This window comes from Hymenobacter sp. J193 (genome assembly GCF_024700075.1).
GTDB lineage: Bacteria > Bacteroidota > Bacteroidia > Cytophagales > Hymenobacteraceae > Hymenobacter.
In genome coordinates this window covers 977,031-1,032,759 of the sequence record NZ_JAJONE010000001.1, presented here as the reverse complement: position 1 = coordinate 1,032,759, position 55,729 = coordinate 977,031, and the positions used below count along the sequence as shown (strand labels likewise).

Here is a 55,729-nt window from a genome sequence, read left to right as displayed (position 1 = left end):
GCCCGCAGGATTTTGCGCACCCGGTAGTCCACGTCTTCCTGGGAAATGCGGTTGGCGGCCATCATTTCTTTTATTTTCTGGACGGCCACCGGCACGTCTTCCGAAAACAGCAGCACGTCGTTGCCGGCCATAAGGGCCAGCGCGTCCAGCTCGCCGGGCTTGTACAGGTTCGTTACGCTCTTCATGTTGAGCGCATCGGTAAATACCAGTCCTTTGTAGTTCATTTTCTCCTTCAGCAGCCCCGTCACGAGGTTGCGCGAAAGGGTGGTAGACTGCGTGCGGAGCGTATCAAACAGCGGCATGTAGAGGTGGGCCACCATCACGCCCATCACGCCCGCTTCAAATGATTTCTGGAAGGGGTAGAGGTCCACGTTGGCCAGGCGGGCCATGTCGGTGTTGATAACCGGCAGGGCCACGTGGGAGTCTGTGTCGGTGTCGCCGTGGCCGGGAAAGTGCTTGGCTACGGCAATGATGCCGTGGTCCTGCAGGCCGCGCACGTAGGCCACACCCAGCTTAGCCACGTCCTCCTTGCTTTCGCCAAAGGAGCGGTTGCCAATCACGGGGTTCGACGGGTTGGAATTCACGTCCATCACCGGCGAGAAGCTCACGTGCACGCCCAGGGTTTTGAGCTTGAGGGCAATTTCGCGGCCCATCTGGTACACGTCCTGGTCGTCGTCGGTGGCGCCCAGCGTCATCTGCTTGGCGAAGTGCATGCTGGAGTCAAGGCGCATATCCAGGCCCCACTCGGCATCCATGGCAATGAGCAGCGGCACCTGCGCGGCCGACTGCAGGCGGTTGGTAAGCTGAGCCTGACGACGTGGCCCGCCCTGCAGAAACATCACGCCCCCGATGTTGTAGTTCTTGATCAGGAACTCCAGGTACTGGGCGTGCTTGCGGTCTTTGTTGGAGTAGCCCGCCACCATAAACAGCTGGCCCAGGCGCTGGTCGGGGGTGAGGGAGGTGAACACACTATCTACCCACGACTGCTCAGCCGCGCTGGCCGGCCGGATGTCCTTGTCCTTAGGGGCAGAAGATGAAATGATTAGACCCGTAAAGGCGAGAAAAACCAGTAAGAGCCTAATCCGAAAATCCTTTAACATCTACTCCCGTTAAGTTGGCCTACAATTGAATGCGAGCGGAAATACCCCTACTTTTGCCAGCACTGAAAAGTTCCCGCCGGGGCGGCGGCTACCCCTTCGGCCCGAGGGCTGAAGTTCCCGGTCAATGCTCTTCTCACTGCCCTGAATCGGGCCTCCGACCGATACCCGACGGGTACAGGCTGACCGCAAACTTACGGATTATTTCCCGGCGCTGGACGCGTTGAATATCGTGCCAGTTGAATTTTTTTCGGTAACCGGTTCATTTTCAAGCCTAGTTTTCTTTTGCGATGCCCGACGTTATTCAGCTTCTTCCCGAATACCTGGCCAACCAGATTGCCGCCGGCGAGGTGGTGCAGCGGCCGGCCTCGGTGGTGAAGGAACTGCTCGAAAACGCCGTTGATGCCAACGCTACCCAGGTGCAGCTTATTGTGAAGGACGCCGGCAAGCAGCTGGTGCAGGTGGTCGACAACGGAGCCGGCATGAGCCCCACCGACGCCCGCATGAGCCTGGAGCGCCACGCCACCAGCAAAATCCGCACCACCGACGACCTGTTCCGCATCCGCACGCTGGGCTTCCGGGGCGAGGCGCTGGCCTCCATTGCCGCCGTGGCCCAGGTGGAGCTGCGCACCAAGCAGCGCGCCCAGGATACCGGCTCCCTGCTGCTGGTGGAAGGCTCCCAGATCAGCAGCCAGCAGCCCGTGGCCTGCCCCGATGGCACCAGCATCAGCGTGAAGAACCTGTTTTTCAACGTGCCGGCGCGGCGTAATTTTCTGAAAAGCAACGCGGTGGAAATGCGCCATATTCTGGACGAGTTTCAGCACGTGGCCCTGGCCAATCCGCAGATCGGCTTTTCCCTGTACCAAAACGACCTGGAAGTGTTCAGCCTGCCCGCCGGCAAGCTCAGCCAGCGCATTGTGGCCGTGCTCGGCAACTCCTACAAGGAACAGCTGGCCCAGGTGGAGGAAGTGACGCCGTTTATTGCCGTGCGCGGATTCATTGGCAAGCCGGCCGCTGCCAAGAAAAGCCGGGGCGACCAGTTCTTTTTCGTTAACAACCGCTTTATCCGCTCGGCTTACCTGAACCACGCCGTGCTTACGGCCTACGAGGGCCTGTTGCCCAAGGACACGCACCCCTTCTACGTGCTGTTTCTGGAGCTCGACCCCAAGACCATCGACATCAACGTGCACCCCACCAAAACGGAAATCAAGTTTGAGGACGAGAAGACCGTGTACGCCATCGTGCGGGCTGCCGTGAAGCAAAGTCTGGGGCTGCACAACATGGCGCCTTCCCTGGATTTTGAGGGGGATGTGAACTTCGCGCCCATCCAACCCCTGCGCCTTTCCGGCAACGAGCGAAGCTCTTTCGACCCCGATGATGCGCCCCGCGACGCGCTGGCCTCGGCCGCTGCCCGTGCTGCCGGCGGCAAGGCCACTCCCCGCGACAAAGGAGCCCGCCCCGATGCCTACGAGCGGCAGATTCCGCCCCGGCCCACGGAGCAGGCCAAGCGCGAGCTGGAGGAATTTTATAAAACCCTGGGCCAGCTGAGCGTGCCCGACGTGGAGCACGAAGCTACGGCCAAGGGCGTGCTGGTGCCCTCGGCGGTGGCTTTCACGGCAGCGCAGGCTGTGCCTCCGGAGCTACTGGTAGCGCCGGAGGCCGCCCCCGCCCCGCGAGCTACCTTTGCGCGACACGGGCGGGCCAGGGCATAAGGTGCTGCAGGTGCATCAGCAGTACCTGTTGGTGCCGGTGAAGTCGGGGCTGATGCTGATTGACCAGGTGGCGGCGCGGGAGCGGATCCTGTACGAGCAGTACGCGGCCGAGCTGGAGCGCGAAACCGGCGCTTCCCAGACCCTACTGTTTCCGCGCACCGTTACGTTCACGCCCCAGGATTTTGCCGTGCTGCTGGAGCTCACGGAAACATTGCAGGCGCTGGGCTTTCGGTTTTCGGAGTTTGGCAAGCACACCATTGCCGTGGAAGGCATTCCGGCCGACGTGCCCCCCCGCCACGAAAAGGAGTTGCTGGAAGGTCTTATCGAGCAGTTTCGGACCCACGCCGGCCCGGTGAAGCTGGACCGGCGGGAGCAGGTGGCCCGGGCGTTGGCCCGGCGGTTGGCCGGCAGCGCCGGACAGGTGCGCCTCTCGGAGGTGGAAATGAACGCCCTCGTGGATCGGCTGTTTGCCTGCCAGGTGCCCAACTACGCGCCCGACGGCCGCCGCACGCTGGTAATGCTGGAGCTAAGCCAGCTGCAGGATTTTTTCCGGCGCGCCTGATACCTTGGCGGCCGGTCCGCCCAGGGCTCCGTACAACCCGCGTCTTTTCTCTTCGTTTCCCCGTCTATGTTTCGACTCACGCCGGCCGTCCGGAATCTTATCCTCGTCAATGTAGCCCTGTTTTTCCTGCAGGGCATGTTTCCGCTGCTTACTGTGTATGGCTCCCTGCACCCCATTGGGTCGGCGCTGCTGTATCCGTGGCAGTTCGTGACGTACATGTTCCTGCACGATGGATTGGGTCACCTGTTTTCCAACATGATTACCCTGCTGTTTTTTGGGGCTTCGCTGGAAGATGAATGGGGCGGAAAAAAGTTTATCACCTTCTGGCTGATCTGCGGCCTCGGGGCGGGCTTCATCTATGAGGGCGTGCGCTACTACGAGCTGCGCGAAATGAACGAAAGCCGACTTGCCTTCCACGAGCAGCCTTCGGGCGTGGGTTTTGCCGATTTTTTCCGGGAACACCTGCCCCAGGCCGGCGACTCGTACGCGCCCGTAGCCCGGCAGATGCAGAAAACCCCGGACGACCAGCGGCTGATCGATAGTGCCACCCAGACCATCGATAGTATCTATATGGAGGTGATGGATAGCCCCAATAGCGGCATGCTGGGAGCTTCCGGAGCTGTGTTCGGAATATTATTCGCCCTGGCGTACCTGTTTCCGAACCAGAAGATGTTTATTTTTCCGATACCTATCCCCATCAGCATCTGGCTTTACGTTTTCCTGTTCTCCGCGTACTCCCTCTGGAAAGGGGTACATCCCACACCCGGCGACAACGTAGCCCATTTCGCGCACCTTGGCGGAATGCTGATTGGGTTCATCGTGTTAAAAGTCTGGGAACGACGCGGTATCTAACTGCGGCCCGATGCCTGTTTCTACTGCCTGCCCACCCATGAGTATAGTTCAAGACATCCGCACCGCGTTCAGCCGCCGCGACAATGCGCTCAATCAGCTGCTGCTGATTAATGTGCTGGTTTTCGTTTTCCTGGTGCTGGTGAAGGCTATTCTGTGGCTTTCCGGCTTCCAGGGGTACTTCGGGAATGTGCTGCGGCAATTCGTGCTGCCCTCCGACCTGCCCTCCCTGGTGCGCCATCCGTGGACGGTGCTTTCCTACGCTTTCACCCACGAAGGCTTTTTCCACATTCTGTTCAACCTGCTCAATCTGTACTGGTTTGGGGCGCTGGTTCGCGAATACCTCGGCGACCGGCGGCTGGTAAGCTTGTATATCCTTGGTGGACTGGTTGGTGGGCTGGTGTTTGTGCTGGCGTTCAACCTGCTGCCCACACTGCGGCCCTATGCCGTGGCGGGTACGCCATTGCTGGGCGCCTCGGCAGCCGTGACGGCAATTGTCATGGGTGCGGCCACGCTGCTGCCGGAGTACACGTTCAGTTTGATTCTGGTGGGGCCGGTGCGCATCAAGTACATAGCGGCCTTCACTATCCTGATTTCGGTTATTGCCATCAACCAGGGCAACCCAGGTGGGGGCATTGCCCACATCGGCGGAGCCATTCTCGGATACTTCTTCATCAAGCAGCTCCAGCGTGGCCGTGACCTGGGCCGCCCCGTGCAGGCCGTCGGCGACTGGGTAGGCCGCCTGGTAACGGGCCGCCCCAACCTGCGCGTGACGCACCGCAGCCGCCCTGCCGAGCCGGCTGCCAAAGCCACTGGCCCCCGCAAACCCGCTCAGGACGAAATTGACCTGATTTTGGATAAGATTTCCCGCTCCGGCTACGAAAGCCTGTCGAAGGAAGAAAAGCAGAAGCTGTTCAAAGCCAGCCAGCAATAAAAACCACGTATTGAATGGATAAGCTGAACCAATAAAACGGATGAGCGCCTGGCTTTTCCGGCAAGGCCCACTAGCTTACGTTAGCGGGTCTTTTTTGTGGTCTGCAAGTGGTACTGGCGCCGCGCTGCTGGCAGCTTTTCGATGGCGTACCGCAGCATAGTGCGGGGCATTTGCGGGGCGTGGTCGGCCAGAAATTCTTCCAGGGCGTCCTCGTTGCGCTTGCCCACTTCCCGCAGCATCCAGCCCGTGGCTTTGTGAATCAGGTCGTGAGGGTAGGAGAGGAGCTGCTCGGCCAGGGCAAACGTGTCGGCAAACTGGCCCTGGCGAATGAAGGCCAGCGTGGAAACAATGCTCATGCGCTGGCTCCAGAGGTGGTTTTCCGCCGCCAGCTCGTATAGCGGCGCCCGGTCCTGCATAAGCAGGTAGCCGCCCACAATAGTTGGGCAGGTGATGTCGACCAAATCCCAGTTGTTGATGAACCCCCGGTTTTGCAGGTACCGCTCGTAGACGGCCTGCCTTCCAGCCGGGCCCGCCTTGGCAAACTGTAGCGTCCAGATGATCAGGCCCACGGAGCGGCAGTCGTGCCAGGGGTTCTGCACCAACTGCTCTACCTCTGCCATGGGCAGGCCGCGAAATTTCCGCGCCAGCTGCCGCTGCTGGGGCATGGGCAGCCCCAGAAACTGGTCGCCCTCGCCATACTGCCCCGGCCCGGTCTGGAAAAAGCGTGCTACCGCTACAGCTCGTGGAGGGTCGGCAAGGGAGTGAATGCGGGCCAACAGGTCGGCAGCAGTGGGCATGGCTAGGGAATAGGATATTTCAGGTCGCGCGGGTCGTGGGTGTAGAGGTAGGCATAATTGGAGCGCAGTTCCTCCCAGCCAGCTTTAGTAGCGTACTTCTCGTGCTGTACGTCTTCCCAGGCTATGCGCATCTGCCGGGCACACACAAACGGGCGCACTTGCCCTACGCCGGTGCCCAGCCCCGGAATGGCTATGGTCTGTACCTTTTCGGCCACTGGCTCACCCGTACTCAGCCGTCCGTAGCGCAGCAAAAGCAGGATGGCCTTCATGGCCTGGTACACGTTGGGCCCACGCGTGATGGTCATGGGCGTGCGCATAGTGGGCGCCGATATCAGATAGGGAAACAGGACGCTGCCGGTTTCAATGATTTCGGCCTGGCCCACCAGCAGCTCTCCGTAGTATTTCTCGCGAATAACACGCTGCAGGTCTTTCTCCAGGTGCCAGCCCAAATGCTTGGATATGGCGAAGTCGATGCCGCCGTTCATAAAACCGAAGGAGTTGGCGGGGCTGACAATGGCGTCAGCAGGGTGGTCGAAGATGGAAGCGTGGCGGACGGTGACCTGCGGGACATCAGCAAAAACTTGCTGCCAAGCGTCGGCTACTTCGGGATTGGTGTCAATAAGGTTTAGGTGCATGAAACGATTTTCGGCGGCAAGATACTGACTACCAAGCAGACCAGCGAACAAAAAAGGCCGCCCTGCACGAAGCAGAGCGGCCTTCTGAAAAGCAAGGATACGCTTAAGCCGAAGCCGTCATCTTATCCAGAGCCTCCATTACTTCTTTTACGTGGCCGCGCGAGGTTTCCAGCAGCGCCTTTTCCTCGTCATTGAGCTGCAGCTCAATAACTTTCTCGATGCCGTTTTTGCCCAGGATAACCGGAGCGCCCAAGTATACGCCGTCGATGCCATACTCGCCTTTCAGCTCGATGCACACGGGGAACACGCGGCGCTGGTCACGCACAATGGCTTCCACCATCTGAGCCGCAGCGGCGCCGGGCGCATACCAGGCCGAGGTGCCCATCAGCTTCACCAGCTCACCGCCACCTACGGCCGTGCGCTGCACAATGGCGTCCAGCTCAGCTTTGCCGATGAGCTCGGTTACGGGGATTCCGCCTACGGTGGTGTAGCGGGGCAGGGGCACCATGGTGTCGCCGTGGCCACCCATCAGTACGGCCTGAATGTCTTTGGGGCTCACGTTCAGGGCCTCGGCCAGGAAAGCGCGGTAGCGGGCCGTATCCAAGATGCCGGCCATGCCAAACACCTTTTCGCGGGGCAGGCCCGAGGTGAGGTGCGCCTGGTAGGTCATCACGTCCAGCGGGTTCGATACCACGATGATGATGGCGTTGGGCGAGTATTTCACCACCTGCTCCGTCACCGACTTCACGATGCCGGCATTCACCGAAATCAGGTCGTCGCGGCTCATGCCGGGCTTGCGGGGCAGGCCCGAGGTAATAACTACCACGTCGGAACCGGCGGTGCGGGCGTAGTCGTTGGTGACGCCCACGGTGCGGGAGTCGTAGCCAATGATGGGGGCTTTCTGCCAGATGTCAAGCGCTTTGCCTTCGGCAATGCCTTCCTTGATGTCAACGAGGATGATTTCGTTGGCAATTTCGCGGGTGGCCAGTACATCGGCGCAGGTTGCGCCTACGTTGCCGGCTCCAACTACGGTAACTTTCATCAGTGGATGGAATTGGGGTGAACGTGTGGGTTGGGCGTAAAGCTAAGCCATAGACGCGAAACTATTCCTGTCATTGCGCGGCGGTTTACATCCGTTTCACCACCAGCACCCGCGCGGTTTCTTCCGTTACCTTAAACCGGTCATCGGGGCGGAAACCGATAACCCAGGCAATTTTGCCGTCGGCGGAGCAGAGCACCTGCACGTTTTCTTTGAGGTTGAGCGGTATCTTCTGGTCGATAAGGAAGTCGGAGAGCTTCTTCTTGCCTTTCATGCCAATCGGCATAAACCAGTCGCCTTCCTGCCAGGCGCGCACCGTGAGCGGAAACTTGAGCACGTCGGCATCCAGGGCGGCTACGGCTTTGCCTTTGGGCACCTCGTAGCCCTCAATTAGCTCGTGCAGCTCGGTGCGCAAGTGGAGTCCGTCGATTTTGAGGGCCTCCTGTCCGGCCTGCAACTGGTGCGTGCCGAATTTCTGGAGCTTGCGCGGCGTAATCACTAGCTGGTCGCGGTCCTTCACCAGCTGGTGAGTGGGCGAGTCGAAGCGGCGGCCCGGCTCGGCCCCGAAGCTCTGCACAATGTCTTTGGTAACCAGGTAGGAGAAGCCGTAGGGCCGCAACAGCTCGTGGAGCACTACGGCAGTAGCGGCGGTTTTCTGCAGCAGCCGAATGTCGAGGTAAGTAGCTTCGGGTTCGGTGCGCTGGGCCTGGGCGGCGGTTTCTTCCACGTAGCGGCGCACGATTTCCTCGGCCGCGCCCACCCGCTCAGCCGTCACGCTCATGGTGTGGTCCAGGTTGGGGTTGATGTCGCGCAGCACGGGCAGTACCTCCAGGCGCAGGCGGTTGCGCTGGTATACGGGCGAGTCGTTGCTGGCATCTTCGCGCCAGATCAGGTGGTTTTCCACCACGTAGTCGTAGAGGTCGGGCTTGCTCACGGCCAGCAGGGGGCGCACCAAGTGGCCGCTTTTGGGCCGGATGCCGTGCAAACCCGCCAGGCCGGTGCCGTGGGTGAGGTTAAGCAGCATGGTTTCGGCCGTGTCGCGCTGGTGGTGGGCGGTGGCAATGGCCGCGTAGCCCTGCTGCTGCCGGATCCGCTCAAACCACTCGTAGCGCAGGGCACGGGCGGCCATCTGGGTAGAAATACCTTCCTGCTCGGCAAACTTCTTAGTCTGGAAAAACTCCACGAAGTACGGCACCTCGTACTGCTTGGCCAGCTTGCGCACAAACTGCTCGTCGGCATCGGCCTCTTCGCCGCGCAGCCCGAAGTGGCAGTGTGCCACCCCGAACGGCACACCCAAGCGGTGTAGCACGTCGGCCAGTACCACCGAGTCGAGCCCCCCGCTGACGGCTACCAGCAGCTGGTCGGTAGGGGAGAAGAGGGCGTTTTGATCTATAAACTGTTGAATCCGGTCGAGCATGGGGCGGGGAGTGAGAAGCTAAGAGCTATAAGTTAGTTCCCCTCCTTTTTCAAGGAGGGGTGCCCAGAGGGCGGGGTGGTCAGACTAGAGTTAAAAAATCAGAGCTGGTTAGTCGTTCGGGCGGCTGGCTAGCTTTAGTAAACCACCCCGGCCTCCGGCCACCCCTCCTTGAGAAAGGAGGGGAACTAAAAACTCCTGGCTTCTAACTCCTAATTATTAGCTCCCAGCCGTTATTTCTTCCAAAAAGGCACTAGCCTGCAAAGATGGGCGTTACCGCTGGGCCTTCCGTACCTTTGCGCTTAAATGTCATTTCCCAAGTCGATTTTTCTTCTGCTTTTGTTGCTGCTGCCAGTTCTGGGCTGGGCTCAGCAGCGCCCCGCCGCCAAGCCTGCAACCCAGCCCACCCCACCCAAAGGCCAGCGGGTGGAACTGCTGCCCGGCACTCAGGAGCTGATTGGCGGCACCTTCAACGGGGTTGAAATCCGCAAGCTGATCGGCAATGTGAGCTTCAAACAGGGTGACACCTTTATGTACTGCGACTCGGCCTACCAGTACACGGACCGCAACTCCATTGAGGCGTTCAGCAACGTGCGCATCGTGCAGAACGACACGCTCACCATCACCGGCGACCGGGCCACCTACGACGGTGACGCCCGCACGGCCCGCATGACGGGTAACGTGGTGATGCGCGACCCGCGGATGACGCTCACCACGCCGGTGCTCGACTACGACCTGAACCGCAAGCTGGCCGTGTACAGCGGCGGCGGCCACCTCACCGACCCCGAAAACACCCTTGACAGTCGGCTGGGCTATTACAACACCGACACGAAGGTGTTCAGCTTCCGGCGCGACGTGCGGGTGCAAACCAAAGATTACCTCATCACCGGCGACACCCTGCAGTACAATACGGTATCGAAGGTGGTGTACTTCTTTGGGCCCACGCGCATCAAAGGCGCCCGCGGCACGCTCTACGCCGAAAACGGCAACTACAATTCCCGCACCCGGGTGTCTAACTTCGAGCGCAACGCCAAGATTGAAACCCCGGAGTACCTGCTGGGCGGCGACAAGCTGTTCTACGACGAGGCCCGCGAGTACGGCCTGGCTACCGGCCGCGTGTCGATGGTATCGAAAAAGGAAAACCTCACCATCCGGGGTGACGTGGGGCGCTACTGGCGCGGGCAGGGGCGGGCCAAGCTCTACGGCAGCGCCGTGATGCGCAACATTGCCGACCGTGATACGCTGTATCTGGCCGCCGATACGCTGGTGAGCGTGGAAAGCAAGGTGCCCAACAAGCCCGGCGGCATCATCTATGCCTACCCCAAGGTGCGCATCTTCCGCGCTGATCTGCAGGGGCGCTGCGACTCGCTCACCTACAACCGCGCTGACTCTGTCATCTACCTCAACACCCAGCCCGTGCTGTGGAGCGAGCAAAACCAGCTCACGGCCGACAGTATGGAGCTGCGGATGCGTCGGCAGAAAATTGACCAGATGCGCCTGTATGCCAACTCGTTCATCGTGGGCCAGGACACCTTGCTGAACTTCAATCAGGTGCGAGGACGCAACATGGTGGGCTACTTTCAGGCGGGCAAGCTGAAAAAAGTGGACGTGCTTGGCAACGCCGAGAGCCTCTACTATGCTCTTGAAGGCGACACTACGCTCACGGGCTTGAACAAAGCCGTAAGTGCCACCATGACGCTGCGCTTTTCGCCCGATAGTAAACTCCAGACCATCAGCTTCCAGACCAATCCCGATGCCAGCTTTATTCCGCCGCATGAGCTCAAGGATGAAGACCGACAGCTGAAAGGGTTTGTCTGGCGGGCCGCGGAGCGCCCTACCCGGGCCACCACGATGGGCAAGCACTTTGCGCCGCCGGCCAAGCCCAAGGCCAAACCGAAAGCCAAGCCCAAAACCACCAAGTCCCGCACGACCAAAGCCAAGCCCAAGGCCAAACCGGCGACGACGCCTAAAAAGCCCGCTGCTCCGGCAGCCAAGCCCGCTCCGGCGGCCCGGGGCTAGCCCAATCAGGCCGATTTGATTCGGCCCCTGTAATCCGTTACCTTTGCGCCCCTTATGCTTTTCCAACGACCTCTCGTATTTGTTCTGTTGCTCGGCACGCTGCTGCTGGGGGCTTGCAGCGGCTACCAAAAGCTGCTCAAGAGCGACGACGTGAACAAAAAGTACACCGCCGCTATTGAGTACTACGAGAAAGGCGACTATGCCCGGGCCGGTACCCTGCTGGAAGAGCTGATTCCGCTGCTGAAAGGCCGCCCTGAGGCGGAGAAGGCCGATTTCTACTTTGCCAACACCAACTTCCAGGGCGGCAACTACACGCTGAGCGCCTACTACTTCCAGCAGTTTGCCGAAACCTACAGCTCCTCGGCGCTGGTGGAGGAAGCCCGCTTCATGCACGCCAAGTCGTTGTTTCGGGACTCACCGGAGTTTGAGCTGGACCAGACCAATACCTACACGGCCATCGAGTCCATTCAGGACTTCCTGAACCAATACCCCGAAAGCAAGTTCCGGCCCGAAGCCGAGAATATGTCGACGGAGCTGCAAACCAAGCTTGAAAATAAGGCCTTCGAAAGCGCCCGGCTGTACTTTCAGCTGCGCTACAACCAAGCCGCTGTAGTGGCTTTTAATACGTTTCAGCAGCAGTTTCCGGCTTCGGCCTACAGCGAGCAGGCGGCGTATATGAAGCTCACGGCCCAGTACGAGTACGCCAAGGAAAGCGTGGAGGAAAAGCAGCGTGAGCGGTATTTAGAGGTGGTAGCCTTCTACCAGAACTTCATCGACAGCTTCCCGCAGAGCGCAACCCTGAAGACCGCCGAAACCATGTACAATGCGGCCCGCGCCGAAATTGCCAAGCTCAAACCGGCCGATGCCACTGCGGCAACGGCTAAATAATGGCTTGAATAGTTGAATGGTTATCTTGTTGAATGATTACATGGCTCGTATCTGCCAGCCATTCAACAAGAAAACCATTCAGCCATTTAGCCACTCAACAAGTCAACCCTTGATCTTATGAAAAGCCCGAACAACGTACCTGCTTCCATCGTGACGCGCAACATGTCGGATTTCACCCACGAAACCGGCAACGTGTACGAAAGCATTGCCATCATCTCCAAGCGCGCCAACCAGATTTCGGTGAAGCTGAAAGAGGAACTGAACGGCAAGCTGGCCGAGTTTGCTACCACCGTGGATAACCTGGAGGAAGTGTTCGAAAACCGCGAGCAGATCGAAATCAGCAAGCACTACGAGCGGCTGCCCAAGCCCACCAACCTGGCCGTAGAGGAGTTTCTGGAAGGCAAAATCCACTTCCGCACGCCGGCCGCTGAAGAGCCCGCCGCCGAATAGTTTCAGCTAGTTAAGCCCCGCCCCAGATGTCGTCGCTGCACGGTCGGAAGATTTTGCTGGGCGTGTGCGGGAGCATCGCCGCGTATAAGAGTGCCGCCCTGGTGCGGCTGCTCGTGAAGGCCGGAGCCGAGGTGCAGGTAATCCTGACTACCTCGGCTGCGGCCTTTATTACGCCCCTTACCCTGAGCACGCTCTCTAAAAAGCCGGTGCTCACGGGCTTTCTGAAAAGCGAGGCCACCGGGGAGTGGCACAACCACGTGGCCCTGGGCCTCTGGGCCGATGTTCTGCTGATTGCGCCCGTCTCAGCCAACACGCTGGCTCAGCTGGCCCACGGTCATTGCCCCTCGCTGCTGGCGGCCGTGTACCTCTCGGCCCGCTGCCCCGTGCTACTGGCCCCAGCTATGGACCTGGACATGTACCAGCACCCGGCCACCCAGGAAAACCTGCGCCTGCTGCGCTCCTATGGTAACTACATCTTCGACTCACCCGCTGGGGAACTAGCCAGCGGCCTCGAAGGCCCCGGCCGCATGCAGGAGCCGGAGCAGATTGTGGTGGAGTTGGAGAGGGTTTTCGGCCATTAAATCTTCTGAAAAAGATTTGTCTGAGTTAAAAATCTAAGATCTGCTATTCGATGAAAATCATTCTGACTGCCTGCCTGCTGGTAATGACAAATTATTGCTTTGGGCAATTTGCCGTTGTGCGTGACAAAGATGGCTACAGTAACGTAAGGAATGCAGACAGCAGCAGTAATATTATCGATAAATTGAACAACGGTCATTTTGTCTTTTTATTAGATACTGATGGTGATTGGGCGCAGATTAATTATGCTAAAAATAACGCAGAGCTTTCGGGTAAGATGTATCGTAACAGGTTAGTGTTAGTTTCATCTTACAAAAAAATACCTTTAACCGTTACGCAGAAGGATAAAGTAGTTCTAACAGACAGCAGTATTAAGGTAGTTGTTGCTAAGCAGAAATTTGATAAAGCTAAGCACAAGCTAACTTATTATAGTGATAATAAGGCGCAGATAAAGTTTGTCGATAACAGGCAGTATTGGGGACAGGATGGAGGAGTCCCATTGTATGAATACAAAGCAGTTGAAGTATATTATAAGACAAAGAAAATTGTTTTTCCGGCTGAAGCGCTGAAAAATGTATTTGAGCCAACGCTCTTTAATACCCAGGTAAATTATGACAAGCAGAATGATATATTATACCTGCAGTCATCGAATAGTGATGGTGCTGGCGGATATAATGTAATATGGAAAATAGAGAAGGGTATTTATAAGGGCCGGTATATAGCTTATGGTTTTTAAGTGGGAGTAACTTTCGCTAGACTGGCTTCAGCGTGGCGGCTGTCTATTAGTGGCTGTCTTTTATTTATCTGTGGTCTGACTTGAGGTCTTCACAAAACTCAACTATGCGCGTTCTTCTAACCGCCGGCCCTACCTACGAACCCTTGGACCCGGTGCGCTTCATCGGCAACCACAGCACCGGCAAAATGGGCTACGCACTGGCCGAAGCCTTTGCGGCCGCTGGCGCCGACGTGACGCTCATCAGCGGCCCCACCAACCTGCCTGACCCCACGCACCCGCGCATACGCACAATGCGCGTGCAAACGGCCGCCGAAATGTATGCCGCCGCCGCCACCGAGGCACCTATTGCCGACGTGTGGGTGTTTGCCGCCGCCGTGGCTGACTACCGGCCCGCCACCGTGGCTCCAGAGAAAATCAAGAAGTCCGGCGACACCCTTACGCTGGAGCTGGTGAAGAACGTGGACATTGCCGCCACGCTGGGAAAAACCAAGCGGCCCGAACAATTTTCGGTGGGTTTTGCGTTGGAGACCGAGCACGAAGAAGAACACGCTCTTGGCAAGCTGCGCCGCAAGAACTTCGACCTGGTGGTGCTGAACTCCCTGCGCGACGCCGGCGCCGGTTTCCAGCACGACACCAACAAAGTGACTTTGCTGGCCGCCGACGGGCAAAAGACTATCTTCGGGCTGAAACCCAAAGCCGCCGTGGCCCACGACATCGTGCAGGCCGTGCTGACCCGAATTTCGCCCCATGAGTAAGTTTCTGCTGGTTTGTTTGCTGAGTTTCCTGAGTGCGCTGCCCCAGCTGGCCGCGGCCCAGGAGCTGAACTGCGAGGTCACCGTCAACACCGAAAACGTGAACATTGCCGACCGGCAGTTGGTCACGCAGATGCAGAAGGACATTACCCAGTTCCTGAACACGCGCCGCTGGACCAACGAAACCTACCGGCCCGAGGAGCGCATCCGCTGCAAGCTCTACATCGGCATCAACAGCGTGCCGCAGGCGGGCACCTACCAGGCCACGGCCGTGCTGGTGAGCACACGCCCCGTGTATGGCACCAGCTACGAAACCAACGTTTTCTCGTTTTCCGATAAGGGGTGGGTGTTCAACTACTCGCCCCAGAACCCGCTCGACTACTCCGAAACGTCGTTTACTTCCAACCTGTCGTCCCTGCTGAGCTTCTACGCTTACCTGATGATCGGGCTGGACCACGACACGTTTGCGCCCATGGGTGGCTCGCCTTACTACGATCTGGCCCAGCGCATCGTGAACAACGCGGCCAGCCAGACCCTGGAAAACGACAAGGGCTGGAAGGATGGCGAGTCGCGCAACCGCTACTGGCTGCTCAACAACCTGCAGGACCCGCAGCTGAAAGACTGCCGCTCGGCGCTTTATGCCTATTACCGCCAGGGCCTGGATATCTTCGTGGAAAAGCCCAACGACGCCCGCGCCAGCATCCAGACGGGGTTGGCGGGCATTCAGCAGGCGGCCGTACGGCGGCCCGGTACGCTTATCGTGCGCGCCTTCTTCGAGTCGAAAGCCGATGAAATTGCCAACGTGTTCCGGACCAGCCCCGAGCAAAGCCAGAAAGAAGCCGTGGTGACCATGCTCAACGAAGTAGACCCCACCAACGCCGCCAAGTACCAGACCATTCTGAAGCGGTAGGAAAGAATCAGGCCCGAAACGAAGGTTAAATACACTTCTCTAAAATAAAAAATTTAGCAACTCACTAATTGAGTTAGTAGATTTGTGATTAGCAGGCCGTACTCGGGCGAGTTATCGGCCAATTGTAAGGTGCTAATCACGGGTCAGGAGCCCGTTTATGCGCGGATTATGCTCGTTGACCTCCGAATTCAGAACTACGCTCTTATTGAGCAGCTTGAGCTGCGGCCCTCGGCCCTGCTCAACATTATTACCGGCGAAACCGGCGCCGGTAAGTCCATCATGCTGGGCGCCATTGGATTGCTGCTCGGCAACCGGGCCGATTCCAAGCTGCTGTTCAACACCGCGCACAAGTGCGTGATTGAGGGCCAGTTTGATATTTCCGGCTACCAGCTCCAGGATATTTTCGAGTCGGAAGACCTGGACTACGACGCGCAGTGCATCCTGCGCCGCGAAATCAGCCCGGCCGGCAAGTCGCGCGCGTTCATCAATGACACGCCCGTAACGCTGGAAACGCTGCGCACCATCGGGGCCAACCTGATGGACATCCATTCCCAGCACGACACGCTCCTGCTCGGCGACGCGGTATTCCAGCTCAACCTGCTCGACCTCTACGCCAATCTGGTGCCTACCCGTGCCCAGTACGGCAGCAGCTACCGCCAATACCGCAAGCTGGAAGCCGATCTGAAAACGCTGGAAGGTCAGGTAGCGCAGGCCAATAAGGAGCTGGATTACCACAGCTTCCTGCTCAGTGAGCTGGAAGACGCCCGCCTTGATGGCGAGGACCAGGAAGCCTTGGAGCAGGAAATCAAGCAGCTGGAGCACGCCGAGGAAATCAAATTCAAGCTGACGCACGCGCTGCAGGCGTTGTCGGAAGGTGAGTATTGCGCCACGGGCAGCCTCAAGGAAGCCAGTCAGCTGCTGGGGCAGGTGGCGGGGTTTGCCAGTGGCCTGCGCGAGCTGAAAGAGCGCCTCGACTCCTGCCTGATTGAGCTGCGTGACATTGCCGGTGAGGTGGAAGACACGGAGCGGCGCACCGAGGGCGACCCTATTCGCATTGATGAGCTGCAGAGCCGACTGAACGTGCTCTACAACCTGCAGCGCAAGCACCAGGTGCGCGACGTGGACGGGCTGCTGCTGGTGCGCGACGAGCTGCGCCGCAAAGTCAGCTCAGTGCTGAACCTGGACAAGGAAATTGCCCGCCTGCGCAAAGATACCGATGGCGCCCTGGCCACCGTGACGCGCCAGGCCGCCAAGCTTTCCGAAGCGCGGCAAAAGTCCTTCCCGAAGTTTGAGCGGGAGCTGGCTTTGCTGCTGGTGGAGCTGGGCATGCCGCACTCGCGCATTGTAGTGCAGCACAGCGCTGGTCAGCCCGCTGCCAGCGGCATCGACGTGGTGAGCATCCTGTTTACGGCCAACAAAGGCGCCCAGCCCCAGACGCTGAGCAAAGCCGCTTCGGGCGGGGAATTCTCGCGCCTGATGCTGTGCATCAAGTACATGCTGGCCGACAAGACGGCCCTGCCGACGATAGTGTTCGATGAAATTGATACCGGCATCAGCGGGGAAATTGCGGTAAAAGTGGGCCGCATGATGCAGCAGATGGCCCAAAAGCACCAGCTCATTGCCATTTCGCACCTGCCCCAGATGGCCGCCGCCGGCGACGCGCACTACTTCGTGTACAAGGAAGACCGCGCCGACCGCACCGTGAGCCGCATCCGGCTGCTGAGCCTGGATGAGCGCATCAAGGAAATTGCCCAGATGATTTCCGGCGCCAACCCCAGCCAGCACGCCTATCAAAGTGCCCGCGAGCTGCTGGCCATGCGCGGCGAGGAGCTGGTGGGCTAGCGGTGAAATGGTGAAATAGTGAAATGGTGAGTTATGAATACTTAACTTGGCAGCCGTTAACCTGAAATTTCAGCGTTGGGGTGCTCTTCAACTCACCACCTCACCATTTCACCATTTTCATCTTATGCCAAACCTGCTCGCTGGTAAAGTCGGTATCATTTCCGGCGCCCTTGATGAACGTTCTATTGCCTGGAAAGTAGCGCAGAAAGCCTACGCCGAGGGCGCCCGCTTCGTGCTAACTAACGCCCCGCTGGCCATGCGCATGGGCGAAATCAACAAGCTGTCGGAGGAGTGCGAGGCGCCCATCATTCCGGCCGATGCTACTTCCATGGAAGACCTGGAAAAGCTGTTCAGCGGTACGCAGGAGCACTTTGGCGGTAAAATTGACTTCGTGCTGCACAGCATTGGCATGAGCACCAACATCCGCAAGGGCAAGCACTACGGCGAGCTGAACTACGAGTGGTACCAGAAAACGCTGGACGTGTCGGCCCTGTCGCTGCACCGCATGCTGGCCGTGGCCGAAAAGCAGGACGCCTTCAACGAGTGGGGCTCGGTGGTAGCTCTGAGCTACATTGCCGCCCAGCGCGCTTTCCTCGACTATACCGATATGTCGCAGGCCAAAGCCGTACTCGAAAGCATTGCCCGCAGCTACGGCCAGCGCCTGGGCAAGCTCAAGAAAGTGCGCGTGAACACCATTTCGCAGTCACCCACCAAAACGTCAGCCGGTACCGGCATCAGCGGCTTCGATGCGTTCTACGAGTACGCCGAGCGTATGTCACCGCTCGGCAACGCGCCCGCCGAAGCCTGCGCTGATTACTGCGTGAGTTTGTTCTCGGACCTGACGCGCTACGTGACCATGCAGAACCTCATGCACGACGGCGGCTTCAGCACTACCGGTATTTCGGAGGAAATGGTAGAGCTGCTCACGAATAGCAAGGCTTAGCACCGCGTTGATTTGATGGTAAAGGAGCCCGGCCAGCAGGTCGGGCTCCTTTTTTATGGCCCGAGGAAAGGATTCCCGTTGCGAAAAAGCTCAAATAAAGTAGGCGGTATTTCAGCGTTTGGCTAAAGCCCGGGTGCGCACCGCAAGTACAGGCCGGCCGGCGGAATTGCATCTATAACATAAGTACTAGTGAATATTGGCTAATTTTCGGCCATGAAGCTTCCCTATGCCGTCCTGATAGGTTTCCTACTGGCTGCAATCCTGGTTCCACCACCCAGCAAAGCGCAAAGCCCCCAGACGCCGGCGCTTCGCTACGCGCTGTCGCAGGCTACGGCCGATACCAGCCGGGTGCTGCTGCTGGCCGATCTGAGTGCTTCTTTCCGTTACTCCCGTCTCGACTCGGTGCTGTTGTATGCCGAGCAGGGCCTGGCGCTGGCCCGCCGCATCAAATATGCTAAAGGAGAAGGCCGTTGCCTGGCTCGCCTGGGTATGCTGCAGGGGGAGCGAGGAAATCTGGCGCAGGCCCTGCGCCTCAATCTCCAGGCCCTCCAACTCAACGAAGCCAGCCATGACCTGGAAGGCACGGCCCGCACGCTCAACCAGATTGGCCTGCTCCACCAGGCCCTCGACGACCACCGGCTGGCCCTTCAGCACTATTTCCGGGCCTGGCGCATCTACCGTCAGGTGCGCACGCACGATACCTCCCAGCTGGTGAGTGTGCTGGCCAACATTGGGGCCACCTATACCGGGGCGGGTAAGCTGGATTCGGCCGCTTACTTTCTGGAAAAGGCCGAGGCGGAGGTGATGCGGGAAACGCCCGGCCGCTGGAGCAGCTGGGGCAACCCCGAGCCCTACGTGCTGCGGGAACTGGGGCTGCTGGCAGCGGCCCGCAACCAAGACCGACAGGCCCTGCAGTTTTACCGCCGCAGTGCGCAGGCTGCCGTGCCCGAAAACGACCTGCGCAGCGCCTGCCGTGCCTATCAGTACCTGGCTGAGCTTTACCAGGGTCAGCAGCAAACGGATTCCAGCGTGTATTACGGCCGCAAAGCCCTCAGCATGGGGCAGAAGCTGCCGTATATGGTGGGCATTGCGCACACCAGCGGCCTGCTGGCCGATGCCTTTGCCAGCCGGCAGCAGGCCGATAGCGCGCTGCGCTACCTGCGCCTCCGCCAGCGGGCCGAGGACAGCCTTTATAATCCGTTGCGTATCAAACAGCTGGATGCCATTGCCCTGTCGGAGGTGCAGCGCCAGCAAAAGGTGGAGCAGGAGCAGGATGCTTACAAGGTGCGTCTCTACATCTACGCGCTGCTGGCCGGGCTCGGGGGACTACTGCTGATAACCCTGCTGCAGGCCCGCCACAACCGCCAGCAGCGCCGCACCAACGCGCAGCTGCAGGAGCTGAATACCCAGGTTACCGAGCAAAAGGAAACCCTCACCACCCAGCGCGACGAGCTGTCGGCCATGCTGCGGGAGTTGAAGACAACCCAGGACCAGCTGGTGATGCGCGACCGGATGGCTTCCCTGGGCGAGCTGATGGCTGGCGTAGCCCACGAGCTGCAACAGCCAGTGCAGGCCGTCGAAGACCTGGCGGGCGTGAGCGAGCAGCTAACCGGCGAAATGCGGGCGGCGCTACAGGCCACCCAGCTGGCCAAGGAGCCTGCGGAAACGATGAAGGACATGCTGGATACCCTGCGCCAGCACCAGGCCACCCTGCGCCGCCACGGGCAGCGGGCCAGCATTATCGTGCGCGGCATGCTGGCTCACGCCGGCCGGCAGCCCAGTGTGCGCCAGGCCTCGGACCTGAACGAGTTGGCCGAAAACTACCTGCGCCTGACTTACCACGATACCCAGGCCAAAGCCCCTAAGCTGGAAGTGCAGCTGCAGGTAGACCTGGATGAAGCCCTGGGCCCGATACACATGGTGCGCCACGACATCGGGCGGGCCCTGATCAATATTTTCCTCAACGCCTTTCAGGCCGTGCAGGAACGCAGCCGGCAGTCCGAAGCCGGGTACGTGCCGCAAGTGCTTCTGCAAACCCGCCGCACCACCACCGGTATAGAGCTGCGGGTGCGCGACAATGGCCTAGGGATTCCCAGGGCTGCGCAGGCCCGGGTATTCGAGCGGTTCTTTTCTACGAAAGCTCCCGAGGAAGCTGCGGGCCTGGGCCTGGCTCTGAGCAAGGAAATCATTGAAGCAGGCCACGAAGGCACCCTCATGGTGGAAAGCGAGCCGGGCGTGTACACGGAGGTGATAGTCTGGCTGCCGACGCCGCCCACCCAAGAAAGCTAAACCCCGGGCTCCTGGGCCCGCAGCCAGGCCTCTGCCATTTCAATATCCTCAAACAGCTGCATCTGCAGCGTGTCGCCGATGCGCTGCTGCAGGTTTTCGATGGACAGCTGGCTGAAAATGTCCGGCGACACCACCTGCGCGAAGTAGCGCAACCCCGCGTTGATGATAAGCGGTGTCCAGACCTGCTGGATCCAGGTGTTAGCCTCCGTGAAGGCCCCGATGAGGTTCTGGTGGTCGTTCAGGAGCTTGGGGCAGGGCTCCGTGCGCAGCATCTCTACGTACGTGAGGCCGCCATCCATAATTGTCCCGAGGGTTTGGTGGCCATACCAGCGGGCATGAATCCAGTTGTCGCGCTGGTTTCGCTCCACTGTGAGGTACACGCTGCCGTCGCCGCGGCGCAAGGAAGTAAGCATGCGCAAAGATACGCACAGCCAGGTTTTGGGAGCCTAGCAGCGGGCCTGCCGCTGATGCAACTTGTGGGGTTCAGGCGTGTCTTACCAAATGCCCGGCAGTCTCGTAAGCACTTTCCAACCGGCTGGCACGTTTTCCGGTCAGATTGTTGTTCTTGCAGGTAAGAGGCCGGTTTTTCGGGCAACCTGCCGGTCCCGCTTTTTCGATTACTGACATCCTTCTTTAGCTGCGCACCTCATGGCGTTATTTCGTTCCTCGTTGGGCTTGTTCTCGGCCGTGCTGCCGGGCTTTCTGCTGCTTCTGCCCGGCAGCTTCGCCTCTTCTTCCGGCACGCCCGACGACCTCCCGCCCCAGAAAAAAGAGGTGCTGGTAGGCATAGTCACGCAGGGGCTGACGATGGCCCACGTGCAGCCCGAACAGATCAACGACGAGTTTTCGCGGCGCGTCTTCACGCTCTACCTCAAGCGGCTGGACGGCGGCAAACGCTTTTTGCTCCAGCCTGATATTGCCCAGCTCAAGCGCTTCGAAACCACCATTGATGATGAAGTAAAGCAGGGCAAGCACGGCTTCCTCGATTTAAGCACCCAGCTCATCAACCAGCGCCAGCAGGAAGTGCAGGTGCTGTACCGCGAGCTGCTGGCGCAGCCATTCGAGTTTACGGCCGCGGAAACCTTTGAAACCGAACCCGATAAACTGCCTTACGCGGCCGACGCCGCCGCCCGGCGGGACCGGTGGCGCCGCCTGCTCAAGTACCAGACCATGCAGCGCCTTTCCGAGCTAATGGACACGCAGAACCGCCAGCAAACCAAGTCGCTGGCGTCGGCTAAGGCCAAGCCGTCGGAGGCTACGCTTTCTACGGCTCCGCGGACCCCGGCCCAGCTGGAAGCTGATGCCCGCAAGCAGGTGCTCAAATACTACGACGAATGGTTTAGCGACCTGCGCCAGGAAGATGAGGCTGACCGGCTCAGCGGGTATACCAACGCCATTGCCAACACCTTCGACCCGCACTCCGAGTACTTCGCACCTAAGGACAAAACCAACTTCGACCTGGCTTTGACTGGCCGCCTGGAAGGAACCGGGGCTCAGCTTAGCGAGAAGGATGGCCAAGTAGTGGTAGCGGCCATTGTAGCGGGCTCAGCCTCCTATCGCCAGGGCGAGCTGAAAGTGGGCGACATTATCCAGCGCGTGGCTCAGGGGGCCGGCGAGCCGGTAGCCGTGGAAGGCCTGCGCATGGATAAAGTGGTGCAGCTGATTCGCGGCCCTAAAGGCTCGGAAGTGCGCCTGACGGTGAAAAAGCCTGATGCCAGCATCAAGGTCATTTCCATCATCCGCGACGTCGTTGTTATCGAGGAAACGTACGCGCAGTCGGCCGTTATCAACGATAAGGGCAAGAAGCTCGGTTACATCATGCTCCCCAGCTTCTACGCCGACTTCAACAACAACGGCGGCCGCAATTCGGCCCAGGACGTGAGCAACGAGTTGGATAAGCTCAAGCAGGCCGGTGTGCAGGGCGTGGTGCTGGATTTGCGCTTCAACGGCGGCGGCTCCTTGCCCGATGCCACCCGAATGGCCGGCCTGTTCATGGCTAGCGGCCCGATGGTGCAGGTAAAAAGCCGCCAAGGCGAAGCCAGCCTCCTCAAGGACCCCGACCCTAAAGTACAGTACGACGGCCCGCTGGTAGTATTGGTGAACCGCTATAGTGCCTCGGCCTCCGAGATTCTGGCTGGTGCTATTCAGGATTACAAGCGCGGCGTGATTATGGGCAATACCACCTACGGCAAAGGCACCGTACAGCGCGTGGTGGAGCTGGATGATATGCTGAACGCGGACTTCAACAAGCTCAAGCCCTTAGGCTCGCTCAAGCTCACGGTGCAGAAATACTACCGCGTAAATGGCTCGTCCACGCAGTTCAAGGGCGTGACGCCGGACATCATGGTGCCGGATGCCTACAGCACCCTGGCCGACGGCGAGCAGGATACCGATTTCCCGCTGCCCTGGGACGAAATTGCGCCCGCACCCTACCAGCCCTGGGCTGCCGCACCACCTATGGCCCGGCTGGCCGGAGCCAGCCAGCAGCGTGTAGGCGCCAACCCGTCCTTCAAGCTGCTCACGGAAACCGTGCAGACGATGGCTCAGCGCCGGAAAAACACCCAGGTTTCGCTGAGCCTGGCCGACTACCGCGCCGAGCAGCAGAAAGCCCAGGCCACCAACGAGAAGCTCAAGCAGCTGCAGCAGCAGGCGCCCACTCTTGCCGTCAGCTCCTCGATCCTGACCCCGGTGGCAGCTGATAGCAGCCGCATCAACCGCTTCCTTAAGCCCTTGCGCAAGGACCTGACGCTGCAGGAAGCCGTAGCCGTGCTGCACGACGAAATGTAGCCGACCAACCAACACAAAAAAGCCCCTGCACTGATGTGTAGGGGCTTTTTTGTGAAGCAGTCTAAAAAGCTTTTGCCGGTTTACAGTCGGGAAGAAGCCGGTTGCTACTTGGCGCTTTCGTCGCCGTCGATTGGCGCGCTTTGCTTGTGGACGTTGGCGGCTACCAGCGCGTCGGGCAGCACGTTGCTGGTCGTCACCTGCACTTTGTTCAGGAAGCCGGAAACAACTTTCCGCTCCCCGGCCATCAGGGCTTTGTAGCCGTCCTTGGCCACCTCGGCCGGATCCGCCTTGCTGCCTTCGGCAACGTTTTTGGCCCGCGTCATATCGGCCTTGTTGAAAAAGTCGGTATCCGTGAGGCCGGGCAGCAGGTTGGTGATGGTAACGTTGCTGTCCTTGTTTTCCTCCTGAATCGATTCCACCCAGGAGTTGATGAAGGCCTTAGTACCATGATATACGGCCTGGAGCGGACCGGGCAGTTCGCCCGCAATGCTGCCTACCAGCAGAATCCTGCCTTCGTTGCGGGCTTTCATTTCCTGCAGATACAGCTTCGTGAGCACCAGATAAGCCCCGATGTTGAGCTGCACAATATCCAGCTCGCGGTTGATGTCGGTGGTATCGAAGGTGCCATACTGGCCCTGGCCGGCGTCGTTTACCAGCACATCTACCTGCTTGCCGGAGGCTTTCACCTGGTCGTATACCTCGAAGGGAGCCTGCCGCTGAAACAGGTCCTTCACAATGGTGGTTACTTCTACGCCGTACTCTTGCCGAACTTCCTGAGCTGTGGCATCCAGCGTGTGCTGGTCGCGGCCGACGAGAATGAGGTTGTACTTATCCTGCGCAAAGCAGTTGGCCAGCTCGCGGCCAATACCGCTGGTGCTGCCCGTAATCAGAGCCGTTTGGGTGTTATGTGCCATGGTTGTGAAAACGTTAGAGTTGTGAATTTCTAACGCTGGGCACGCTCGGGCGGTTACGGTTGGGGTTGGTGAATAGGTTGTGTGGTACCCGCCGCTGCTGGCCGGCCCGGTTAGCTTTCGTTTGGTTCGGGGGCGTCGGCGTGGGTAGTGGCCTGATACGAGTCGGCGTACTTGAAATCGTCCAGCCAGTAGGCCGAGCTAACCACCGTAAAGACGACCGAGGAAGTCTGCTTATTCGCCGGGGTTAGCTGCCAGAGAATACTGGGCGCCTCCGGAAAGCTGGTGCCCGCAAGCTGCTCCTGAAACAGGCGTTTGAGCAGGGTATTGTCGGGCATGCCCTGGGCCAGCAGGCGCAGCAAGGGGGCTTCCGGCTGCGCATCAAAAACCGTTAGCGCCTCGGGCTCCTCAGCGGTGAGCTGTACCTGAAACTGCACCGCTTCGGCCCGGGGGAATTTCCCGTTGTAGGCCGCATAGAGCAGCTGGGTGGCTTTGAAAAACCCTTCGTGTTGGGTCAGCTCCGGGTTTTCCTCCCATAGCTTCTCCGTAAGCATCTGGTGGGCCAGGTTCTCCACTTGTCCGCTGGTGAGCTGGTCTTCAAACAGGTAGTCCAGCACCAGCCGGGCGGCTTCGGCGGGTTCCAGCTCGGTAAGGGCCATGTGCGTCATGGCCTGCAGCTCATCGGCCGCTATGTCAGTGGGGGTGTCGTAGCCGGTTTTGGTGAGCAGGGCAAGGTAATCGGCGGCCTGCCAGGAGTTGGGCAGCTCGGTAAGCGTATCGAAGGTGAGGCGTTCTACGGTGAAGTGCGGCATGAAGGAAAGTAAGCTAAGGAGGGCCGATGTTGGCCCGCACAGCGCGGCAGCAGCGTGCCGGCCTGTTCAGCTTACGCAGCGCCCCGCCAAACACCCACGAAACCGCTGGAATAAAACAGCAGTAGCCGCCCGACCGGCGCATAAGACGCTGACCGGGCTACTTTTTACGTAGAGCCAGCTCGTTTACCTGCACCAGCACTGTGTCGCCGGGAGCTAAGCGCTGAACCAAGTTGGAACTGGGTACATTCCACTCAAAACCCTGCCCTTGCCCGCATAGGGCACCTTGCCGCGAAACCAGAACAAACCAGCTATACAGCGGAATAACCGGCTGATTGTTGCGAATGGTGAGCACCTGCAGCGGCCGGAACCGACACATCGACTGGAAAGTGCCTGGCATCAGGGCTACCGGAAAGCAGCGTCTGGCCGGCTCATGTTCCCGTACCTGGTCTGCCAGCAGTTCACACCGACTCTGAGCGCCTGATGCAGCAATAACCGTGGCCGAGTCCACAGCCGATAGCAGGTAGCGCTGTGCGTTGCGGCTGGTAGCCTCCAGGGCCAGCACGCGGCTTCCGCCGGAATGATTGGCGGTAAGCGTAACCCGGTTGTCGGCTTCAAAAAGCAGCGTCAGGGAATTGTCCACGCTGATAACGCTGTCCTTCTTTAGAAAGGAGCTGCGCAGGGACCAGTGCCGCCGCAGCAGGCTGGCAGCAACCGCGGGCGAGCTGACCACACCGGTAGAGGTGTACACCTGCAGGGGTCCGGCTTTGATGGTGCTTTCTGTCTGGTACAGGCCGGCCAGCTGCGGTCCGCTGTCTTTATCTTCCTGACAGGCGCCAAGTGCCATTGCTGCTGCTACGAAGGCTAGTGTAGATACTTTCATCGGAAGTAGGAGAGGAACCCAGGCAGTGTGGTACCCGGAGTTGAAACCAAACCTAGCAAATTCTTTCCGTAGCCGGCAAAACACAAAAAGCCCGTCGGCAACAGGGCCGGCGGGCTTTCACAGGATCTTCCAGGGGCCTCTAGTTGATTGAGGCGGAGTACGCTTTCAGAATCTGGCGAGCCTGGGCCAGGTTGGTGTCGCGCGAGTTCACGGCCAGGTAAATGAACTTGTCGCCGGTAGGGGAGAGCTTCAGCAGGTGCAGCTGGTCGGTGAGCGTGAGCAGGATGTCCTGTACCGTCTGGTTCAGCTTCAGGGCCTTGATGGCTTTCAGCTTGGCCTTTACTACTTCCGTGTTGTAAGCGGCGGCGGTTTCGATATCGAATTCTGCGATGTTGGCGTGCGAAGCCAGTGGCATGCCGGTTTCAGTTTCTACAACGGCTACGGCCAGCAGGGTGGGCAGTTCATTAAGGATTTCCTGAACCGTTTGTTTGGGGGATGACATAAAATGGGTAAACGTTGAAAAGGTGTGAAAAGGAAAAATGTTGAGTTAACAGCAGGCATCAGACGGTGTGCCGACGCATGATTTCTTTGGCAATGCCCAGGTTCACATCGGCCATGCGCACGGCCAGAAAGCAGTACCATTTGCCTTCGTTCATAGGGCGCAGATGATGAAACTGGTCTTCCAGCATCACGGAAACATCCGTAAGCGGGCCCCCTACCCAAGCCTTGGCCTTCAGCGCATCGGTAATGACGCGCAGCAGCTTGGCATTGCGGAGGTTGATCTGGTTGGGGTTGTAGGTGGTAGTGGTGGTATAAGAGGCCAGCACCCGGCCCGACTGAATATCGACTACACAGGCCATCAGCAGGTCCGGCAAATCGGCCAGCAGGCCTTCCAGCGCTGTCTGGGCCCGCTTTCCGGCTTCATCCTCTGTGCCTACGGTTATCTTTTTTAGCTGCAGCCGATTGAAAAAGGGAATGTTCATTTCTTCGGAAGCGGGAATGGCTGGCTTGCTCCAGAAAGCAAGGCCAGCAGATTCCGCAGGAGTAAGTATCAAAAGCCAACTGAACTGCTTCCTCCCAACCGGTAAGGCGGCAAGAGGAAGCAGTATATCCGGAAATGCCTGTAGTTGGGGTGTTGCCTTACCGCCACGCCACGTAAATCGGTACACTGCGCGGCCGGCGCCCCTAAGCGGCTACCATTGCGCTGTCTATACCAGGGGTATACCCCACTACTCAGACCTTCCGGATGTATTCGCTAGCTTAGAAGCGCCACCAATGGCGCTTTTTTACTTTCACCTGGGCTACTTCATCGGTGCGGGGCAGCAGGGTTACATTTTGTACGCTGTGGCCTTTTACCTGCATTTCCTCTTCGCCGTAGCCCCCGTAGCCAAACTGCAGGCGCGAGGTCTGGTTGGCTGGCAGTGCCAGGGTATAGGTGCCCTGAGCGTTGGTAGTCACGGCCCGGCCGCTTACTTTATCCAGCACCGTAGCCCCAATCAGGGGCCGGCCGTTCTCGTCGAGAATGCGGCCTTTGACGATGGATACCATTTTGGCCGCGGCAGCAGCTTCCGTAGCCTCGGCGGGCAACGAAAGATTTGCTTCCGTAGAGGCCAGCGTGGTAGCCGACAATGCAGCCGGAGTGTTGGCATCGGCGGGCAGCTTGTTGCCGGCCAGCACCGCTCCACTGATAAGGGCGCCTACCACGAGGATAGAAGCAGCCCGCTGACGGAAGCGTTTCGGCTCGGTGCGCATCAGCTGAAACTGGTGTTGAATCCATCCTACCGGCCGTACATCGTGGCCGTTGGCGCGCAGGGTCTGGAAACGCCGCAGCGCGGCGTCGTTTTGCGAGGGGTTAGCTTTCAGGTAAGCGTCGACCAGATCAGCGTTGCTACCCGATAAGTCTCCTCGTAGATAGGCATCGCGGTACCCGGGCAGAAGCTCCCCGGATACCGGATGAAATGGGTTAGTAGTTAATGCCATGTTGCAGAATGTTGGTGTAGGAGAAAGAAGTGGCGGGCAGTACAAGGGTAATCTGTACCTTGGCTCAAACCTACGGACAGGCAGGGCTTAAGTTTTTACCAATTCGATAGAAGTAGTATAACTGTCTGTGAATGCCAGCTGTTGATCGATAAATAAAAAAAGTTCCCGACAGGCATATTAGTACTGAGAGTAGGTAAGAAGTGGCTTAATTGAGAAGGAAGGAATATGTTTCTAGATAATCGTAGTATATTATTGTACTATGGAAACAATCTTCACTTGTGTTCACAGGAGTGTTTCATGCAATATTTCTAATATTATGAGGTAATTTCAGAGTGGCAAGCCTGTATTTCGACTCTTAGCAGAAGCCAACTAGCAGCATAGCCTGAAGTATTCGGGGCAACTAACCTCGACAGTGTCGCCCAGCTTATAGTCAAGCTCTGAACCCTGGCAGATGTAGCTCTTTTGATATGGTAATGTCATCTTTTTCACAGCCAAGCGGTGGTGAGCTTCTGGCCGCCCCAACTCTATGCAAACCCTGGTAGCCCCGCCCCCGAGCCCCTTCGTCAGAGCATTTGCCGCGAGCTGGTTTCGCTTTACCTGGAAGACGGGCGCCGGGCTGGTAGCCGTATTCACTCTGGTGCGCTTTGCCTTGGTGCTGCATGCTAACATCACCCAGAGCTACCAGCTGGTGGCGTTTATTTTCGTGGCCATGGTGCTGCTGCCATTCGTGGTACTGACCCGGGCCGGCCGCCAAAAAATAGGGTGGGTGATGCCCACGCGCTGGAGTGGTATGCTCCTGGGTGCGGCCCTGGGCGCGGGAAGCTGCGCGGCGCTGTTTTACCTCACTACTTTCCTCTTCGGCGTGGGCGAGGGCAACAGCCTGGCTTACGTTGCCCGCTCCTACGGCAACATAGCCCAGCAGCTGAACGAGCACAACCGCCTGACCTCCTTCCTGATTTTCTCGGGACCCAGCATGGTGTTCAGCCCCATCGGGGAAGAGCTGTTCTACCGGGGGCTGGTGCACGAGTGCTTTGCGGGCCGCCTGGGCCAGCGCGGGGCAGCTGTGGCTGACAGCGCCGCGTTTGCGCTGGTGCATCTGGCACACTTTGGGTTTATATATGCCGGAACGGGCGCGGGTTGGCGCTTTCTGCCCGGTCCGGCGCTGGTGTGGGTAGTAGCTTTATTTGGTACCTGCCTGCTGTTCTCGGTGGCCCGGCGCCGCAGCGGCTCGGTGGTGGGTGCCATGGTGGCGCACGCCCTGTTCAACCTCACCATGAACTACTTTATCTTCTATCACCTGCTCTGAGCAGGGTTAGACCGCCTTACGCGTAGCATGTGCAGCTTTATTAGTGCTCCAGGGCATGCAGGGCGGCCGTAGTATGCCGGTCCAGCAGGCGGGTCACCAGCCCAGCCTCTTCCTCAATGGAGCGCTGGTAGTCCAGGGCCGTGAGTGAGGTAGGGGAGGCTTCCCAGCGAATCAGCTCACTCAGGGTATCCAGCCGCGTGAGCGACTGATCCAGGTGGTGGTAGAGCTGCAGCCAGGTGGCACTGGCCTGGGCGGGCTGCTGGCGGAGGGCCAGGCGCAGATCCAGCATCTTCATCACCACGGCGGCCAGCGCCTGCAGGCGGGCCTGCTCGCCCAGGGAAAGGGTGCGCGGTTGGCGGTCGATAATGCACAAGGCCCCAATGGCGTCGCCGGAGGCAGTGTGCAGCGGGTGGCCGGCGTAGAAGCGCAGATCCAGCGACTCGGCTACGACGGGGTCAGTGAGATGACAGGGCCGGGCACGCAGGTCCTCGTAGATGGTGGTTTCGTCCTGCAGAATGGCCATGGAGCAGATGCTCTGGTTGCGGGCTACCCGCTCGGCGTCGGCCAGCCCAAAGTTGGCCTTAAACCACACGCTATTCTCTTCCACCAACGACACCAGCGCAATGGGCACCCCAAACAGCTTAGCCGTGAGGCGCACCAAGCTTCGTCGAATACGGCATCGGGGGCGGTACCCAACAGTTGGTAGGGAGCCAGCGCCTGCAGGCGTTGCGGGTCATTGGCCGGAATCAGCGAGGTTGGTACTGCCATAGGGGCCAAAGGTACGGGCTGCAAGCGGGTTCATCTGTGCCGTCGTGCCAGCCTTACTGTTGACAGGCAGAGAAAAACAACCTCCTTCGGCTGTCATGCTACGCTCCACCCGGCAGACCAAGCAAGCGACAGGATTTACTTAAAGCGTATTTGGGATTTTATGAAAACGTCATTTCCGTCATGCTGAGCGGAGTCGAAGCATCTCTACTGCTTCTTTGAATCGTGCAGCCGAAGCGGTAGAGATGCTTCGACTCCGCTCAGCATGACGTTCTTTAAATTCCCTACCACGCTCCTAGCGACTGCAACAGCCCTTTTTTCAGTTTTCGCCCGCCAGCACAATGCGCTTCGGGGCCATTTCCAGGGCGTAGTCCTGCATCACCTGCCGCAGAATCTGCATATCGTGGGGGCAGTGCGCGGCAAATTCCTGCCAGTTGCTGAGTTCCAGTACCGGCGGCATCTCCACAATGGCCGTAGCCGAATCCCAGAAAGCGTCCCAGCTCACTCCGTACCACTCCGGGAAGCCCAGCGCCTCCTTAAAAAGATAGTGCAGATCGGCTTTGGTACGAATGCCGGTCAGGTCAAGCGTCATACAAAATGAGTCTAAGTGATAACGGCCGAAGTATGTGCGCGCAGGCTAGTTGCTATCCACTTGCTGAGTACTTCACATCTGGTATTACCGGTAGTCACGCAGTTCAGACATGCGCAATGGAAACCCTTTCCACAATGCCGGATTGCCGCGGGCGCGGCAGTGGAGTTGCAAGCTCCACGTCATAGACTGGCACGAGTTACGGCTGCGCCTAAACTCGCGCCAGTTGAGCCGGAGGCACGCACCATAAACGCGCCCTCCAGCCATATGGGTTGCCGTTATTGTTCGGCAAGTGCCTTCACTTTGGCCAGGGCCTGGGGAAAAGCCTCCTCAAAGTATGGCTGATGATCTTCCGCTATGTCTATCTCCACGAGCAGGGTGGTGGCGCCGTCGGTTTCAGTTAGAGTGTAGTTTTCCAACGCCCCCGCCCAGTCCTGGTTTTTAGCGTCCCACGGCTGCTCCTGGCCATCTTTTAGTTCGCCCAGGTGCTTGAAGGACATAAACTCGTTGGGGATTTTTTTCTCAATCACGCTGTACATACCGCCTTCGTCGGAAGCGGTGAAGACCACCTTGCTGCCTTCCTGCCAGTCGGTAATGGCGCGGGAGCCGGGGCTGAAGGGCTCGGTCCAGAGGCTGTAGGAACTGTCGTCCCAGAGTACGCGCCAGACTTTTTCTTTGGGGGCCTGAATGGTGGTGGAAAAGCGGGTCTTTTTCATAGTGGCAGCGGGTTTTGATAGGGTACGAACCGGGGCCATCTGGCCTTGCGGACTGCTACAAAAATGCCACTTAAACTGCCTCTCCATGCGGTGCTATTCCGACAATAAGCGGGGCACTTGCGACAGTTGGCAACTATGTTGCTGGCACGGCGGTGCTCCGTGCGGCTGCCTCGTGTAGGCGGAGTTAGCAGTAGCGGGAACTTTGTAGCGCGCTACTGAGGTACTGCTCGGTACCTTAATTACTGATGAATAAGTAACTGCAACCGGGTTAGCTCGAGGTAAGAATATTGATGAAGTGCGGATGCTATGGCCGGCCAGTGCTGTTGAAACAACGCTAACAGGTCGTTGGTGGTGATGTTGCCGGTTGATACCAGCAGTAGCTTATGCGGCTTACCGTGCAGTAGAAAGGTATTCACAAAGTCTGCGTCTTTGCTGATAACTACCCGTTGCTCCTGCATCGACAGGTTGCTGATGGCACCATCAGGGGTATAGTTGGCCTCGGGCAAATCCAGCGTATGCAGACAATCGCAGCCTGCTTCGGTAGTTAACCAATGAGCCAGCCGCTTCGGCAGCTGGGCATCTACCAGGAGCCGCAGCCCGCTGCTCACGAGGCCAGCCGGTAGGCCGTGCGCACTTTCAGTACTTCGGCCGCGTAGGCCTGGCAGGCGCGCAGGTCCTCAGCCTCCAGGTCCTCATAGTCCGCCAGGATTTCGGCATCGGTCATGCCCGAAGCCAGCAGTTCCAGTACGTGCTGCACCGGGTAGCGCAGCCCCCGCACCGTGGGCTGACCGTGGCAGATGGTAGGGTCGATGGTGATACGGGCGCGCAGGTCGTCGGACATGGACTAAAGATACGGGTTCAGCAGGAGTAGCACGGCAGTGGAGCTGCAAGCTCCACGTCATAGGCGGGTACGAGTTACAGCTGCACCTAAACTCGCGCCAGTTGGGGCCAGTTGGGAGCCAGCAAGGGTGAGATTAATAAACTATCAGATTTGCTCGGTTTTACCTCCAAGATCTTGTAGTATTTGCCTGATAGCATTTATCAGTTTGTCTGGTCCAGAATGGAAGAATATAGGAGAGCGAATACCAATGTTCTGAAGTAAATCAGGGAAAGGCAATACATCAAGTGTGTCCATTTCTGGTGCAACGCCAAGAAATTCCGGTATCAACGGCGGGATACTTTCGGCTTCCCAAGACAACCAAACGGGGTGGTTTTTATAGGATGGGTCCCTGACTTCAACGCTTTCGGCGGTTTCCTGATTTATAACTAGTGGTTCTGGAAACTGTAGTTGTAGTCTGTGGATAACTTCTGATTGAGAAGGATTAGTTCTGAAATAAAAGTCGTAACCGAACATGCCCATAATACTTCGACCTATTAGCGTGGAGTGAAGGTGTTGTGCAATAATAAGGAATGCAACGACTCACCCCGCCGTATCCTCTACCTCGTCCCCATCATCCACCATCACCCGGGCCAGCTTCTCGATGTTGAGGCTGCGGGCGGAGGCATCGAAGATTTCGCGGTAGGTGCCGCGTAGGTCGTAGAGCTGCTCGTGGGTGCCGCTTTCCACCATGCGGCCCTGCTTCATCACGTAGATGCAGTCGGAATCCACGATCTGGGCCAGGGAGTGGGAGATGATGACCACCGTACGGCCCTGCTTGATGGCCTCCAGGGAGTTCTTAATTTGCTCGGTGGCAATGGCGTCGAGGGAGGCGGTGGGCTCGTCGAGGAAGATGATGGGCGGGTTTTTCAGGAACAGCCGGGCAATGGCAATGCGCTGCTGCTGCCCGCCCGAGAGCTGCTGGGCGTCGCTCTGGTAGCCTTTCGGCAGCTCCATGATCTGCTCGTGCAGGTAGGCCTGGCGGGCGGCAGCTTTGATCTGGTCCAGGGTGGCGTCCATCACCCCGTAGCGGATGTTTTCCTCGATGGTGCCCTTGAAGATGTGGTTTTTCTGGAGCACCAGCCCGATTTGCTGGCGCAGGGCGTGGGTGTTGTAGTCGGCCAGGGGCCGGCCGTCGAGCAGCATCTGGCCGGAGTCGGGGGCGTAGAACTTGCAGAGCAGGTTGATGATGGTGCTCTTGCCGGCCCCGCTCAGGCCCACCAGCGCGGTGGTTTTGCCGGCCTCAATGGTCAGGCACACGTCGTGCAGGGCTTGGGTGCCGCTGGGGTAAGTAAAGTCCACGTTGCAGATATCGAAGGTGCCGCGCAGGTGGTTGGGCAGGAGCTGGCCGGTGGGCTCCACGGCGTCGTGGGCGTCGAGAATGTCGAAGAAGCCCTCGGAGTAGGTGAGGGCGTCGTTCATCTCGTCGTAGATGCGGTGCAGCTGCCGGATGGGCGCCGACACGTTGTTGAACAGCAGGATGTGGAACATGATGGCCCCGATGCTGATCTGCCGGTCGAGCACCAGGTAGGCCGTGAGGATGATGATGAGCACCACGCCAATCTGCTCGGTAAACGTCTTGAGGCCGTCGTAGAGGAAGTTGGTTTTGCGGGTCTGGAGCTGGGCTTCCTGCAGGTTCTGCTGCACCTGGGCCTGCTTCTGCTCCTCGTAGTCCTCGCGCACAAAGCTCTTGATGACTACGGCTGAGTCGATGAGGTTTACAAGGCCCTGGCTGCGGGCTTCGCGCAGGCCGCGCAGGGCCCGGCGGGTACCGTTGAGCTTATCGGCTTGGCGGTAGCTCAGCCAGAAGTACACCGGCAGCACCGCCACGGCCACCAGCCCCACATACACGTTGGCCATGAACATAATCACCAGGGCCACGATGGAGTTGGCAAACAGCGGCAGGATGTCGATAAAAAAGTTCTGCACCAGTTTCATCAGGCTCTCCACGCCCCGGTCAATACGGGTCTGGAGCTTGCCGGTCTGGTTGCCGCTGTCGGAGTAGAAGCCCAGCTCGTAGCTGAGCACCTTGTGCACCGCGTCGCGCACGAGGGTGCTGGACACGTTGATGCGGATTTTCTCTCCGTAGAACTTCTGCCCGAACTGGATGCCGGTGTTGATGATTTCCTTGCCCAGCAGCAGCGCAGTTACAACGAGCAGCAGATCGGCGCCCTGGGTCAGACCGAGGTTCTGGTTGAGCAGGCCCTGCACCGTATCCACGGTGTAGCGCAGCACAAACGGATTCACCTGCGCCGCCAACGAACCCACCAGCGTAAGCAGCAGCGTGGCTAGCACCAGGGCCCGGTACGGCAGCACGTACGGGTACAGGCGCTTGATAATTTCCCAGAGACTCATGCAACAGCGGCTAAGTAAGAACTAGCCGGTTAGACGAGCGGGGCGGGGGTGGGGTTATAGAATGGAGTTTGACTGGTTATCCCTGACGTTTGCGTCGGGTTTCGGCATAAATAGTCTTCATCAAATCAGTAAAATGCTCTTCGTTAGTAACATACTCGGAGTAGGAGCAATGTGTAATGAAAAGAGCATCGGCTTCCTTATGCATGAACAATACAGCCCGTGTGCCTACTGAAAAGCTTAGCTCACACGTGGTGTAATGTGATTTTAATTCAATCGTGTCTCCTGCATGAAATTCTCCTCTAAAGCTTTCCAGTACCCGAATTCGAACGTGGTAGCCACGTGAGGAATCCTGACGAGTTAAGCGTAACCACTGCCGGTGTGACTGCCCTTCCGAAGTGCTATTATCAAGCAACTCGATTACCTCGCCGGTAATTAAGTAGGGTGTGGTATTAATATGTGTTTTGACAGGTGACATCAGACAGTCACAGGCATATGCACTAAGGTTGTTGACGAATAAAGGTAGAAGTAGTAGGTGCTTCATAGTGCTAAATAAGCTCGGTTGGGATAGGCTAGTCCACCACCGCGTAGTGGTTCATCTCCTAAATACTGAAGCAGTATCGTTGGATGAAATCTGTACTTACCAGTTGAATGAAGCGCGTTTCAGTACCTGGCGTGCCGAGGGCTCTTCTGGCCATATCTCAATATGGTAGGTATCCTCCGCTTCTTCATCCTCATCTATTATGGAATCCAGACCGACCGCAGATACTCGCACCCTGTAAAACCCGGGAGGAACAGTCAACTCAAGTTCTATAGCGGTTTCGTGAACGGTGTAGCTGCTTTTACACAAGATACGTACCGCGTTGTATGCAAGCCTATTCTTTGGATTTGCGCCAGCGCGTGGCGCAGGCGCTGGCCGAGCCGGGTGCCCGGCAGGCGCAGGTGGCGGCCCGCTTTTGCGTGAGCCTGGCCTTCGTGGGCAAACTGCTGCGTCGGCAGCGGCACACCGGTTCGCTGGCGGCGCTGCCCGGCCGGGGCGGGCCGCCGCGGTGCCTGGACGCGGCGGCGCAGGCCTGGCTGGTGGTGCAGGTCGGGCGCCAGTCGGACGCGACGCTGGCCGAGTTGCGCGACGCGCTAGCGGCCGACACGGGGCAGCGGGTGAGTGTGGGCGTCATCTGGCGCGTGCTGGACGAGCACGGGCTACGCCGCAAAAAAAGCCTGCACGCCACCGAGCGTGACACGCAACGCGTGCACGAACTGCGACGTCAGTATGTGGAAACAGTGAGCGCGCGCGGCGACGTGCACCGGTTTTACTTTCTGGACGAGACCGGTCTGCGCCTAGATTACACGCGGCGTTACGCGCGGGCCGTGGGCGGCCGGCGCGCGGGCGGGGCCGTGCCGCTGCGGCGCGGTAAGAGCCTGACGCTGATCGGGGCGCTGGGCGTGCGCGGGCTCAAAGCCGTGCAGGTGCTGGATGGAGCGTTAGACCAGCGCAGATTCGCCTTCTACATCAGCCAAGTGCTGGGTCCGCAACTGCGCCGCGGCGACGTGCTGGTGCTCGACAACCTGCCGGTGCATAAGCTCGGCGGCTTGCAAGAGGAACTGGCCCGGCGCGGCGTCGAGGTGCTGTTTTTGCCGCCCTACTCGCCCGACTTTGCCCCCGTTGAGCAGGCCTGGAGCAAGCTCAAAACCAAGCTCCGTCAGGCCCAAGCCCGTACCCGCCAGGCGCTGGAGCAAGCGTTGCAAACCGCCATCGACTGGATTACCAGCCGCGACGCCAAAGCCTGGTTTAACCACTGCGGCTACCACGTACACCGTTCATGATTCCGCTATATTGTTGAACTAATGCAAGCTAGTACTTGCAGTTTTCCTGACTTAATTTCTAGACTAGCTTCCACAACATGGTCGTAAGGGGCTAAATCAGACGACTCATTACGCTGCTCCAGAACACTGATGGTGGCGTTTACATCCCAATAGGTGCCGATGCTAACACCCAATATACCTGCTTCAACTGCCAATTTATCGGCAAAAGAAGCATCAGTCCAGAAATCAAAGGAGCCTGTATCACCGGGAGAGTCCTTGTCATAAAGGTAGAACTGATGGTACGATGTAGTGAAATGAAGTGTATGAATCATTTAGGGCTGGATAGTATGCATGGTTACCCCACCACCGCGTAGTGCTGCATTTCTTGAATACTCGTGTAAAACGGCTTCACCAGCTGGAAAAACGCCCCAAACTCCGCGCTTTTGCGGAAACCCTGGAGGTGACGCTCCACCGAAGTCCACTCGATGCGCCAGATGAACAGCTCGGGGTCTTCCTCACAGTGGGCGAGCTGGTAGCTTAGGCAGTCGGGCGCGGCGGCCAGGAGCTGGTTGGCCTGGCGGATGGCTTCCACGAAAGCAGGCTGCTCAGTGCTGATGCGGTAGCGGATGTATTCGATGGTCAAGGCGGTAATGCTCCTGGTTATTTCCTTACCAAAGGAGTTTCTCTTTCCTGTACCACCAGCGTATCACCCACCTGTAGCTGATTGATAACCGCCGGATTTAAGCTGTTCCATTGATTGCCAAATCCGGTGCCACACGAGTATGAGGAGGATGTATAGGCGGTCATAAGCCAGGACGTATGCACGACGCTAAGCTGCCCCTTGGTTATCTGTATGGGAAACAGGGGCCGATACCGGCAAGCGTAACCCCAACTTCCCGAAATAATGGAGACTGGGCGGCAATGATAGGTAGGTTTGTACAGCGGCACCTGCTTGGCAATCCGGCCGCAGTCAGCATTAGGATAGTTGTCCGGGTTGATAACCATCACGGAATCCAATTGGGCTAGCACCATATCGGTGCTCGAATAGCTTACCACTTCCGTTGGCATTGTGTCTGTAGTATCTTTGGTAGCGGTAGAAATTTCCGAAAGTCTGACGGCGGTAGGCGAAGCAAAGTGCAGAGCCAGGAAGGTAGAATGCGTCTCAGAGCCAGTACTTAGCTCAAACATACCTTCTTGTTTCTTCCTTTTTAAATGGGCACTAATGATGGCCACATCGGTTGTTTTGCCACTGCTGGTGTACATGACTGCCGGTTTGATCGTGCGGGTACCTGTGCTGATATAATCACCCTGCCGCAGGTCTTCCTCCTGCTCCGGGTCATTGGTGCAGTTGGTGAGCAGCACCGAAAACAGGGCCAGCAGTACACAAATAGGGCCCGGCATCGGGCGCAAGCGGTTCAGAATAAATGAGGTCATAGTTCTGCTGTTAGAATATGGCCTCAATATAGCAGGTAGGCTGTTGACCAAAGAACTAACTCAGAACGGCAACAGGCTTTGGGAGAAGCTACAAGGCATCCATGGCGGTACCTACTCCAACTGTTTGGGTAAGACCCGATAACGTAAAAGGGCACCTGAACCCTGCTGCCTACGCTCCGTCCACTGGAATAATCGGCCTGGGTGCAGTTGGAAACCGCTGCAACTCCCACACTTTGTTCGGTTCTTTAACGCCACGAAGCAAGCTCTCATTCTCTTTTTCCTATGACTCTACTCCGACTCTTCACACTGGCCGGCTCCCTGGCTCTCGCGGCTCCGGCCCTGGCCCAGCAAGGCACCAAGGCTGACGCCGCTACCCTCGCCAAAATCAAAGACGAAGGCCTAAACCGCTCTAAGGTGATGGAAACGGCCTTTTACCTGACCGACGTATGCGGCCCGCGCCTGGCCGGCTCCGAGGGCCTGGCCCGCGCTAACGAGTGGACCAAAAAGCAGCTCACCGATTGGGGCCTCACCAAAGCCAACATCGAGCCCTGGGGCACGTTTGGCCGCGGCTGGGACATCGATAAGTCGTACGTGGCCATGACGGCGCCCTACTACCACACCCTTATCGGCGCACCCAAGGCCTGGACGCCCGGCACCAATGGCCTGCTGAAAAAGTCGGTAGTGGTGGTGAAGGCTACGACTGAAGCCGAGCTTGATAAGTATAAAGGCCAGCTGCGCGACAAAATCGTGCTGCTCGGCGTTGCCAATGCGCCCAAGCCTTCCTTCGAGCCCGATGCCCGCCGCCATACCGACGAGGAGCTGAAGAAAATGGCCGACTTCAAGCCCGAAGCCCCCGCTACGCCGCGCCCCGCGGATGCCGATGCGGAAAAACGAATGGCCGACCGCAAAGCGCTGATGGCGGTGCGCACCAAACTGGCCGATATGATGGTGAGCGAAGGCGCGGCTGCCGTGCTGAGCTCCCGCGGCGGCTCCGATGGTACGTTCTTCACCAGCAACGGTGCGCCCTACGCCGCCGATGCCAAGCCCGTGCTGCCCGAGCTGGAAATGGCTCCCGAAGACCAACTGCGCCTGATTCGGCTGGCCGAAGCCGGCATTCCGGTGCAACTGGAGCTGGAAACCCGTACCCGTTTCCAGTCCCAGGACCTGAAGGGCTACAACGTAGTAGCCGAAATTCCCGGCACCGATAAAAAGCTGAAAAGCGAAGTGGTGATGCTGGGCGGCCACCTCGATTCCTGGCACGCTGCTACCGGGGCCACCGACAACGCCGCCGGCTGCGCCATAATGATGGAGGCCGTGCGTATTTTGAAGGCTACCGGCGTGCAGCCGCGCCGCACTATCCGCATTGCTTTGTGGGGCGAGGAGGAACAAGGACTGCACGGTTCCCGCGGGTACGTGAAAAACCACTTTGCCGACCCTGCTACTATGCAGCTGCTGCCCGAGCACGAGAAGCTGGCCGCCTACTTCAACCTCGACAACGGCGCTGGCAAAATCCGCGGTATCTACGCCCAGGGCAACGAGGCCGCCGCGCCCATCTTCCAGGACTGGCTCAAGCCTTTTGCCGACATGGGCGCTACCACCGTTACGCTGCGCAACACCGGCGGCACGGACCACCTCTCGTTTGATGCCGTGGGCCTGCCCGGCTTCCAGTTCATCCAAGACCCGCTGGACTACGGTACCCGCACCCACCACACCAACATGGATACCTACGAGCGGCTCCCCGCCGACGACCTCAAGCAGGCTTCGGTAGTGGTGGCCTCCTTCGTGTACCAGGCTGCCATGCGCGACGCCAAGCTGCCCCGCAAGCCCCTGCCCACCGTTAAGCCGGAAGGACGGATGTAGTCCAAAAAGCAAAACAGGTGCAATGCCCCACTGGGTGCTATTACAGCAACCAGTGGGGCATTGTTGTTGGCTAGCAGTTGAGTGGTACGTGGGCCGATTCAGGCAATCAGCTGATTTTAGCCCGCCACTGCTTTATTAAGTGCGTTCGGGCCTCACAGGCTGTGGGCGTGAGCATAGACGGCTCTAAACATTTTCCTTGTTCAAATCTCCGAATGGTCTGCTCAGCTTCTTCATCTGTTTCAGCTGGGAAAGAGAAGACCGTTGGGTGCCAGCCTGTTTGCTGCTGCCACCAGGTCATATCTATTGAGTTGTTGTCGGATACTTTTGCTGCTGCCGCTGGGAAGGAGAGCTGACTAAGAACGTGCTGAGTGAAGGTATCCGGTAAACGAACCTGATGACAGCTTACGTAGTGCACCAAGCCTTCCGGCCAGCAGTATGTGCCATCCGTAAGGTCAGCTGCGCCTATTTCAGCGGTAGAAATGCCACAGCGGAAACGGCACCAGCTATAGCCCATCCAGTACGCAAGGGGCAGCCCCTGTTGCAGATAGTGTACTACCTGTTGCCGTTCCGATTGTGACCAGTCTGGATCAATAAACCAAGCTGGGTCAGGCGACTCTGGTTCCAGCAGGCTGCACCAGAAACCAATGCCGATTAGGGGTTGCATAGTACTGGGATTTACCTCAACTGTTCCTTAAACAGCCGCAGCGTCCGTTCCCAAGCCAGCTTGGCGGCTTCGGCGTTGTAGCGGGCGGGGGAGGAGTCGTTGTTGAACGCGTGGTTGACGCCCTCGTACACGAACTGCTCAAACGGCACGCCGGCGGCTTTCAGAGCTGCTTCGTAGGCGTCCTTGCCGGCGTTTACCCGCTCATCGAGGGCGGCGTAGTGCAGCATGAGGTGGGCCTTGATGCGGGTGAGGTCGGCGGTAGCCTCGGGTTGGGTGCCGTAGTACGCTACCGCGGCGTTCAGCTGCGGGTCGTGGAGGGCCAGTTGGTTGGCCATTGCCCCGCCCCAGCAGAAGCCTACGCAGCCGGTGCGGCCGTTGCTTTCCGGGCGTGCGCGCAGATAGCGCAGGGCGCCGAGGTAGTTGTTCAGGTTCTGCGGCTTATCCAGCTTGCCGATGAGCGTACGGCCTTCATCTTCATTGGCGGGCGTACCCCCAAACACCGACAGCGCATCCACGCCCAGGGCCACGTAGCCCGCCTGGGCCACGCGTTGGGTTACGTCTTTGATGTGGGGCGTGAGGCCCCGGTTTTCGTGAATGACCACCACGGCCCCGCGCTTTTTCTTGTCCTTGGGGTGCACCAGCAGCCCTTTCATCGTCACGCCGGCCTCGCCGGGCCAAGTCACTTCCTCGGCTACCAGCTTGCTTTTTTCAGTCCCGCCGGGAGTAGCAGCCTGGGCGTAACCGGGTTCCAGGGCTGCCAGGGCCGCCGCGGCCAGCGCCGTGCCGCCGGTTAGCTTCACCAGGCGGTCCAGAAAGTCCTTGCGACTAAGCGGAGCGTGGGTGTATTCGTTGAAGAGGTTGATGATGCGCTGATCCATGCGGCGGAAGAGGAAGTGGTGGAGAAAGATAGAGAAACCCGCCCGAAGCTGCACCGGCGCATTAGGCACTCCCGCCCCGGTTTCCGGCACTCGCACGATTTTTCCGGCACTCCCGCGAAAGAGCCTGCTTTCAGAGCCGCGAAAAACCAGTTTTGAGGCATCATTCACCTTAAACCTTCTTCCTCATGGATACGCAGAAACTTGCCCGCGACGTAAAATTCCTGAAAGCCTATGCCCTGAGCACTATGCTGGTTCCGGCTGTGGCCCTGCTCTGCGCCTTCGGCAAGCCCGATAAGCCCGTGCGCTTCGGCGAAATATCGGTGGAGCGCCTGAACCTGGTAGAGCGCGACGGTACCGTGAAGATGGTGATGAGCAACAAGGAGCGGTTTCCGCAGGGCGTCACCATCGACGGCAAGCACATCGACTACAAGCGGACTCATCCCGGTATGCTGTTCTACAACGACAAGGGCGAGGAGTGCGGCGGCCTGATTTTCGGGGGCGAAAAGGGGCCGGATGGCAAGCCATCCGCGGGCGGGCACTTTTCCCTCGACCGGTTCGGCCAAGATCAGGTTATTGCCCTCAACTACCAGGAGCAGGGCGGCGGCTACAAGGCGGGCCTCACCTTCAACGACGCCCCCGAGGAGTCAGTGGCTGTGCTGAACGAAAAGTATAAGAACGCCACGCCCGAGGAAAAGCAGCAAGCCCAGAAGGAAGGCAAACTGGGGTTGATGACGCGCATGTACGTGGGCACCACGGCCGGCCGCTCCTCGGCCGTGATTATGGCCGACCAGCGCGGGGCCACCCGCATGATGATGGTGGCCAACACCGACCAGTCCACCCTCGATTTCAAAGACAGCCAGGGCCGTACCCGCCTCACCATTGGGGTGGATAAAAACAACCAGCCCATACTGCGCTTCCTCGACGAAACCGGCAAGGAGGTGAAACCGGCCGGGCAATTCTGAGCTGCGCGCCGCAAACGTTAAGCCATGTAGTATGCCCGGCGCAAAGTAGTTGGTCATTCCGGGCGCCGCACGGGATGACCAACTACTTCCATAGCTTGCAATCCAAACCCTGCTTTCATGCGCAAAAAGCCCTGGTTTTACCTGTTCATGTTCGCGCTGGCCTTGCTGCTGGCCCTGTACACGCGCCTGACCATGGCTGGGACCGTGGAGGAGTTCTACCTGTTCCCGGACGCGCCATTCTGGACGTTTCTGCAGGCTTTGCTGATTGTCTGGCTGCTGGATAAACTACATGCCGGGGGGGTGCGCCGCGGGCAGGCTTCGGGGCAGGCCCGCTACTTCTTCGGATTACTCTGGCGCGGGGCGCTGCTGTTCGTGGGACTTACCCAGCTGCTTACGGCGGTGCTGGAGCTTACCCACATCGGGCACGACAATTATGCCGGCTGGTACCCGGTGGCGCGCGGCCTTTCATCGGATGTTTTTCTGTACCTGCTGGTGGGCAGCGTGTACCTGCCGTTTCTGTACCAGCAGCACGCCGCCGAGGTGCGGATAGAGGTGGAGCGCCTGGAAAAGGAAGCCACCCAGGCGCGCCTGCGGGCCCTGCAACAGCACGTCGACCCGCACTTTCTGTTCAACAACCTCAACATCCTAGCCGCCCTTATCGAGCCAGCTAACACTATCGCACACGACTATGTGACCCATCTGGCCAGCCTCTACCGCTACTTGGTGCGCACCCGCCAGCACGATGCCGTGCCGGTAGCCGAGGAGCTGGCTTTCCTGCGCGACTACCAGTTTCTGTTGCAGCGGCGCTTCGGGGCCGCCTACGTGTTCGAGCAAGACGTACAGGTCTCTGATGATGAGCTGCAACAGCTGCTGATTCCGCCTGGGGTAGGGCAGGAACTGCTCACCAATGCGCTCAAGCATAATCTGGGCAGCCGCCGCCAGCCGCTTCACGTACGGCTCACCCTCACTGCCACCAGCCTGCAGGTTAGCCATGCCCGCCAGCCCCGCCCGGTGCCGCCCCCCGGCGAGGGCAGCGGGCTGGCCGGCCTGCGCGCCCGCCTCGCTTTGCTCCACGATATGCCCGTACGCATCGACGACACGCCCGAGCAGTTCAGCGTGACGCTGCCCCTGGTGCGCCGCGCCCCAGTTTGGGCTCAGGAGCAGGTTGAGGAGTAAAAGATACCATCGTGCTTCCCAAATTTCTGCTCATTTAGCAGGTCCTGCCTAGTTTCACTGCCCAAATCCGCGTAGCGTCTCACTACTCACTACTCGCCGCTATGCTCCGTTTGCTGTTGATTGAAGACGAGGAACCGGCCCTCGATCAGCTCCGCCGCTTTGCCCTGCAGTATGCCCCCACGGCTACCATTGTGGGCGAGTGTCAGCAGGTAAGTGAAGCCGCCGCGTTCTTACGTCAGCACCCGGCCCCCGACCTGATTCTGTCGGATATCGAGCTGCTGGATGGCAACGTGTTTCAGCTATTTGGACAGGTGGCCGTCAATAGCCCTGTCATCTTCGTCACGGCCTACGACTCGTTTCTGGTGCAGGCCTTCGAGCAGAACGGCATTGCCTACGTGCTCAAGCCCGTGCAGTACGCGCAGTTTGCGGCCGCCATGCAGAAGTTCGAGCGGCTGCGGCAGTCGTTTCAGGGAGCGGCCTTGCAGCAGCTGGCCGCAACGCTAAGTGGCACGGCGCCCGCTCCAGCCTACAAGCAGCGGCTGGTGAGCAAAACCCGCCAGGGTCTCTATCTGCTCGATGTGGCCGATCTGTCTTACTTTCAGCTGCGCAACGGTGTCACGCACGCCGTTGATGCGCAGGGCCGGGCCTTTGTGCTCAACGAAACTCTGAGCCAGCTGGAAGCCCAACTCGACCCGGCCCGCTTCTTCCGCCTCAACCGCACCGAAATTGTGCAGCTCAGCGCTATCGAGCGGCTGGAGCCCTATTTCAACGATACGCTGGTGGTGCACCTGCGCGGTCAGCCCGTGAGCCTCACTGCCAGCACCCACCGTACGCCCGAGCTGCGCCGTTGGCTGGGCCTGAAATAGCGACTAGCAGAAAACAGCAAAGCCCGTCACTTCTCCATGAAAAGAAGTGGCGGGCTTTGTAACGTGCCGGGGCCGGCTAGCCTATTCTTCACGGTTTACAGTAGCCGGGCTGAACGCCGGTACGCACACCGACCAATATTCACACTCGGCATTGAAGGGGTTGGAATAGCGTACCCGGGCTCCGGCCTTAATTAGCAGCGCCTGCCCGGCTTGCAGCTCTACCATCTCTCCGTCAATTTCGAAACGCTTGCGGCCGCGCACCACAATGGTTATTTCATCGAAAGCCGGCGTCTGGTGCGGTTCACTCCAGTGTGGCGGGGCTACCATGTGCGCCAGGCTGTACTGGCCGGTACCGGTGCTGGCATGGCCTACGTGCTCCTCAATGAGCTTGCCATCGGTAGTGGGCACCACAAACGGAGCGGGATTCAGAACGTAACGCTTGTCGGACATCAGCAGAAAAATGGCTAGTTGGTGGTAGCGGGCGGGCATTCGCCCTTGGTAAAGCTCGTTACGCCGGCATTGGAAGCCTGGCACGCATTGCCGTACGTTTTGCCATCGCAGCCGCATACCGGGTCGTACTGCATGGTGCACATGCCATCTTTGTTGATTTTCGACGCGTCGATGCACGCTGTGGTAGCAGCGGCAGGCTTTTCGGCAGACTGGCAGCCACCGGCCAGAGCCGTTAGCAACAGTGGGAAGGCAAGCAGAAATTTCATAACCCAGGGGGTAAGGTGAAGGATACGCCAAACATACGGAAGCCCATCCAGATGAGTCATCCGCGGGTAAGTATTCGGCCGAAGCTATTTTTTTGTCTTCTCTTAAAACCCCTTGCCAGAGCCTGCGTATAGGCACAACATCAGGATTGGCCTCGCTCCCTTGTACTGGCGCGGTTGATCTGCGGAAGGCGTTGCTTTTCCAAGTACCTCAACCATTCACATTCATTCTCTCCCTACTCATGTCGTATCACGAAGAAGACAACTCCGGTAAAATTCTCCTCGCTGCCCTGGCTGGTGCCGGCGCCGGTATCATTGCTGGTATGCTGATGGCCCCCGATAACGGCAAAGCCACCCGCGAAAAGCTGGGCTCCGCTGCTACCAAGTACAGCGGCCAGCTGGGCGAGCAGCTTTCCAAGTACGGCGAAGAGCTGGACACCAAGTTCAAAGGCTACGTTGAAAAGCTTGAAGAGCTGGGCGTTACCATCCCCGGTAGCAGCCTGAAGCTGAAAGGCGACTGGAACGAAGCTAAAGGCAAGCTACGTCAGCAGTACGCGCAGCTCACCGACGAGGATCTGGAATACGCTGAAGGCCAGGAAGAAGACCTCGTAGGCCGCCTGCAGCAAAAGCTGGGCAAAGGCAAGCGCGAAATCACCAAGCTCCTGAACGAGCTGTAAGCCACCGCAAAGTCAGCTTAGCCATAGAAGAAGCCCTTTCTCTTTCCGAGGAAGGGCTTTTTTTCAACTCTTTTGCCTGTTCCGCGTTATTTGTCTTCCACACGGACAACTCACCTTTTACTTTCCCTACCATGAAAAACGACAACGGTAAAATTATCCTCTCCCTGCTGGCCGGTGCTACGGCTGGCGTTGTAGCCGGCCTGCTGCTGGCACCCGAAACCGGCGAGGACACCCGCGCCGGCCTGCGCGACTCGGCCAGCCGCTTTTCCGGCGACCTGAACAAGCTGCTCAAAGATGGCCTCAGTCGCCTCAACGACCTGAAAACCGGCGGTGTATCGGCCGATACCAACCCCGACCGTTCCGCCGCCGACTCCCTGCTCGATGATCTGGGCTCTTCAACTTCGGATGCCACGACCTCTGAGGCTGGCACCGATGGCCGGTCGGAATCAGTTTAATAAAATTCGGGCTTCCGGCAACTTCTCTCGTATAGCACCGTAAAAACCATCATCAAGAGCTTGAAAGAAAATTGCTGAAAGGCTAAAGCAAAATTGCCGACAGTAGGAGCTTCTAGCGGGATTGGTTTAATAGCCCACTAGCAAAATCAGACTTGTCCATCGCACATTTCTTTGGTTGGATAAGCAATTGGAAGGGTAAGTAGCTTGATAAAAAAAGCCTCCTGCGATTAACGCAGGAGGCTTTTTGATGTTTATACCCAAGAGTTTAAGCAGACTCTTCCGGCTTCGGCGCGTTTTCCGACTTGGTATATTCCGGTTTCATCTGCGGGAAAAACAGCACGTCCTGGATAGAGTTGGAGTTAGTCATGATCATGCTCAGCCGGTCGATGCCGATGCCCAGGCCGGCCGTGGGCGGCATGCCGTATTCCAAAGCCCGCAGGAAGTCCTCGTCGAGCACCATGGCCTCGGTGTCGCCGCGCTTGCCCAGCTCCAGCTGGTCCTCAAAGCGCTGGCGCTGGTCGATGGGGTCGTTCAGCTCGGAGAAGGCGTTGCAGATTTCCTTGCCGTTGCAGATAGCCTCGAACCGCTCCACTAGGCCCGGCTTTGAGCGGTGCTTCTTGGCCAGCGGCGACATTTCCACCGGGTAGTCGGTGATGAAGGTGGGCTGAATCAGCTTGGGCTCCACATGCTCCCCAAAGATTTCGTCGATAATCTTGGCCTTGCCCATGCTGGGGTCCAGCGGCACGTGCAGCTGCTGGGCGGCAGCGCGCAGGCCGGCCTCATCCAGCTCCGAAATATCCACACCCGTGAAGTGCTGAATGGATTCAGCCATCGTGTAGCGCTTCCAGGGGCGCTGGAAGTTGATGAGGTTCTGGCCGACCTGTACCTCGGTTTTGCCGTGCAGGGCCAGGGCAACGCGCTCCACCATTTCCTCCACCAGATCCATCATCCAGTAGTAATCCTTATAGGCCACGTACAGCTCCATCTGGGTGAACTCGGGGTTGTGAAACCGGCTCATGCCCTCGTTGCGGAAGTCCTTGCTGAACTCGTACACCCCATCAAAGCCGCCCACAATCAGGCGCTTCAGGTACAGCTCGTTGGCAATGCGCAGATACAGCGTCATGTCCAGCGTGTTGTGGTGGGTTTTGAACGGACGAGCGGCGGCGCCACCGTACAATGGCTGCAGAATGGGCGTTTCCACCTCCAGGTAGCCCTTGTCGTTGAGGTAGTTGCGCATAGCCTGCACCAGCTGGGTGCGCTTCACGAAGGCGTCGCGCACATGCGGATTCACCACCAGGTCCACGTAGCGCTGGCGGTAGCGCATTTCCGGGTCAGTTAGGCCGTCGTATACTACTTCTTCGCCCGTTTCTTCGTCCCGCCGCGTTTTCACCACAGGCAGCGGCCGCAGGCTCTTGCTCAATAGCTTGAACCCAGTGACGTGAATAGACGTTTCGCCTACCTGCGTCTTGAACACGTGGCCTTTCACCCCCACGAAGTCACCCAAGTCCACGAGCTTCTTGAAGACAACGTTGTAGAGCGTCTTGTCTTCGCCGGGGCAGATTTCGTCGCGGTTGATGTAAAGCTGAATGCGGCCCGAGGCGTCCATCAGTTCCGCAAACGAAGCCTTGCCCATCACCCGCACCGACATGATGCGGCCGGCCAGGCTTGCCTCCTGGAAGTTGTTGAGCTCGGGATGGTAGTTGTCGAGGATTTCCTGGGCGTAGAAGTTCACGTCGAACAGCTCCGACGGGTAGGGCTCGATGCCGAGCTTCTGCAACTCGTCGAGCTTGTTGCGGCGAATAATTTCCTGTTCGCTGAGGTGGTGCATGAGAAGGTAGGTCGTTGAATAAGCCTGCAAAGGTACACACTGAAGGCCACGCGCAACACGTATTTCAGCAAGCACCCCAAACAGTAGCTCCAAGTGGGGTTGGTAGATAGCGCACAAGCAAAAAACGCTGCCCCAGCGGAGCAGCGTTTTGGTCTATATAAAGTAAGGGAACCATAGCAGTCGTTAAGCTGCAATACCCATTTGCGTTTCGGGCAATGTATCGGTAAGCAGCGGCCGCACCTGGTTGCGCAGGCGGTTTTCCACGAACGTATGCTGCAGGTGCTTGGGTAATTCGGCCACCAGCTGCTCATACCGTTCCAGGCCCAAAGCCTTGGCCACGTAGCTTTCGTGCAGCCCGTTGAGGTAGCTCACAATGTTGAGCAGAGACTGGTGGAAAAGCTTGAAGTCAATCTCGGCTTCCACGTAACGCTCAATCTCGCGGCTGGTTTGCGAAATGCGCAGGCGGCCCAGCAGATCGAAGATGGTGGTGTAACCCAGGCGCCAGGTAATCTGCTGCCAGTGTGTGGCCGTCCACTTATCCAGGGGCTTGCCGGTTTTCTGGCTGCGGATGGCAGTGTTGGCGTTGGCCTGTACCTGCTGGCGTGTTTGCTGGGCTTTCAGCTTGCGCGTGGTGCGCAGGAACTGGCCAATCTGAGCCTGGGCTTCGATTTCCTTGCCGGCAATGTGCAGGCCTGGCTTATAGCCCGCCAGCGGTAGCCGATGGATGCTAAAGTCACCATATGCGCCGGCCGAGTAGAACGAAATAGGGCGCGGGTAGGCATTACGCACCACCAGGCGGCCCACTTCGCGCCGGATCAGCGAAGGGTTGTTGCTGCGCACTCCAGCCGTGTACAGGAAGGCCTGCAAACCAGCCATGATGGCGTGGTAAGCCTGCGGAAACGTCCAGTGTAGGGCATTGCGCAGGTAGTCCTCGTCGCCCAACTCAGCCGTGGCACGCAGAGCGTATTCCGTGCTCCACGAAGCGTGCAGCAAGCGGGTTACCGCCTGCAGATCAGGCTCCGTCAGCTCGGCCTGGTGGGCCCGGAAGAAGGGGAGGTGCTGCAACCCACCCAGCGCGTCGTCGCCCTCCTGGATGTGGTAGTTGATTGCGAAGAAGTAATTAAGGAAAACCTGGGCCGGAATGGATTTGCGCCAGGTTTCCTCGGCTTGTTTCTGCTCATCCGTCAGAACCAGCGGAATGATGTTGTTTTCCATGTTCTCTGTCATGCTAAGTAAACAGCGCAAGATAAAAAACAGTTGCCTGTTTGCTAAAAATATTCGCAATAAATACTAAAATTATAGATCTGTTTATCAATGGTTTACTTATGTAAGCGAAGCTGATACAGCTAGTATTTATTTTAGGCGATTTGCTAAAGAAAAAGCAGAAGCCTATTCCAACAAAAAAGCCCTCAGCCTGAACAGGCCGAGGGCTTAACTTGTAAGTCAAAAGACGCTTACAACTGGTCTTTCATCACGGCTACCGCCTCTCGCAGGTCAATATCCGTTTTCAATACTTTCGTGAAGCGGGCAGCGCGGTTTACCTTCACAGAGTCGGAGCCCAGGGCCTGTACGTCGGTAGCCAGCGGGGCAATGGCCAACACCGGCGCGGCTTTTTTCATGGCCTCGTAACGGTCCGATTCAGCCTTGGCTTTTTCCTGCTCCAGGCGGAACGTGGAGAGCTTCAGCGACAGGTTAGTATCATCTTTCCGCTTGCGCATACGCTGCACCATCTCGGAAACCAGCTTGTATGATGGGCTGGCCGCAATACGGGCCTGGCTCTGGGATTTCAGCTTATCGAGCGGTACCGAGGGCGCCGCCCAGGTTTTGTAGCGGGCAGGGCCGATTTCGTCCCACTTCAGCGCGTACTCCTGCTCTTTCTCGCCCTGGTCGAGGTAGCTCAGCGCGTCGGGCAGAATAATGTCGGGCACTACGCCTTTAAACTGCGTGGAGCCGCCGTTGATGCGGTAGAACTTCTGCATCGTGAGCTTCAGGGAGCCAAAAGGCTTGAGGCTACCAAACTCGCTTAGCACGTCATCTAGATCCACTATTCGCTGTACGGTGCCTTTGCCGTAGGTGCTGGCCGAGCCCATAATCACACCACGCTTGTAGTCCTGAATGGCGGCGGCCAGGATTTCCGAGGCCGAGGCGCTGTGCTTGTTCACCAGCACCACCAGCGGGCCGCTGTACTGCACGCGCGGGTCACGGTCGTTGAGCACCGTGGCTGAGCCCTGGCTGCCTTTCACCTGCACCACCGGGCCGCTGTCGATGAACAGGCCGGTCATATCCACGGCATCCGGCAGGGAACCCCCACCGTTATAGCGTAGGTCAAAAATCACACCTTCCACATTTTCCTTCTTCAGCTTTTCCAGCTCCTTACGCACATCGGCGGCACTGCTGCGGCCACCATCGTCGTTGAAATCGGCATAGAAAATAGGCAGGCGCAGGTAGCCGATTTTCTTACCATTCTCGTTGATAACAGCTGACTGAGCATAGGTTTCTTCCAGAATTACCACGTCACGGATAATCGGAATAACCTTGATGCTGGCATCCGGCTTTTTCACCGTCAGGCGCACTTCAGAGCCTTTTTTACCCCGAATCAAGGAAATAGCTTTGTCTAGGCGCCAGCCTTCCACCGAAACCGGCTCGGCGGCGCCTTGGGCAACGCGCATAATCACGTCGCCCTTCTTCAGCTCGCCCTGGCGGTAAGACGCCGAGCCCGGCAGGATGTCATCAACTCTGATCTGGCCTTCCTGTTCTTTCAAGGTAGCCCCGATGCCTTCGAAGCGGCCCGTCATGCTCAGGTCAAAATCGGCCTTATCACGCGGAGCGAAATACTCCGTATGCGGGTCGTAGGTGTTGGCAATGGCATTGGCATACAGCGCAAACCGGTCGTTGGCATCCGTCTGCAGAATGTCGCTGAACTTATCGTCGTAGTTTTTCAGTACCCGCTTGCGCGCTTCAGCCTCCATTTCGGCTGGCGTACGCACGGGCTCCGTGGCAGTAGCTTTAGAGTCCTTTTTATTTTGCGCATCCATCATCTCCGACATGCGCAGCATTGTTTCGTACTTGAGGTACTTGCGCCACTGTTCACGCTGCGCTGCTTTATCGGCGGCGAAAGTGAGCTTATCGGAGTCTGTTTCCACCGATTCTTCCACCGTAAAGTCGAAGGGCTTCGATAGAATGTCGCGGTAAAGCGTCTGCGCCTCCCTGGTGCGCTGCTCAATGAGTTGGCTGGTTACATCCAGAAACTCGTGGGTGCCGGCCCGCACCTGATCGTCGATAGACGTCTGAAACTTGCGCAGGCGGGCCACATCGGTTTGCAGCAGAAACATTTTATTGTAGTCTACCCGCTTCAGCGCCAAGTCAAATACCCGCTTGGAAAAGTTGTCATCTATTTTCTCGGGCTGATAGTGAGCCTGCGTGAGACCCTGCAGCATAGCCTTGATCAGCAACTCGTCCTTTTGCGGAACTGGAGTGTTTGTCCTTCTATTGTACAATTTGTAGGAGGCCAGCACAAAGACGGCTGACACCAAAAAGGCGTACAAACCTATTTTTAATCGGAATGAAGACATGAATCCGAGGGGTAAAGAGTCCTAAACAAATATACGCAAAAGCGTACGCAAAAGGCAGCCCAAGCGGAAGGTTACTTATGCCTGGGCTGGGTAGCAGTAGAACGTGGTTTCAACTTCTTTAAGTGCCCGGCTACTGGGTAATAGGCCACACCAATCAAAATGAGGTTGCAGGTACCCGACCAGTTGGGTGACAAAAAGAACCGCCCCTCTCCGGATAGGAGAGGGGCGGTTCAAAGAAATATTAATCTATAGCTTAGCTATAGATACGGTCACCGTTGTGACGACGGAATTCACTTTCGAAGTAGCGAGCATCTTCCTCGTTGCGGGGTTTCACACCCATTACGATACCGCCATTCTTGATGTCGCTTTCATATTCAGCGGCACGGTCCTCAGGAATACCCGAGCCCACCAGAGCGCCTACCAGGCCACCCGTCAGACCACCGGCACCGGCACCAGCCAGCGCAGCAGCAATAGGACCGGCAATAATCAGACCCAGGCCTGGCAGAGCAACCGACGTACCAATGGCAGCAATAGCACCGATGACAGCACCAGCAGTACCACCAATGGCCGAGCCTACGCCAGCACCTTCCATAGCTTTGTCACCGAGGTCAGTGTCAGGCGTGTGGTCACCAAAGTGCGTTTTGCGGGTATCATCCGACATGAGCAAGTTCACATCATCTTTGGAATAACCACGCGAGGAGAGAGAGGTATAAGCCCGCTCAGCGCTTTCACGGTCACGGAAAGTAGATGTCAGCACACGAGGACCCGAAGTGTTCTGATAAGGCTGACCGGTTACAGCGTGAGCTGCTTCATCGGTAGCATTTTGTACGGCATCAACACCACGGCCTACCACTGCACCGGCGGTGCCAGCAACTGCAGCACCTTTGGCCGTTGCGCTGTAATCATCGCCAGCGGCACCTGAGCCCGTGCTGGAGTTACCTATGTTGCCGCTCGAAGTAGTATGATCACCGGAGCCATAGCCTGTACCAGCCGAGCCGGTACCGTAGTTAGAGCCTGAACCAGTACCAGTATTTTGGGGGTTGTTCGATTCGTTGGTATTCATGGGAAGTGGGAGTTAAGAGTACTTGAATGGGATGAGAACCAGTGCCTAAACACCGGCGAATCTCAACGTGGGATTCGAATAGCTTAACGGCCTACCTCAACGGGAGGTTACAAACGAAGTAGAGAAATGCCTAAATTCTATTAGAATGATTATGTTGGGTAGGGTAGGCGTTTTTCAGGCGAATTGCTGATAATTAGCCTCATCCTGCCAGAATTCACGGCATTGTCGGCGCAGGTTCGTAAGGAAGGCTTCATCCTGTTTCAGGGTGCGCCATTCGCCCAGGCCCAGCCGCTCACAGAGCTTGAAGAACTGGTCGCCCTGGCCTTTCGATCCTTTTACCTTTACCAAGCAGCTAAGCAAAGGGCGGCCGGCTACAAATTCGCTTTCGGAAATTTCGGCCAGAATCTCGTTCAGGCGCGACTTTTCGTGGGAAATTTCCAAGTTGAATCCTAACTCAGCCTCCTGCACCAAGTTCAAATAGCTAGTGGTTCCTACCTGGGTGCGGGCAAACTTGATTAAGTGGCTGCGTACTCGGCCGTTCATACAAAAAGGGGGAAAAGAGACAACGTAAGGGGAATGGGATGCGGAAAGTACAAAAAAAAGCCACTGTAGCAGCTATGAGCTGCCGCAGTGGCAAATTCAGTGCTAGAATGCATGCAGCGTCAGCACGCTACGCCTGTGGCCGCTTTCGGCGCGCCATCTCTTTCTGAATCAGCAGAAACTCACGGCTGCTCTGGCCGGAAATGGCCGTATTCTCATCGGCGCGGCGCAGGAGGTAGGGCATCACGGCTTCTACCGGGCCGTAAGGCACATACTTGGCCGTGTTGTAGCCGGCGTTGGCCAGATTATAAGTAAGGTTGTCACTCATGCCATAAAGCTGCGCAAACCACACCCGCTGGTCATCGGGCTGCAGGTTGTGTTGCTGCATAAGCTGGGTGAGCAGCAGCGAGCTGGCTTCGTTGTGGGTGCCGGCGCAGATGCTGATGCGGTCGGCATGCTCCACACAGTAGCGCAGGGCCTCGTCATACAGGTCGTCGGTGGCGTTTTTGGTGGGGTTGATGGGGTTAGTATAGCCGCGCTGGGAAGCTACGCGCGCTTCCTTTTCCATGTAAGCCCCACGCACCAGCTTGCCTCCCAGAAAGTAGCCTTCCCGCAGAGCCGTAGCATAGGCTTGCTTGATGGCGTCAAGGCGGTCGTGGCGGTAAAGCTGATAGGTATTCCAGACAATGGCCGACTCTTTATTGTAGCGGACCATCATGCCGTAGGTAAGCTGGTCGATGGTTTCCTGAAACCAGCTTTCCTCCGCATCCACGAATACCCGCACCCCGTAGCGGTGGGCCTGGGCGCAGATAGCGTCTACGCGGGCCTGAGCGCGGCTGTAGCGGGCCTGCTCATCGGCCGATAGCGCCTGACCGGCCTGCACCTTTTCCAGAATGCTGCTGTCGGCTACGCCCGTGACTTTGAATACCGAAAAGGGAATGTGCGAGGAGCGGTGCGCCAGCTCAATAGTAGCCAGGATTTCGTCGCGGGTGCGGTCAAAGCTTTTTTCGTCGCCTTCCCCTTCTACCGAGTAATCGAGGATGGTGCCGATGTGATAGCGGCCCAGTTCCTGAATGACGGGCAGACACTCCCGAATGGTTTCGCCCCCGCAGAACTGCTCGAAGATGGAGTGCTTGATCAGGAATTTGGAGCCCGGCAAGCTCCATTTCAGCGCCGTCTTCATCAGGCCGCCGCCCGTTTTCACCAGCACATTATTGTTCATAGCCGCAAACAGCGCGTACATTTTGCGCAGGTCGCCATCCGATTTGGAGGCGAAGGCCACGGCCGTATCGTCGAACGAAATGGGGAGAGCTTGGGTGGAAGGCATGCAGGCGGGCGTTTTAAGCGAAGTCGGGTGGACCATGCAAAGGTGCAGCAAAGATAACCGGTAAACCGCTTTCGAACTTAGTAGGATAGTTGGCTCCATAATCCCATTCATTGCAGAAATGGTTCGAGGCGGCGTCTATCTGCTTTTTGAGGGAGGATAGTGTCTTTTGGGCACGTGTATCGGTTCAACAATAGAAAAAGCCTGGATGCAAGAGGTTCAGGCTTCTTGGAGCAGCATTTTTTGCAGACCTGTATGCGTTAGCCATTGTAGCAAGCCCTGCCCAGCTACTTGGGCGTGAAGCGGGAGCATGTACCTTTACCGCGCACCCGCTACGGGGTGAATATTCTGATGAACGAAGAAACCATTTTCATTGGTCCCGAAGCTTTGCCTGCCCTGCAGACGCTGTTGGCGCGGCCTGCTGTGAGCCGTGTGTTTGTGCTGGTGGATGCCAACACGCGGCGCTGGTGCTACGACGTACTGCGGCCTTACCTGCCCGAAAATCACCACGTCATTGAAATGGCGGCCGGTGAGGAGTACAAAACCCTGACTTCCTGCGAGGCCGTATGGAGCCAGCTGACCGAGGCGCACACTGACCGGCACGCCGTGCTGGTAAACCTGGGCGGGGGGGTAGTGACGGACCTGGGCGGCTTTTGCGCGGCCTTGTACAAGCGCGGTATCCGGTTTGTGCAGGTGCCTACCACGCTGCTGGCCCAGGTAGATGCCAGCGTGGGTGGCAAAACCGGCGTCGATTTTCAGGGGTTCAAAAATCAGATTGGCGTGTTTCAGGAGCCGGCGGCCGTATGCATCGAGCCGCGCTTTCTGCAAACCCTGGAGCCGCGCCAGCTCAAGGCCGGCTACGCCGAGGTAGTAAAACACTGGCTTATTGCCGATGCTGACGCGTTTGCCCGCAACCGCCGCCTGGGCATCTTCACGGAAGACTGGACGCCGATTATCCGCGAATCGGTGGCACTAAAGCAGCGCATTGTAGCCCAGGATCCGCTGGAAAGCGGCCTGCGCAAGCTGCTCAACTTTGGGCACACCGTGGGCCACGCTCTGGAAAGCTACCTGCTCACGCAGCCGGGCCGCGAAATCCTGCACGGCGAGGCCGTAGCAGCCGGTATGATCTGCGAAACCTGGCTGAGCTACCACCGGGGCCTGCTTTCAGCTGAGGAGCTGGATCAGGTGGAAACCTTTTTGTTTTCGGTATTCGAGAAGGTGCAGTTCATTACCCTGGAAACCGAGGCCATTGCTGAATTTGCGCTTCAGGACAAGAAAAATACCGGCTCCACTATCAACTGCACCCTGCTTGAAGGTCTGGGCCACGGCGTGTTCGACCAGCCTGTGACGCTAACCGACATTGCCGATTCGCTCCGCTACTACCACCGGCTCTAACCCTTTTTCGACTTTCGTCTTTGCCATTTACCTGCGCTGGCTCCGGGCGGCGCGTTTTCCTTCGCATGACTGCTTTACCTGCTTCTGTTTCTCTGAT

The 55,729-nt window shown here is 58.2% G+C and carries 56 protein-coding genes and 1 pseudogene (2 of these 57 only partly in view); 24 read left to right on the top strand and 33 right to left on the bottom strand.

What is annotated here, in order from left to right; translation table 11 throughout:
• Positions 1-1,100, bottom strand: the 5' portion of a protein-coding gene (locus LRS06_RS04435) for a glycoside hydrolase family 3 N-terminal domain-containing protein (RefSeq protein WP_257870373.1). 1,855 nt of this gene lie to the left of the window's left edge; 1,100 of the gene's 2,955 nt are visible here — the first part of the coding sequence; it begins with the start codon at positions 1,098-1,100; the stop codon falls past the left edge of the window.
• A gap of 287 nt (positions 1,101-1,387) precedes the next feature.
• Between LRS06_RS04435 and mutL the strand changes: the two are divergent.
• The 3 genes and pseudogenes from mutL (at position 1,388) to LRS06_RS04415 (ending at position 5,154) form a co-directional block, all read left to right on the top strand.
• Positions 1,388-3,371: pseudogene (mutL, locus tag LRS06_RS04430) on the top strand (DNA mismatch repair endonuclease MutL).
• Positions 3,372-3,437: 66 nt separating this feature from the next.
• Positions 3,438-4,223, top strand: a complete 786-nt coding sequence (locus LRS06_RS04420) for a rhomboid family intramembrane serine protease (RefSeq protein ID WP_257870370.1) — start codon at positions 3,438-3,440, stop codon at positions 4,221-4,223.
• Positions 4,224-4,260: 37 nt separating this feature from the next.
• Positions 4,261-5,154, top strand: a complete 894-nt coding sequence (locus LRS06_RS04415; RefSeq protein ID WP_257870369.1) for a rhomboid family intramembrane serine protease — start codon at positions 4,261-4,263, stop codon at positions 5,152-5,154.
• Positions 5,155-5,234: 80 nt separating this feature from the next.
• Here the strand turns inward: LRS06_RS04415 and LRS06_RS04410 are convergent, their stop codons facing one another.
• From LRS06_RS04410 to tilS, 4 genes are all read right to left on the bottom strand, one after another.
• Entirely contained in the window at positions 5,235-5,951 is a 717-nt protein-coding gene (locus LRS06_RS04410) for a DNA alkylation repair protein (RefSeq protein WP_257870368.1), read from the bottom strand.
• A 2-nt stretch (positions 5,952-5,953) separates the two neighbouring features.
• On the bottom strand, positions 5,954-6,586 hold the full coding sequence (locus LRS06_RS04405) for a macro domain-containing protein (RefSeq protein WP_257870367.1): 633 nt from the start codon (positions 6,584-6,586) through the stop codon (positions 5,954-5,956).
• Positions 6,587-6,689: 103 nt separating this feature from the next.
• Positions 6,690-7,628 carry a malate dehydrogenase gene (mdh, locus tag LRS06_RS04400; RefSeq protein ID WP_257870366.1) on the bottom strand — a complete coding sequence of 313 codons (939 nt, stop codon included), beginning with the start codon at positions 7,626-7,628 and terminating at the stop codon, positions 6,690-6,692.
• Positions 7,629-7,713: 85 nt separating this feature from the next.
• Entirely contained in the window at positions 7,714-9,042 is a 1,329-nt protein-coding gene (tilS, locus tag LRS06_RS04395; protein WP_257870365.1) for a tRNA lysidine(34) synthetase TilS, read from the bottom strand.
• 303 nt (positions 9,043-9,345) lie between these two features.
• Here tilS and LRS06_RS04390 point away from each other — a divergent pair, with 303 nt between their 5' ends.
• From LRS06_RS04390 to LRS06_RS04345, 10 genes are all read left to right on the top strand, one after another.
• Positions 9,346-11,058 carry an OstA-like protein gene (locus tag LRS06_RS04390; protein WP_257870364.1) on the top strand — a complete coding sequence of 571 codons (1,713 nt, stop codon included), beginning with the start codon at positions 9,346-9,348 and terminating at the stop codon, positions 11,056-11,058.
• Positions 11,059-11,112: 54 nt separating this feature from the next.
• Complete coding sequence (locus tag LRS06_RS04385; RefSeq protein ID WP_257870363.1) at positions 11,113-11,946, top strand: outer membrane protein assembly factor BamD; 834 nt, start codon at positions 11,113-11,115, stop codon at positions 11,944-11,946.
• A gap of 117 nt (positions 11,947-12,063) precedes the next feature.
• The gene (locus tag LRS06_RS04380; protein ID WP_196953301.1) at positions 12,064-12,396 is read left to right on the top strand and encodes a DNA-directed RNA polymerase subunit omega; all 333 of its coding nucleotides are present in this window, start codon (positions 12,064-12,066) and stop codon (positions 12,394-12,396) included.
• 26 nt (positions 12,397-12,422) lie between these two features.
• Complete coding sequence (locus LRS06_RS04375) at positions 12,423-12,977, top strand: flavoprotein (protein WP_308239867.1); 555 nt, start codon at positions 12,423-12,425, stop codon at positions 12,975-12,977.
• Between the two features lie 50 nt (positions 12,978-13,027).
• Entirely contained in the window at positions 13,028-13,711 is a 684-nt protein-coding gene (locus LRS06_RS04370) for a hypothetical protein (protein WP_257870362.1), read from the top strand.
• A 104-nt stretch (positions 13,712-13,815) separates the two neighbouring features.
• The gene (locus LRS06_RS04365; protein WP_257870361.1) at positions 13,816-14,466 is read left to right on the top strand and encodes a phosphopantothenoylcysteine decarboxylase; all 651 of its coding nucleotides are present in this window, start codon (positions 13,816-13,818) and stop codon (positions 14,464-14,466) included.
• Entirely contained in the window at positions 14,459-15,373 is a 915-nt protein-coding gene (locus LRS06_RS04360; RefSeq protein ID WP_257870360.1) for a DUF4835 family protein, read from the top strand. Before LRS06_RS04365 ends, LRS06_RS04360 begins: the two co-directional genes overlap by 8 nt.
• A gap of 168 nt (positions 15,374-15,541) precedes the next feature.
• Entirely contained in the window at positions 15,542-17,215 is a 1,674-nt protein-coding gene (recN, locus tag LRS06_RS04355; RefSeq protein WP_257870359.1) for a DNA repair protein RecN, read from the top strand.
• Positions 17,216-17,339: 124 nt separating this feature from the next.
• Positions 17,340-18,158, top strand: a complete 819-nt coding sequence (locus tag LRS06_RS04350; protein WP_257870358.1) for an enoyl-ACP reductase — start codon at positions 17,340-17,342, stop codon at positions 18,156-18,158.
• A gap of 213 nt (positions 18,159-18,371) precedes the next feature.
• Positions 18,372-20,447: an ATP-binding protein gene (locus LRS06_RS04345; RefSeq protein WP_257870357.1), complete on the top strand. Its 2,076-nt coding sequence runs from the start codon at positions 18,372-18,374 to the stop codon at positions 20,445-20,447.
• Here the strand turns inward: LRS06_RS04345 and LRS06_RS04340 are convergent.
• The gene (locus LRS06_RS04340; RefSeq protein ID WP_257870356.1) at positions 20,444-20,860 is read right to left on the bottom strand and encodes a hypothetical protein; all 417 of its coding nucleotides are present in this window, start codon (positions 20,858-20,860) and stop codon (positions 20,444-20,446) included. The two genes, LRS06_RS04345 and LRS06_RS04340, sit on opposite strands and share 4 nt — an antisense overlap.
• A 235-nt stretch (positions 20,861-21,095) precedes the next feature.
• Here LRS06_RS04340 and LRS06_RS04335 point away from each other — a divergent pair, with 235 nt between their 5' ends.
• On the top strand, positions 21,096-23,234 hold the full coding sequence (locus tag LRS06_RS04335) for a carboxy terminal-processing peptidase (RefSeq protein ID WP_257870355.1): 2,139 nt from the start codon (positions 21,096-21,098) through the stop codon (positions 23,232-23,234).
• Between the two features lie 104 nt (positions 23,235-23,338).
• On the opposite strand, the gene LRS06_RS04330 is transcribed toward LRS06_RS04335, so the two are convergent.
• The 6 genes from LRS06_RS04330 to LRS06_RS04305 all read right to left on the bottom strand — a co-directional run bounded on the left by LRS06_RS04330 (position 23,339) and on the right by LRS06_RS04305 (position 27,817).
• Complete coding sequence (locus LRS06_RS04330) at positions 23,339-24,148, bottom strand: SDR family oxidoreductase (RefSeq protein ID WP_257870354.1); 810 nt, start codon at positions 24,146-24,148, stop codon at positions 23,339-23,341.
• Between the two features lie 110 nt (positions 24,149-24,258).
• A complete protein-coding gene (locus LRS06_RS04325; protein ID WP_257870353.1) occupies positions 24,259-24,957 on the bottom strand; it encodes a hypothetical protein in 699 nt (232 codons plus the stop codon).
• 157 nt (positions 24,958-25,114) lie between these two features.
• On the bottom strand, positions 25,115-25,837 hold the full coding sequence (locus LRS06_RS04320; protein WP_257870352.1) for a hypothetical protein: 723 nt from the start codon (positions 25,835-25,837) through the stop codon (positions 25,115-25,117).
• 139 nt (positions 25,838-25,976) lie between these two features.
• Positions 25,977-26,339, bottom strand: coding sequence for a hypothetical protein (locus tag LRS06_RS04315; RefSeq protein WP_257870351.1), 363 nt, complete (start codon positions 26,337-26,339; stop codon positions 25,977-25,979).
• A gap of 58 nt (positions 26,340-26,397) precedes the next feature.
• Positions 26,398-26,820 (bottom strand): hypothetical protein, encoded by a 423-nt coding sequence (locus LRS06_RS04310; protein WP_257870350.1) that lies wholly within the window; start codon positions 26,818-26,820, stop codon positions 26,398-26,400.
• A 277-nt stretch (positions 26,821-27,097) separates the two neighbouring features.
• Positions 27,098-27,817 (bottom strand): carboxypeptidase-like regulatory domain-containing protein, encoded by a 720-nt coding sequence (locus LRS06_RS04305; RefSeq protein WP_257870349.1) that lies wholly within the window; start codon positions 27,815-27,817, stop codon positions 27,098-27,100.
• Between the two features lie 526 nt (positions 27,818-28,343).
• Between LRS06_RS04305 and LRS06_RS04300 the strand changes: the two genes are divergently transcribed.
• Entirely contained in the window at positions 28,344-29,123 is a 780-nt protein-coding gene (locus LRS06_RS04300; protein ID WP_257870348.1) for a CPBP family intramembrane glutamic endopeptidase, read from the top strand.
• A 40-nt stretch (positions 29,124-29,163) separates the two neighbouring features.
• On the opposite strand, the gene LRS06_RS04295 is transcribed toward LRS06_RS04300, so the two are convergent.
• From LRS06_RS04295 to LRS06_RS04260, 8 genes are all read right to left on the bottom strand, one after another.
• Positions 29,164-29,781: a GAF domain-containing protein gene (locus LRS06_RS04295; protein ID WP_257870347.1), complete on the bottom strand. Its 618-nt coding sequence runs from the start codon at positions 29,779-29,781 to the stop codon at positions 29,164-29,166.
• 426 nt (positions 29,782-30,207) lie between these two features.
• Positions 30,208-30,480, bottom strand: coding sequence for a barstar family protein (locus LRS06_RS04290; RefSeq protein WP_257870346.1), 273 nt, complete (start codon positions 30,478-30,480; stop codon positions 30,208-30,210).
• Between the two features lie 275 nt (positions 30,481-30,755).
• Complete coding sequence (locus LRS06_RS04285) at positions 30,756-31,193, bottom strand: SRPBCC domain-containing protein (protein ID WP_257870345.1); 438 nt, start codon at positions 31,191-31,193, stop codon at positions 30,756-30,758.
• 239 nt (positions 31,194-31,432) lie between these two features.
• Positions 31,433-31,801, bottom strand: a complete 369-nt coding sequence (locus LRS06_RS04280) for a DUF5615 family PIN-like protein (protein WP_257870344.1) — start codon at positions 31,799-31,801, stop codon at positions 31,433-31,435.
• Positions 31,798-32,034: a DUF433 domain-containing protein gene (locus LRS06_RS04275; RefSeq protein ID WP_257870343.1), complete on the bottom strand. Its 237-nt coding sequence runs from the start codon at positions 32,032-32,034 to the stop codon at positions 31,798-31,800. The genes LRS06_RS04280 and LRS06_RS04275 overlap by 4 nt, the downstream gene beginning before the upstream one ends.
• 144 nt (positions 32,035-32,178) lie before the next feature.
• On the bottom strand, positions 32,179-32,547 hold the full coding sequence (locus LRS06_RS04270; RefSeq protein ID WP_257870342.1) for a hypothetical protein: 369 nt from the start codon (positions 32,545-32,547) through the stop codon (positions 32,179-32,181).
• Between the two features lie 66 nt (positions 32,548-32,613).
• The gene (locus LRS06_RS04265) at positions 32,614-34,425 is read right to left on the bottom strand and encodes an ABC transporter ATP-binding protein (protein WP_257870341.1); all 1,812 of its coding nucleotides are present in this window, start codon (positions 34,423-34,425) and stop codon (positions 32,614-32,616) included.
• A 76-nt stretch (positions 34,426-34,501) separates the two neighbouring features.
• Positions 34,502-34,966: a hypothetical protein gene (locus LRS06_RS04260; protein WP_257870340.1), complete on the bottom strand. Its 465-nt coding sequence runs from the start codon at positions 34,964-34,966 to the stop codon at positions 34,502-34,504.
• A gap of 323 nt (positions 34,967-35,289) precedes the next feature.
• On the opposite strand from LRS06_RS04260, the gene LRS06_RS04255 reads away from it, so the two are divergent.
• Positions 35,290-36,246 carry an IS630 family transposase gene (locus LRS06_RS04255; protein WP_257870339.1) on the top strand — a complete coding sequence of 319 codons (957 nt, stop codon included), beginning with the start codon at positions 35,290-35,292 and terminating at the stop codon, positions 36,244-36,246.
• Between the two features lie 5 nt (positions 36,247-36,251).
• Here the strand turns inward: LRS06_RS04255 and LRS06_RS04250 are convergent, their stop codons facing one another.
• The 3 genes from LRS06_RS04250 to LRS06_RS04240 are packed head-to-tail and all read right to left on the bottom strand — an operon-like array spanning position 36,252 to position 37,659.
• A complete protein-coding gene (locus LRS06_RS04250) occupies positions 36,252-36,557 on the bottom strand; it encodes a hypothetical protein (protein WP_257870338.1) in 306 nt (101 codons plus the stop codon).
• A gap of 23 nt (positions 36,558-36,580) precedes the next feature.
• Positions 36,581-36,868, bottom strand: coding sequence for a putative quinol monooxygenase (locus LRS06_RS04245; RefSeq protein ID WP_257870337.1), 288 nt, complete (start codon positions 36,866-36,868; stop codon positions 36,581-36,583).
• A gap of 17 nt (positions 36,869-36,885) precedes the next feature.
• A complete protein-coding gene (locus LRS06_RS04240) occupies positions 36,886-37,659 on the bottom strand; it encodes a hypothetical protein (RefSeq protein ID WP_257870336.1) in 774 nt (257 codons plus the stop codon).
• Positions 37,660-37,941: 282 nt separating this feature from the next.
• On the opposite strand from LRS06_RS04240, the gene LRS06_RS04235 reads away from it, so the two are divergent.
• Entirely contained in the window at positions 37,942-39,519 is a 1,578-nt protein-coding gene (locus LRS06_RS04235) for a M20/M25/M40 family metallo-hydrolase (RefSeq protein ID WP_257870335.1), read from the top strand.
• A gap of 106 nt (positions 39,520-39,625) precedes the next feature.
• Here the strand turns inward: LRS06_RS04235 and LRS06_RS04230 are convergent, their stop codons facing one another.
• Both LRS06_RS04230 and LRS06_RS04225 read right to left on the bottom strand, forming a co-directional pair.
• Positions 39,626-40,183, bottom strand: a complete 558-nt coding sequence (locus LRS06_RS04230; protein WP_257870334.1) for a hypothetical protein — start codon at positions 40,181-40,183, stop codon at positions 39,626-39,628.
• An 11-nt stretch (positions 40,184-40,194) separates the two neighbouring features.
• The gene (locus tag LRS06_RS04225; RefSeq protein ID WP_257870333.1) at positions 40,195-41,061 is read right to left on the bottom strand and encodes a dienelactone hydrolase family protein; all 867 of its coding nucleotides are present in this window, start codon (positions 41,059-41,061) and stop codon (positions 40,195-40,197) included.
• A 185-nt stretch (positions 41,062-41,246) separates the two neighbouring features.
• Between LRS06_RS04225 and LRS06_RS04220 the strand changes: the two genes are divergently transcribed.
• From LRS06_RS04220 to LRS06_RS04210, 3 genes are all read left to right on the top strand, one after another.
• Positions 41,247-42,023: a hypothetical protein gene (locus LRS06_RS04220; RefSeq protein ID WP_257870332.1), complete on the top strand. Its 777-nt coding sequence runs from the start codon at positions 41,247-41,249 to the stop codon at positions 42,021-42,023.
• Positions 42,024-42,140: 117 nt separating this feature from the next.
• Positions 42,141-43,199, top strand: a complete 1,059-nt coding sequence (locus LRS06_RS04215; protein ID WP_257870331.1) for a sensor histidine kinase — start codon at positions 42,141-42,143, stop codon at positions 43,197-43,199.
• Between the two features lie 101 nt (positions 43,200-43,300).
• Positions 43,301-44,065, top strand: a complete 765-nt coding sequence (locus tag LRS06_RS04210; protein WP_257870330.1) for a LytTR family DNA-binding domain-containing protein — start codon at positions 43,301-43,303, stop codon at positions 44,063-44,065.
• 81 nt (positions 44,066-44,146) lie between these two features.
• Here the strand turns inward: LRS06_RS04210 and LRS06_RS04205 are convergent, their stop codons facing one another.
• Both LRS06_RS04205 and LRS06_RS04200 read right to left on the bottom strand, forming a co-directional pair.
• Positions 44,147-44,554: a cupin domain-containing protein gene (locus LRS06_RS04205; RefSeq protein ID WP_257870329.1), complete on the bottom strand. Its 408-nt coding sequence runs from the start codon at positions 44,552-44,554 to the stop codon at positions 44,147-44,149.
• Positions 44,530-44,781, bottom strand: coding sequence for a Kazal-type serine protease inhibitor family protein (locus LRS06_RS04200; protein ID WP_257870328.1), 252 nt, complete (start codon positions 44,779-44,781; stop codon positions 44,530-44,532). The genes LRS06_RS04205 and LRS06_RS04200 overlap by 25 nt, the downstream gene beginning before the upstream one ends.
• A 239-nt stretch (positions 44,782-45,020) precedes the next feature.
• On the opposite strand from LRS06_RS04200, the gene LRS06_RS25325 reads away from it, so the two are divergent.
• Together LRS06_RS25325 and LRS06_RS04190 are read left to right on the top strand one after the other, a co-directional pair.
• Positions 45,021-45,455 carry a YtxH domain-containing protein gene (locus tag LRS06_RS25325; protein ID WP_196953268.1) on the top strand — a complete coding sequence of 145 codons (435 nt, stop codon included), beginning with the start codon at positions 45,021-45,023 and terminating at the stop codon, positions 45,453-45,455.
• A 131-nt stretch (positions 45,456-45,586) separates the two neighbouring features.
• Positions 45,587-45,910 carry a YtxH domain-containing protein gene (locus LRS06_RS04190; RefSeq protein WP_257870327.1) on the top strand — a complete coding sequence of 108 codons (324 nt, stop codon included), beginning with the start codon at positions 45,587-45,589 and terminating at the stop codon, positions 45,908-45,910.
• 265 nt (positions 45,911-46,175) lie between these two features.
• Here the strand turns inward: LRS06_RS04190 and lysS are convergent, their stop codons facing one another.
• From lysS to LRS06_RS04160, 6 genes are all read right to left on the bottom strand, one after another.
• Positions 46,176-47,738 carry a lysine--tRNA ligase gene (gene lysS / locus LRS06_RS04185; RefSeq protein ID WP_257870326.1) on the bottom strand — a complete coding sequence of 521 codons (1,563 nt, stop codon included), beginning with the start codon at positions 47,736-47,738 and terminating at the stop codon, positions 46,176-46,178.
• 183 nt (positions 47,739-47,921) lie between these two features.
• Positions 47,922-48,965 carry a hypothetical protein gene (locus LRS06_RS04180; protein WP_257870325.1) on the bottom strand — a complete coding sequence of 348 codons (1,044 nt, stop codon included), beginning with the start codon at positions 48,963-48,965 and terminating at the stop codon, positions 47,922-47,924.
• Between the two features lie 227 nt (positions 48,966-49,192).
• A complete protein-coding gene (locus tag LRS06_RS04175) occupies positions 49,193-51,175 on the bottom strand; it encodes a carboxy terminal-processing peptidase (protein WP_257870324.1) in 1,983 nt (660 codons plus the stop codon).
• A 388-nt stretch (positions 51,176-51,563) separates the two neighbouring features.
• Positions 51,564-52,373: a hypothetical protein gene (locus tag LRS06_RS25320; RefSeq protein WP_308239866.1), complete on the bottom strand. Its 810-nt coding sequence runs from the start codon at positions 52,371-52,373 to the stop codon at positions 51,564-51,566.
• Between the two features lie 174 nt (positions 52,374-52,547).
• Positions 52,548-52,916 carry a hypothetical protein gene (locus tag LRS06_RS04165; protein WP_257870323.1) on the bottom strand — a complete coding sequence of 123 codons (369 nt, stop codon included), beginning with the start codon at positions 52,914-52,916 and terminating at the stop codon, positions 52,548-52,550.
• 127 nt (positions 52,917-53,043) lie between these two features.
• Positions 53,044-54,240: a proline dehydrogenase family protein gene (locus tag LRS06_RS04160; RefSeq protein WP_257870322.1), complete on the bottom strand. Its 1,197-nt coding sequence runs from the start codon at positions 54,238-54,240 to the stop codon at positions 53,044-53,046.
• 294 nt (positions 54,241-54,534) lie between these two features.
• Here LRS06_RS04160 and aroB point away from each other — a divergent pair, with 294 nt between their 5' ends.
• Positions 54,535-55,632, top strand: coding sequence for a 3-dehydroquinate synthase (aroB, locus tag LRS06_RS04155; protein WP_257870321.1), 1,098 nt, complete (start codon positions 54,535-54,537; stop codon positions 55,630-55,632).
• Positions 55,633-55,697: 65 nt separating this feature from the next.
• Positions 55,698-55,729 carry the start of a 3-phosphoshikimate 1-carboxyvinyltransferase gene (gene aroA / locus LRS06_RS04150; protein WP_257870320.1) on the top strand. It continues 1,243 nt past the right edge of the window, so 32 of the gene's 1,275 nt are visible here — the first part of the coding sequence; its start codon is at positions 55,698-55,700; its stop codon lies beyond the right edge, outside the window.

Bases quoted from the DNA above. Each gene is read 5' to 3' on its own strand.
- LRS06_RS04180 (WP_257870325.1), bottom strand. From the start codon at position 48,965: ATGACAGAGAACATGGAAAACAACATCATTCCGCTGGTTCTGACGGAT.
- LRS06_RS04370 (WP_257870362.1), top strand. From the start codon at position 13,028: ATGAAAATCATTCTGACTGCCTGCCTGCTGGTAATGACAAATTATTGC.
- LRS06_RS04240 (WP_257870336.1), bottom strand. From the start codon at position 37,659: ATGACCTCATTTATTCTGAACCGCTTGCGCCCGATGCCGGGCCCTATT.
- LRS06_RS04225 (WP_257870333.1), bottom strand. From the start codon at position 41,061: ATGGATCAGCGCATCATCAACCTCTTCAACGAATACACCCACGCTCCG.
- LRS06_RS04325 (WP_257870353.1), bottom strand. From the start codon at position 24,957: ATGCCGCACTTCACCGTAGAACGCCTCACCTTCGATACGCTTACCGAG.
- LRS06_RS04365 (WP_257870361.1), top strand. From the start codon at position 13,816: ATGCGCGTTCTTCTAACCGCCGGCCCTACCTACGAACCCTTGGACCCG.
- LRS06_RS04165 (WP_257870323.1), bottom strand. From the start codon at position 52,916: ATGAACGGCCGAGTACGCAGCCACTTAATCAAGTTTGCCCGCACCCAG.
- LRS06_RS04265 (WP_257870341.1), bottom strand. From the start codon at position 34,425: ATGAGTCTCTGGGAAATTATCAAGCGCCTGTACCCGTACGTGCTGCCG.
- LRS06_RS04345 (WP_257870357.1), top strand. From the start codon at position 18,372: ATGAAGCTTCCCTATGCCGTCCTGATAGGTTTCCTACTGGCTGCAATC.
- LRS06_RS04385 (WP_257870363.1), top strand. From the start codon at position 11,113: ATGCTTTTCCAACGACCTCTCGTATTTGTTCTGTTGCTCGGCACGCTG.
- LRS06_RS04410 (WP_257870368.1), bottom strand. From the start codon at position 5,951: ATGCCCACTGCTGCCGACCTGTTGGCCCGCATTCACTCCCTTGCCGAC.
- LRS06_RS04340 (WP_257870356.1), bottom strand. From the start codon at position 20,860: ATGCTTACTTCCTTGCGCCGCGGCGACGGCAGCGTGTACCTCACAGTG.
- LRS06_RS04255 (WP_257870339.1), top strand. From the start codon at position 35,290: ATGCAAGCCTATTCTTTGGATTTGCGCCAGCGCGTGGCGCAGGCGCTG.
- mdh (WP_257870366.1), bottom strand. From the start codon at position 7,628: ATGAAAGTTACCGTAGTTGGAGCCGGCAACGTAGGCGCAACCTGCGCC.
- LRS06_RS04200 (WP_257870328.1), bottom strand. From the start codon at position 44,781: ATGAAATTTCTGCTTGCCTTCCCACTGTTGCTAACGGCTCTGGCCGGT.
- LRS06_RS04330 (WP_257870354.1), bottom strand. From the start codon at position 24,148: ATGGCACATAACACCCAAACGGCTCTGATTACGGGCAGCACCAGCGGT.
- tilS (WP_257870365.1), bottom strand. From the start codon at position 9,042: ATGCTCGACCGGATTCAACAGTTTATAGATCAAAACGCCCTCTTCTCC.
- LRS06_RS25320 (WP_308239866.1), bottom strand. From the start codon at position 52,373: ATGAATACCAACGAATCGAACAACCCCCAAAATACTGGTACTGGTTCA.
- LRS06_RS04230 (WP_257870334.1), bottom strand. From the start codon at position 40,183: ATGCAACCCCTAATCGGCATTGGTTTCTGGTGCAGCCTGCTGGAACCA.
- LRS06_RS25325 (WP_196953268.1), top strand. From the start codon at position 45,021: ATGTCGTATCACGAAGAAGACAACTCCGGTAAAATTCTCCTCGCTGCC.
- LRS06_RS04190 (WP_257870327.1), top strand. From the start codon at position 45,587: ATGAAAAACGACAACGGTAAAATTATCCTCTCCCTGCTGGCCGGTGCT.
- LRS06_RS04235 (WP_257870335.1), top strand. From the start codon at position 37,942: ATGACTCTACTCCGACTCTTCACACTGGCCGGCTCCCTGGCTCTCGCG.
- LRS06_RS04260 (WP_257870340.1), bottom strand. From the start codon at position 34,966: ATGAAGCACCTACTACTTCTACCTTTATTCGTCAACAACCTTAGTGCA.
- LRS06_RS04305 (WP_257870349.1), bottom strand. From the start codon at position 27,817: ATGGCATTAACTACTAACCCATTTCATCCGGTATCCGGGGAGCTTCTG.
- LRS06_RS04290 (WP_257870346.1), bottom strand. From the start codon at position 30,480: ATGACGCTTGACCTGACCGGCATTCGTACCAAAGCCGATCTGCACTAT.
- LRS06_RS04375 (WP_308239867.1), top strand. From the start codon at position 12,423: ATGTCGTCGCTGCACGGTCGGAAGATTTTGCTGGGCGTGTGCGGGAGC.
- LRS06_RS04405 (WP_257870367.1), bottom strand. From the start codon at position 6,586: ATGCACCTAAACCTTATTGACACCAATCCCGAAGTAGCCGACGCTTGG.
- LRS06_RS04160 (WP_257870322.1), bottom strand. From the start codon at position 54,240: ATGCCTTCCACCCAAGCTCTCCCCATTTCGTTCGACGATACGGCCGTG.
- LRS06_RS04350 (WP_257870358.1), top strand. From the start codon at position 17,340: ATGCCAAACCTGCTCGCTGGTAAAGTCGGTATCATTTCCGGCGCCCTT.
- LRS06_RS04335 (WP_257870355.1), top strand. From the start codon at position 21,096: ATGGCGTTATTTCGTTCCTCGTTGGGCTTGTTCTCGGCCGTGCTGCCG.
- LRS06_RS04320 (WP_257870352.1), bottom strand. From the start codon at position 25,837: ATGAAAGTATCTACACTAGCCTTCGTAGCAGCAGCAATGGCACTTGGC.
- LRS06_RS04415 (WP_257870369.1), top strand. From the start codon at position 4,261: ATGAGTATAGTTCAAGACATCCGCACCGCGTTCAGCCGCCGCGACAAT.
- LRS06_RS04360 (WP_257870360.1), top strand. From the start codon at position 14,459: ATGAGTAAGTTTCTGCTGGTTTGTTTGCTGAGTTTCCTGAGTGCGCTG.
- LRS06_RS04205 (WP_257870329.1), bottom strand. From the start codon at position 44,554: ATGCCCGCCCGCTACCACCAACTAGCCATTTTTCTGCTGATGTCCGAC.
- LRS06_RS04285 (WP_257870345.1), bottom strand. From the start codon at position 31,193: ATGAAAAAGACCCGCTTTTCCACCACCATTCAGGCCCCCAAAGAAAAA.
- LRS06_RS04380 (WP_196953301.1), top strand. From the start codon at position 12,064: ATGAAAAGCCCGAACAACGTACCTGCTTCCATCGTGACGCGCAACATG.
- LRS06_RS04270 (WP_257870342.1), bottom strand. From the start codon at position 32,547: ATGTTCGGTTACGACTTTTATTTCAGAACTAATCCTTCTCAATCAGAA.
- LRS06_RS04390 (WP_257870364.1), top strand. From the start codon at position 9,346: ATGTCATTTCCCAAGTCGATTTTTCTTCTGCTTTTGTTGCTGCTGCCA.
- LRS06_RS04420 (WP_257870370.1), top strand. From the start codon at position 3,438: ATGTTTCGACTCACGCCGGCCGTCCGGAATCTTATCCTCGTCAATGTA.
- LRS06_RS04310 (WP_257870350.1), bottom strand. From the start codon at position 26,820: ATGAACATTCCCTTTTTCAATCGGCTGCAGCTAAAAAAGATAACCGTA.
- LRS06_RS04315 (WP_257870351.1), bottom strand. From the start codon at position 26,339: ATGTCATCCCCCAAACAAACGGTTCAGGAAATCCTTAATGAACTGCCC.
- recN (WP_257870359.1), top strand. From the start codon at position 15,542: ATGCTCGTTGACCTCCGAATTCAGAACTACGCTCTTATTGAGCAGCTT.
- LRS06_RS04220 (WP_257870332.1), top strand. From the start codon at position 41,247: ATGGATACGCAGAAACTTGCCCGCGACGTAAAATTCCTGAAAGCCTAT.
- LRS06_RS04210 (WP_257870330.1), top strand. From the start codon at position 43,301: ATGCTCCGTTTGCTGTTGATTGAAGACGAGGAACCGGCCCTCGATCAG.
- LRS06_RS04215 (WP_257870331.1), top strand. From the start codon at position 42,141: ATGCGCAAAAAGCCCTGGTTTTACCTGTTCATGTTCGCGCTGGCCTTG.
- LRS06_RS04300 (WP_257870348.1), top strand. From the start codon at position 28,344: ATGCAAACCCTGGTAGCCCCGCCCCCGAGCCCCTTCGTCAGAGCATTT.
- LRS06_RS04250 (WP_257870338.1), bottom strand. From the start codon at position 36,557: ATGATTCATACACTTCATTTCACTACATCGTACCATCAGTTCTACCTT.
- LRS06_RS04175 (WP_257870324.1), bottom strand. From the start codon at position 51,175: ATGCTGCAGGGTCTCACGCAGGCTCACTATCAGCCCGAGAAAATAGAT.
- LRS06_RS04275 (WP_257870343.1), bottom strand. From the start codon at position 32,034: ATGTCCGACGACCTGCGCGCCCGTATCACCATCGACCCTACCATCTGC.
- lysS (WP_257870326.1), bottom strand. From the start codon at position 47,738: ATGCACCACCTCAGCGAACAGGAAATTATTCGCCGCAACAAGCTCGAC.